General features: G+C 45.3%; 49 protein-coding genes, 11 tRNA genes and 1 riboswitch (2 of these 61 running past the window's edge). Of the genes, 30 read left to right on the top strand and 30 right to left on the bottom strand.

Going from position 1 to position 57,671, the window contains the following annotated elements; all coding sequences use genetic code 11:
* The 9 genes in view from cobM to EKG39_RS08100 are tightly spaced (each overlapping or abutting the next) and all read right to left on the bottom strand, a layout consistent with a single transcriptional unit that may run on beyond the window.
* Positions 1-281, bottom strand: partial view of a precorrin-4 C(11)-methyltransferase gene (gene cobM / locus EKG39_RS08060; RefSeq protein WP_126505203.1) — the start only. It extends 490 nt beyond the left edge of the window; only the first 281 of its 771 coding nucleotides appear in the window; the start codon lies at positions 279-281; its stop codon lies beyond the left edge, outside the window.
* Positions 278-1,123: a precorrin-3B C(17)-methyltransferase gene (gene cobJ, locus EKG39_RS08065; protein ID WP_246028445.1), complete on the bottom strand. Its 846-nt coding sequence runs from the start codon at positions 1,121-1,123 to the stop codon at positions 278-280. The genes cobM and cobJ overlap by 4 nt, the downstream gene beginning before the upstream one ends.
* A complete protein-coding gene (locus EKG39_RS08070; RefSeq protein WP_126505204.1) occupies positions 1,120-1,935 on the bottom strand; it encodes a sirohydrochlorin cobaltochelatase in 816 nt (271 codons plus the stop codon). Before EKG39_RS08070 ends, cobJ begins: the two co-directional genes overlap by 4 nt.
* Positions 1,913-2,410 (bottom strand): NAD(P)-dependent oxidoreductase, encoded by a 498-nt coding sequence (locus EKG39_RS08075; RefSeq protein WP_126505205.1) that lies wholly within the window; start codon positions 2,408-2,410, stop codon positions 1,913-1,915. The genes EKG39_RS08070 and EKG39_RS08075 overlap by 23 nt, the downstream gene beginning before the upstream one ends.
* Positions 2,407-3,933 (bottom strand): cobalamin biosynthesis protein, encoded by a 1,527-nt coding sequence (locus EKG39_RS08080; protein WP_126505206.1) that lies wholly within the window; start codon positions 3,931-3,933, stop codon positions 2,407-2,409. The genes EKG39_RS08075 and EKG39_RS08080 overlap by 4 nt, the downstream gene beginning before the upstream one ends.
* Entirely contained in the window at positions 3,933-4,691 is a 759-nt protein-coding gene (gene cobI, locus EKG39_RS08085; RefSeq protein WP_126505207.1) for a precorrin-2 C(20)-methyltransferase, read from the bottom strand. The genes EKG39_RS08080 and cobI overlap by 1 nt, the downstream gene beginning before the upstream one ends.
* Positions 4,688-5,944: a precorrin-6y C5,15-methyltransferase (decarboxylating) subunit CbiE gene (cbiE, locus tag EKG39_RS08090; protein ID WP_126505208.1), complete on the bottom strand. Its 1,257-nt coding sequence runs from the start codon at positions 5,942-5,944 to the stop codon at positions 4,688-4,690. Before cbiE ends, cobI begins: the two co-directional genes overlap by 4 nt.
* On the bottom strand, positions 5,941-6,597 hold the full coding sequence (locus EKG39_RS08095; RefSeq protein ID WP_126505209.1) for a precorrin-8X methylmutase: 657 nt from the start codon (positions 6,595-6,597) through the stop codon (positions 5,941-5,943). Before EKG39_RS08095 ends, cbiE begins: the two co-directional genes overlap by 4 nt.
* A complete protein-coding gene (locus EKG39_RS08100) occupies positions 6,597-7,712 on the bottom strand; it encodes a cobalt-precorrin-5B (C(1))-methyltransferase (RefSeq protein WP_126505210.1) in 1,116 nt (371 codons plus the stop codon). Before EKG39_RS08100 ends, EKG39_RS08095 begins: the two co-directional genes overlap by 1 nt.
* A gap of 161 nt (positions 7,713-7,873) precedes the next feature.
* A riboswitch (cobalamin riboswitch) is annotated at positions 7,874-8,047 on the bottom strand.
* Positions 8,048-8,311: 264 nt separating this feature from the next.
* Between EKG39_RS08100 and yegS the strand changes: the two genes are divergently transcribed.
* On the top strand, positions 8,312-9,250 hold the full coding sequence (gene yegS, locus EKG39_RS08105) for a lipid kinase YegS (protein WP_126505211.1): 939 nt from the start codon (positions 8,312-8,314) through the stop codon (positions 9,248-9,250).
* 455 nt (positions 9,251-9,705) lie between these two features.
* Positions 9,706-12,396 (top strand): bifunctional acetate--CoA ligase family protein/GNAT family N-acetyltransferase, encoded by a 2,691-nt coding sequence (locus tag EKG39_RS08110; RefSeq protein WP_126505212.1) that lies wholly within the window; start codon positions 9,706-9,708, stop codon positions 12,394-12,396.
* A 91-nt stretch (positions 12,397-12,487) separates the two neighbouring features.
* Here the strand turns inward: EKG39_RS08110 and EKG39_RS08115 are convergent, their stop codons facing one another.
* The 3 genes from EKG39_RS08115 to dmeF form a co-directional block, all read right to left on the bottom strand.
* Positions 12,488-13,519, bottom strand: coding sequence for a GGDEF domain-containing protein (locus EKG39_RS08115; RefSeq protein WP_126505213.1), 1,032 nt, complete (start codon positions 13,517-13,519; stop codon positions 12,488-12,490).
* A gap of 608 nt (positions 13,520-14,127) precedes the next feature.
* Positions 14,128-14,547 carry a MarR family winged helix-turn-helix transcriptional regulator gene (locus EKG39_RS08120; RefSeq protein ID WP_126505214.1) on the bottom strand — a complete coding sequence of 140 codons (420 nt, stop codon included), beginning with the start codon at positions 14,545-14,547 and terminating at the stop codon, positions 14,128-14,130.
* A gap of 30 nt (positions 14,548-14,577) precedes the next feature.
* Positions 14,578-15,618, bottom strand: a complete 1,041-nt coding sequence (gene dmeF, locus EKG39_RS08125; protein ID WP_126505215.1) for a CDF family Co(II)/Ni(II) efflux transporter DmeF — start codon at positions 15,616-15,618, stop codon at positions 14,578-14,580.
* A 483-nt stretch (positions 15,619-16,101) separates the two neighbouring features.
* On the opposite strand from dmeF, the gene eco reads away from it, so the two are divergent.
* Positions 16,102-16,680 carry a serine protease inhibitor ecotin gene (gene eco, locus EKG39_RS08130; protein WP_126505216.1) on the top strand — a complete coding sequence of 193 codons (579 nt, stop codon included), beginning with the start codon at positions 16,102-16,104 and terminating at the stop codon, positions 16,678-16,680.
* Between the two features lie 106 nt (positions 16,681-16,786).
* Here the strand turns inward: eco and EKG39_RS08135 are convergent, their stop codons facing one another.
* The 4 genes from EKG39_RS08135 to zwf are packed head-to-tail and all read right to left on the bottom strand — an operon-like array spanning position 16,787 to position 21,465.
* Positions 16,787-17,428 (bottom strand): bifunctional 4-hydroxy-2-oxoglutarate aldolase/2-dehydro-3-deoxy-phosphogluconate aldolase, encoded by a 642-nt coding sequence (locus EKG39_RS08135; protein WP_126505217.1) that lies wholly within the window; start codon positions 17,426-17,428, stop codon positions 16,787-16,789.
* 17 nt (positions 17,429-17,445) lie between these two features.
* Complete coding sequence (gene edd / locus EKG39_RS08140) at positions 17,446-19,272, bottom strand: phosphogluconate dehydratase (RefSeq protein ID WP_126505218.1); 1,827 nt, start codon at positions 19,270-19,272, stop codon at positions 17,446-17,448.
* Between the two features lie 9 nt (positions 19,273-19,281).
* Entirely contained in the window at positions 19,282-19,980 is a 699-nt protein-coding gene (gene pgl / locus EKG39_RS08145) for a 6-phosphogluconolactonase (RefSeq protein ID WP_126505219.1), read from the bottom strand.
* A gap of 12 nt (positions 19,981-19,992) precedes the next feature.
* Positions 19,993-21,465, bottom strand: coding sequence for a glucose-6-phosphate dehydrogenase (zwf, locus tag EKG39_RS08150; protein ID WP_126505220.1), 1,473 nt, complete (start codon positions 21,463-21,465; stop codon positions 19,993-19,995).
* A 308-nt stretch (positions 21,466-21,773) separates the two neighbouring features.
* Here zwf and EKG39_RS08155 point away from each other — a divergent pair, with 308 nt between their 5' ends.
* Together EKG39_RS08155 and pyk are read left to right on the top strand one after the other, a co-directional pair.
* Positions 21,774-22,628, top strand: coding sequence for a MurR/RpiR family transcriptional regulator (locus EKG39_RS08155; protein ID WP_126505221.1), 855 nt, complete (start codon positions 21,774-21,776; stop codon positions 22,626-22,628).
* A gap of 184 nt (positions 22,629-22,812) precedes the next feature.
* Complete coding sequence (pyk, locus tag EKG39_RS08160; RefSeq protein WP_126505222.1) at positions 22,813-24,252, top strand: pyruvate kinase; 1,440 nt, start codon at positions 22,813-22,815, stop codon at positions 24,250-24,252.
* Between the two features lie 646 nt (positions 24,253-24,898).
* On the opposite strand, the gene EKG39_RS08170 is transcribed toward pyk, so the two are convergent.
* Both EKG39_RS08170 and psrA read right to left on the bottom strand, forming a co-directional pair.
* The gene (locus tag EKG39_RS08170) at positions 24,899-27,175 is read right to left on the bottom strand and encodes an acyl-CoA dehydrogenase (protein WP_126505223.1); all 2,277 of its coding nucleotides are present in this window, start codon (positions 27,173-27,175) and stop codon (positions 24,899-24,901) included.
* A 23-nt stretch (positions 27,176-27,198) separates the two neighbouring features.
* The gene (psrA, locus tag EKG39_RS08175) at positions 27,199-27,834 is read right to left on the bottom strand and encodes a TetR family transcriptional repressor PsrA (RefSeq protein WP_126505224.1); all 636 of its coding nucleotides are present in this window, start codon (positions 27,832-27,834) and stop codon (positions 27,199-27,201) included.
* Between the two features lie 491 nt (positions 27,835-28,325).
* Between psrA and EKG39_RS08180 the strand changes: the two genes are divergently transcribed.
* Positions 28,326-29,696, top strand: coding sequence for an SLC13 family permease (locus tag EKG39_RS08180; protein WP_126505225.1), 1,371 nt, complete (start codon positions 28,326-28,328; stop codon positions 29,694-29,696).
* A 112-nt stretch (positions 29,697-29,808) separates the two neighbouring features.
* Here the strand turns inward: EKG39_RS08180 and EKG39_RS08185 are convergent, their stop codons facing one another.
* From EKG39_RS08185 to EKG39_RS08205, 6 genes are all read right to left on the bottom strand, one after another.
* Complete coding sequence (locus EKG39_RS08185; RefSeq protein WP_126505226.1) at positions 29,809-30,630, bottom strand: alpha/beta hydrolase; 822 nt, start codon at positions 30,628-30,630, stop codon at positions 29,809-29,811.
* Positions 30,631-30,659: 29 nt separating this feature from the next.
* Positions 30,660-31,127: an OsmC family protein gene (locus EKG39_RS08190; RefSeq protein ID WP_126505227.1), complete on the bottom strand. Its 468-nt coding sequence runs from the start codon at positions 31,125-31,127 to the stop codon at positions 30,660-30,662.
* 86 nt (positions 31,128-31,213) lie between these two features.
* Entirely contained in the window at positions 31,214-31,438 is a 225-nt protein-coding gene (locus EKG39_RS08195) for a hypothetical protein (protein ID WP_126505228.1), read from the bottom strand.
* Positions 31,439-31,693: 255 nt separating this feature from the next.
* Positions 31,694-31,933: a hypothetical protein gene (locus tag EKG39_RS08200; protein ID WP_126505229.1), complete on the bottom strand. Its 240-nt coding sequence runs from the start codon at positions 31,931-31,933 to the stop codon at positions 31,694-31,696.
* 18 nt (positions 31,934-31,951) lie between these two features.
* The gene (locus EKG39_RS23365; protein WP_185817554.1) at positions 31,952-32,122 is read right to left on the bottom strand and encodes a hypothetical protein; all 171 of its coding nucleotides are present in this window, start codon (positions 32,120-32,122) and stop codon (positions 31,952-31,954) included.
* A 164-nt stretch (positions 32,123-32,286) separates the two neighbouring features.
* Entirely contained in the window at positions 32,287-32,886 is a 600-nt protein-coding gene (locus tag EKG39_RS08205; RefSeq protein ID WP_126505230.1) for a protein-disulfide isomerase, read from the bottom strand.
* 286 nt (positions 32,887-33,172) lie between these two features.
* On the opposite strand from EKG39_RS08205, the gene EKG39_RS08210 reads away from it, so the two are divergent.
* The 3 genes from EKG39_RS08210 to EKG39_RS08220 all read left to right on the top strand — a co-directional run bounded on the left by EKG39_RS08210 (position 33,173) and on the right by EKG39_RS08220 (position 38,010).
* Positions 33,173-34,702, top strand: coding sequence for a phytoene desaturase family protein (locus EKG39_RS08210; protein WP_126505231.1), 1,530 nt, complete (start codon positions 33,173-33,175; stop codon positions 34,700-34,702).
* A 41-nt stretch (positions 34,703-34,743) separates the two neighbouring features.
* Positions 34,744-35,973: an FAD-dependent oxidoreductase gene (locus EKG39_RS08215; RefSeq protein ID WP_126505232.1), complete on the top strand. Its 1,230-nt coding sequence runs from the start codon at positions 34,744-34,746 to the stop codon at positions 35,971-35,973.
* Positions 35,974-36,174: 201 nt separating this feature from the next.
* Complete coding sequence (locus tag EKG39_RS08220; protein WP_126505233.1) at positions 36,175-38,010, top strand: M2 family metallopeptidase; 1,836 nt, start codon at positions 36,175-36,177, stop codon at positions 38,008-38,010.
* A gap of 95 nt (positions 38,011-38,105) precedes the next feature.
* Here the strand turns inward: EKG39_RS08220 and smrA are convergent, their stop codons facing one another.
* Entirely contained in the window at positions 38,106-38,693 is a 588-nt protein-coding gene (gene smrA / locus EKG39_RS08225; RefSeq protein WP_126505234.1) for a DNA endonuclease SmrA, read from the bottom strand.
* A 103-nt stretch (positions 38,694-38,796) separates the two neighbouring features.
* Between smrA and EKG39_RS08230 the strand changes: the two genes are divergently transcribed.
* On the top strand, positions 38,797-39,366 hold the full coding sequence (locus EKG39_RS08230; protein ID WP_126505235.1) for a YybH family protein: 570 nt from the start codon (positions 38,797-38,799) through the stop codon (positions 39,364-39,366).
* Positions 39,356-39,841: a YchJ family protein gene (locus EKG39_RS08235; RefSeq protein ID WP_126505236.1), complete on the top strand. Its 486-nt coding sequence runs from the start codon at positions 39,356-39,358 to the stop codon at positions 39,839-39,841. Before EKG39_RS08230 ends, EKG39_RS08235 begins: the two co-directional genes overlap by 11 nt.
* A gap of 50 nt (positions 39,842-39,891) precedes the next feature.
* On the opposite strand, the gene EKG39_RS08240 is transcribed toward EKG39_RS08235, so the two are convergent.
* From EKG39_RS08240 to EKG39_RS08250, 3 genes are all read right to left on the bottom strand, one after another.
* On the bottom strand, positions 39,892-42,060 hold the full coding sequence (locus EKG39_RS08240) for a sensor domain-containing phosphodiesterase (protein ID WP_126505237.1): 2,169 nt from the start codon (positions 42,058-42,060) through the stop codon (positions 39,892-39,894).
* Between the two features lie 162 nt (positions 42,061-42,222).
* Complete coding sequence (locus tag EKG39_RS08245) at positions 42,223-42,510, bottom strand: DUF406 family protein (RefSeq protein WP_126505238.1); 288 nt, start codon at positions 42,508-42,510, stop codon at positions 42,223-42,225.
* Between the two features lie 140 nt (positions 42,511-42,650).
* Positions 42,651-43,142, bottom strand: coding sequence for a VC2046/SO_2500 family protein (locus EKG39_RS08250; RefSeq protein ID WP_126505239.1), 492 nt, complete (start codon positions 43,140-43,142; stop codon positions 42,651-42,653).
* Between the two features lie 124 nt (positions 43,143-43,266).
* Between EKG39_RS08250 and EKG39_RS08255 the strand changes: the two genes are divergently transcribed.
* From EKG39_RS08255 to EKG39_RS08275, 5 genes are all read left to right on the top strand, one after another.
* Positions 43,267-43,351, top strand: a tRNA-Tyr gene (locus tag EKG39_RS08255).
* A gap of 61 nt (positions 43,352-43,412) precedes the next feature.
* A tRNA-Tyr gene (locus EKG39_RS08260) sits at positions 43,413-43,497 on the top strand.
* Between the two features lie 79 nt (positions 43,498-43,576).
* Positions 43,577-43,661, top strand: a tRNA-Tyr gene (locus EKG39_RS08265).
* A gap of 80 nt (positions 43,662-43,741) precedes the next feature.
* Positions 43,742-43,826 (top strand) — tRNA-Tyr (locus EKG39_RS08270).
* Between the two features lie 340 nt (positions 43,827-44,166).
* On the top strand, positions 44,167-45,228 hold the full coding sequence (locus EKG39_RS08275) for a PLP-dependent cysteine synthase family protein (protein WP_126505240.1): 1,062 nt from the start codon (positions 44,167-44,169) through the stop codon (positions 45,226-45,228).
* On the opposite strand, the gene queE is transcribed toward EKG39_RS08275, so the two are convergent.
* Positions 45,225-45,893, bottom strand: coding sequence for a 7-carboxy-7-deazaguanine synthase QueE (gene queE / locus EKG39_RS08280; protein WP_126505241.1), 669 nt, complete (start codon positions 45,891-45,893; stop codon positions 45,225-45,227). The genes EKG39_RS08275 and queE overlap by 4 nt on opposite strands.
* A gap of 187 nt (positions 45,894-46,080) precedes the next feature.
* Between queE and queC the strand changes: the two genes are divergently transcribed.
* Complete coding sequence (gene queC, locus EKG39_RS08285) at positions 46,081-46,779, top strand: 7-cyano-7-deazaguanine synthase QueC (protein WP_126505242.1); 699 nt, start codon at positions 46,081-46,083, stop codon at positions 46,777-46,779.
* 15 nt (positions 46,780-46,794) lie between these two features.
* The gene (rrtA, locus tag EKG39_RS08290) at positions 46,795-47,391 is read left to right on the top strand and encodes a rhombosortase (RefSeq protein ID WP_425470145.1); all 597 of its coding nucleotides are present in this window, start codon (positions 46,795-46,797) and stop codon (positions 47,389-47,391) included.
* Between the two features lie 38 nt (positions 47,392-47,429).
* Here rrtA and uvrB read toward each other — a convergent pair whose 3' ends face one another.
* Positions 47,430-49,442, bottom strand: coding sequence for an excinuclease ABC subunit UvrB (gene uvrB / locus EKG39_RS08295; RefSeq protein WP_126505243.1), 2,013 nt, complete (start codon positions 49,440-49,442; stop codon positions 47,430-47,432).
* Between the two features lie 1,529 nt (positions 49,443-50,971).
* On the opposite strand from uvrB, the gene EKG39_RS08300 reads away from it, so the two are divergent.
* The 12 genes from EKG39_RS08300 to rsxD all read left to right on the top strand — a co-directional run.
* Positions 50,972-51,047: transfer RNA gene (locus EKG39_RS08300), tRNA-Asn, on the top strand.
* Between the two features lie 52 nt (positions 51,048-51,099).
* Positions 51,100-51,175 (top strand) — tRNA-Asn (locus EKG39_RS08305).
* A gap of 40 nt (positions 51,176-51,215) precedes the next feature.
* A tRNA-Asn gene (locus EKG39_RS08310) sits at positions 51,216-51,291 on the top strand.
* Between the two features lie 37 nt (positions 51,292-51,328).
* Positions 51,329-51,404 (top strand) — tRNA-Asn (locus tag EKG39_RS08315).
* A gap of 25 nt (positions 51,405-51,429) precedes the next feature.
* A tRNA-Asn gene (locus EKG39_RS08320) sits at positions 51,430-51,505 on the top strand.
* A gap of 36 nt (positions 51,506-51,541) precedes the next feature.
* Positions 51,542-51,617: transfer RNA gene (locus EKG39_RS08325), tRNA-Asn, on the top strand.
* A gap of 35 nt (positions 51,618-51,652) precedes the next feature.
* Positions 51,653-51,728 (top strand) — tRNA-Asn (locus EKG39_RS08330).
* Positions 51,729-51,859: 131 nt separating this feature from the next.
* Complete coding sequence (locus EKG39_RS08335) at positions 51,860-53,758, top strand: EAL domain-containing protein (RefSeq protein ID WP_126505244.1); 1,899 nt, start codon at positions 51,860-51,862, stop codon at positions 53,756-53,758.
* Positions 53,759-53,877: 119 nt separating this feature from the next.
* Positions 53,878-54,456, top strand: a complete 579-nt coding sequence (gene rsxA, locus EKG39_RS08340) for an electron transport complex subunit RsxA (protein WP_012142388.1) — start codon at positions 53,878-53,880, stop codon at positions 54,454-54,456.
* A 2-nt stretch (positions 54,457-54,458) separates the two neighbouring features.
* Entirely contained in the window at positions 54,459-55,028 is a 570-nt protein-coding gene (rsxB, locus tag EKG39_RS08345; RefSeq protein WP_126505245.1) for an electron transport complex subunit RsxB, read from the top strand.
* Positions 55,022-57,550: an electron transport complex subunit RsxC gene (gene rsxC / locus EKG39_RS08350; protein ID WP_126505246.1), complete on the top strand. Its 2,529-nt coding sequence runs from the start codon at positions 55,022-55,024 to the stop codon at positions 57,548-57,550. Before rsxB ends, rsxC begins: the two co-directional genes overlap by 7 nt.
* A 3-nt stretch (positions 57,551-57,553) precedes the next feature.
* Positions 57,554-57,671: the 5' portion of an electron transport complex subunit RsxD gene (rsxD, locus tag EKG39_RS08355; RefSeq protein ID WP_126505247.1), read on the top strand. It continues 935 nt past the right edge of the window; 118 of the gene's 1,053 nt are visible here — the first part of the coding sequence; the start codon lies at positions 57,554-57,556; its stop codon lies beyond the right edge, outside the window.

Genomic DNA, 57,671 nt, shown 5'->3' on the forward strand with positions numbered 1-57,671 from the left:
GTCGTTTCGGCAAGCGAACTATAGATAGAGAGATCGCCTGTTTGCACTCGTGCTACGTCCTGATTGTTATCATATGCCTGCTTACAAACCGAGACTATCTCATCGAGATCCATGGCTTCGGAGCTTAAAACCAAAGCCTCGTCGTTGGCACGGGCCACCACCTCGGCCGGAACCAAAGATCCTGTATAGAGTACAACCGGACAGCGCTCGACTAACTTGGCCCCTTTAACTGTGATCAGATCCGGATCGCCAGGGCCTGCACCAATAAAGTATACGGTCATGCTAATTCTCCTACTTCTGTATTAAGGCTTCTGCCACGTTTCTGGCCGGGTTTGACGGCTCCGTTTTCAAAATCATATTTTCGGTTGTAACCACGAGGGGTAATGATCTTGTCACCGAAGCGATAACTCTGACTGTTACCTATAATCACGGCGGCTGTCATACCAAATTCGCACTCCACAAACTCGCCGAGGGTCGATAATGTGATCTCCTGTTCCTCTCGATAGGCATCTTTCACAATCGCCACGGGCGTCGCAGCATCACGGCGTCTAAGTAAGATATCCCTGGCGATGCGGATATGGTCCTGACGGCGACGTGAGCGGGGGTTATAGAAAGTAATGGCAAAATCGGCTTCGGCCGCCGCAGCGACCCTACGTTCGATGAGTTCCCAGGGGGTGAGTAGATCGGACAAAGAGATAGTACAGCTATCGTGACCCAAGGGGGTACCAACCAAAGAGGCACAAGAGGTGGCAGCTGTGACACCGGGGATCATATCGACCTTAAGAGCATCACCTTCCCGCCAACCGTTGTGCTCCAACAACTCATAAACCAATGACCCCATGGCATAGATACCGGCATCACCGGATGACACCACGGCGACCTTACGACCCGTTAATGCCTGCTCCACGGCAACTCTGGCCCGTGCCACCTCACTGGTCATGCCATTAGCGGTAATATCCTGATCTGTGATGACAAAATGCAGAGAGTCAATATAGGGCTTATAACCCACGACAGAGTCCGCGGCCTCGATGGCTTCACGCGCCATAGGGGTCAGTAACTTTTCACTGCCCGGACCGATACCCACGATACTCAATGTGCCGTTCATTTTTGGCTTTTCGCTCATTCTCGAGAGGCTCCTAATTTAAGTAGACATTCAGAGGTTTGTTCAATGAGGCCCTCTTTAACTTCCGTAAGATCTAACAAACAAAACCTGTCTCCGCTTATAGGCCGAGCCGTTTCAACTTGCGTACATTGGCGTAGATCATCGGCGATATTCTTAACATCATTCTCAAAGTGATTGCCCGAAACCAAGAGTAATGGAATGAGCCGGACTCTAGCGGCACCGGTAAATTTAGCCTTGAGAGGATCGGCGATCAGCGGGTAGGAATTGGCTCCTTCCAGAGAACAGGTTAAGTTGCGTTCAGACAAGTTCCCCAGCAAAGACTCGCTATACCAGATACTGCTATAGCCCGGTGAGTCCAAGTTGGGCGCGCCATGATAAATAAATAGATTGTATTCATCTTCGCTGGTGGGAAACCGGCTATTCAGCGCTGCCAGTATACGGTTAGCATGTTTTACCTGATGTAATATCGCCGGTGTGTGTTCAATTTTTGACAGGCTGAAAGCCCTGAAGCCTTCGATGGTTTTAACCACCTGTTGGTGCTCTTCTGTTGGAAACAGGTAACAGGACACCACGCAGATCCTTTGGTATCCGGCTCGGTCGAGCGCGGCGAGTTGCTCAGGGAGCGTCTTAAGTTCAGGATCTGCAAGTTTGTTCAGCACACTGCGTGAACTCAACGCCATAAACATATCGGTATCGAGAAATTGAGCCGTATAGAGCTTACGCAGTGCCTGGTACTTTGCCTGCTGGTTAACAGAGCCAAAGCAACACAAGACTATGGCCGTGCCCTTCTTATAATGTCGCAATCTTTTCATTTATCACTTTATCCTTAAGCATTAACGCAAAGTGTTGCGCTAATTGTTCGGTAAGACCTTTGGTGTTTTTGGGGCGCATATCGGCGCCGGATAATGTCAGTGTGTGATCACCTACCCGTCGACTACAGGGATTGACCACATTTCCCAGAGTCGGCCGACAAGATATACAAAGCAGCTTCTTCCGCGCTTTCAGCTCATCAGCCCAGGAACTTATGAAGGCTTGTTTGTGCAGGCATTGGGGCCAAGGGATCGCCAGATAGATCAGATCCCAACCCGACATGTCGTCGGCGGTCATTTCATAAAAGTCGGCCGGGATCTGATGGCAGGCTTCAGCCTGGATCTCCGCAGAAAAGTCGGTAGAGATGACTGTGATATCTTGCTGGTAACGCAGCGCGCTCCGCACCTTAATCAGACCCGCCCTGCCCGCGCCGATCACCAGCACCCGAAGAGGCGTTGTTAAAATAAGCGGCATCATGCTGCCACCTCTTGCTCACTCAGGTATTGGTTCGACAAAATTGCTTGTAGAGGCATGTTTGTGACTAATGCCAGAAACACCTCTTTCCACTGTTCATCCGAAAGCTTGTCGACTTTTTGTAGCCATAAGGCATGATTTACACTCGGCTCTGCCTGACTCTTGCCTTGATAAATCACCATAGGCACCAACTTGCGACAACAGCCTAAACAGTGACTACGACTAACCTTTATGCGTTCAGGCCCCCTCGCGAATCCAAACTGCTTTAATAAGGTGCGAAGATGATGGGCTAAGCCCGGATGGCCAGGTAGATCACAGCGCCCTCCTTCACACACAATCAGATGATACAGATAGTGCTTTATGGGCCTGTTGGGACACGCCTTCATGGGTTTATGGCTGCGGGTGATCTTTTCGCCGTTATGCTTGTCTGGCTCAGGGAAATCACGACGACAGGCGGCTAAGGTCATGTTGAAGCCATCGCACTTAAACTTGCTCTTAGGGATCAAGAGTTCTCTTCGTCCGGACGCATGCAGGCACGCCGCCTCGGCAACGGAAGATACACCGATGCAACGTTTAACCGTTTCCGAGGGATTTTCAATCCCCTCGACGTTTTCAAGTATCTGTGGTGAGAAGGTATTAAAGGGGCGGTTAAGTTGGCTCGCCGCGGCAATAATCCCGGTTTCATCTGCTTTGAGATCGATAGAGACCAGCTCTGCAATAGAATCAATCGCAAGGGAGTTATCTGCCATAAATTTAGCCATGCCCCGTTCAATCACACTTTGCGGGGTGTTGCGATCACAACCAATACCGATAAACAGCGACCTGGGACGCCATACCACCAATGCAAGATCTGGATTAACGGCTAGTTTCGCCGCCAGATCCGTCCTGTCACTGATAAGAATTCCAGCCTTCACATCCTCTTGTTGCAGTCGCGCGGGATCGACCGTCAGTTCCAGGTTCTCAGGTAATGGAGTCGATTGCCTCCACCAGCTGCGTTCACCGCTGAGCTGACAGATAACAACTGGTTTAGCATTGACGATGGCTGCACTGACTCCGAGGATAGACTTTTCATAATTCGGATCCAGGGTCCACCCAAGATGGGCGCCCATCATGTCTGCCGATAGTGTCTTGCCGCAATCTGATGCCGTAGTGACGACCGGCTCACCGCCTAACAGATATGCCACCCGCTGGCTTAACTCGTTAGCTCCGCCGCGATGGCCACCACAAAATGCAACCGCATGATGTCCCTGCTCATCGACGCAGACAACGGCCGGATCCAAGCGCTTGTCGATCAGACGCGGCGCAATGACTCTGGCGGCGATACCGACACTAAACAGGCAAATATGATGGCTATATCGATGAAACTTCCGATCAAAGTGAGATGACAGCGGCAGGCTAAATCCGGTCTCAGAACCCTGTATCGAAAATTGTTCGCCGATAAAGAGCTCCACTTCCGGCATAAGCTTAGCCAACCGACGGGCAAGGGCTACGCCATTTTTCGTGATGGCATGTACCGCAACAGACATTAAGCCTGCCCACCGTGGCGTAACACCCCTTTACGTCCCCGCACAGAAAGTTGCACAGTGGCGAAATAGCAAAACTCTTCGGGCACCTCTCTCAAGTCGGTGAAGACACGTTGGCGTGGATCGGTCGCATAGGAGACATAGGTTGCATTCTCCAGCAGTCCCAATGGTTCCAATACCTTGATAAGCTCAGGTACCATGCGGCCACACTTAAGTAATAAGATGGTATCGAACTCTTTAATGAGCTCAGACAGAATGCTGACTCCGTAGGTGGCCGGTACAACACAGAAACGCTCTTCACCGTCACATAACGGGATCTGAGTCGCCGCCGGTACCGCAGTTAATGAGGTGACACCCGGAACAATTTCAACCACGAGTGCTTCGAAATGCTCACTTAACTCCTCCTGCAGATAGGCCCAGGTACTGAAGACTGATGGATCTCCCTCGGTAATAAAGGCGACATCTTTACCGGCCTTCAGGTGTTCGGCAATGGTTGCAGCGCCCTCTCGCCATGCCGGCACTGTGATGGTGTGATCTTTGCTCATAGGGAACCATAGATAGCTGCGCTGGCCCAGCATCTGCTCTTCATCGACTGCACCGCGGACGATTGACCAGGCAAATGAATCCTTCTGCCCCCGGTTTTTTTCCGGAATGGCGATAACATCAATGGTTTTCAATAACTCTACCGATTTAAGTGTCATCAAGGAGCTGTCACCAGGCCCAACACCTATTGCATAAAGTTTTCCGATTTTCTGAGTCATGTGTTATTGCCTTCTTTAGTGATCACAAACAGGTGAATAGGATTTTCAGCCTGATAACGCTGGTAATGCGCCATAGGCTTGGAAACTGAGCTTTGCAACATCACCACCTCGTAGTGATATTGGCTGGATTTGCAGAGGTCGAAGAATTCGCTGACACTGTCGAGCGTCACGGCAGAGAGGATTAATGTTCCGCCAACGCTTAATCGACTGAACACCTGCCGGACTATGGCGTCAATCTGCCCGCGACTGCCGCCAACGAACACGGCATCGGGTGCGGGCAATTCATCTAAGCCTAAAGGCGCCTTATTCTTAATGAGTGTTAGGTTGTCGACTCTGTGACGTTTCCGGTTCTGCTCAATCACATCGAAACATTCCGGATTACATTCGAGGGCATAGACATGACCATTACAGGCCTGCTTTGCCGCCTCAATAGCGATGGAACCTGACCCTGCGCCTATGTCCCAGACAACACTCTTGCTGGTTAGCCCTAAGCGTGCAACGGCTACCGCACGAATGTTTGCCTTGGTTATCAAGCCATTTAATGGGGTAAGCACCCGATACTCACTGTCCGGGCAGTGCATTGCCAGACCGCCCCAATGCGCTTGCCCTTGACGCTGCAGAAGTAATACGTTGAGAGGCTCGATATCATCAAATGATGTCGCAGCCAACTCCCGGACAGTGAACTCCCTGATTCGTTCTTTACTGCCGCCCAGATGTTCACACAGCACCAGTCGCCAGAGGGTTTCATCATAGCTAAGCAAGTGCCTGGCAATAACCACGGGGTTATGGTCATTATCGGTAAGCAGCGCAAAATTATCGCCAGACTGAAGACGCGTAACTAAGCCCGTCATAGGACGGCCATGGAGCGATATCACCTTGATATCGTCGGAGGGGACCAAGGCTTTGGCGCAGGCTAATTGCACACTACTTGGGGAGGTGATCACCTCAACGTCAATCTGTGAGTCCGCTTCGCCAACCAGTTTGAGCAGTCTTTTACCTATCCCAAAAAAGAGCGGATCGCCTGACGCTAACACGCAGATGTCTTTATCTTTTGCTGCCTCTACGACCTGAGCCAGGTAGCCATTGAGACCACTGACGAACGTCAACCTTTCACCTATGTACTGAGGAAAGAAATCCAGGTGGCGCGTAGCTCCGGCCAATAGTTCAGTTTGAGCAACCGCATTAATGGCGCGACTCGTTAAACTGATACAGCCGTCATCACCGATACCGACTAGAGTAATACTTCCCGTCATCTTGCCGCCTCAACCATGAGGGCATGCAGGCTCGATACGATTAACGGGCTGCCTCCCTTACGTCCGACAGATGCAATGAAAGGTACCTTGTCTTGCCTAACCAGTGCCTCTTTAGACTCGATGGCTTTAACGAATCCAACCGGAATACCGATAATCAATGCAGGGTTTGCTTCACCTGCATCAACCATTCTGAGCACTTCAAATAGCGCGGTAGGCGCATTACCTACGCCTACAATCCCACCATCGAGTAGTCCCATATCCCGCGCCCTGCGCATCGCCTCGACGGCTCGGGTACCACCGGATGTTATCGCGCGGCTAACCACATCCTCATCACTGATAAAACAATGGGCCCGGTTACCAAATTGCTCCATTCTTCGCTGACTAAGCCCGGAAGTTATCATGGAGACATCGGCCACGATGGCACACCCGCTCCTTATCGCCTGCAATGCTGAATCGATGGCGTCATCGCTGAAATGAAACAGTTTAGCGAACTCGAAATCCCCACTGGTATGGATGGCGCGTCGCACCACAGACCATTGAGCAGATGTAAATTCATGACCGCCGTAGTTGTCGGCGATCTCGGCATCGATGATCGAGAATGAACTCGCTTCGATATCTCTGCCCTTAGTGGTTATTTGCTTCATAGGGTCCATCAGTAGTCTCCGTGCGTAGCTTGACCTAATGTCGTGCCGTCAAAATCGATAAGACGAACAGATATGGCTATTTTTTCATGGGCATAATTAAAGCTGTGAATTGCGGCTTGCTGACAAATATCGGATAAGAAGGCTTGCTTGAACTCTTGATGCTCGACGATAGACAAAAGCTGGCGCCCTGTTCGCGCCTGCGCTATCGACTCAGTTAGTGACGGGTCATCACATTGAGAATTCAACAAGATCGCTAACCTTTCAAAATCTACCTGCCGACCCGTGACGTGGGTCATCATGGTTCCGCAGGCTAACTTGCAAAGCTTGCCTATCATTACCACCAACTCAACATGAGTCATGGCGTATTTAGCACTGGCGCGCAGCCCCACACCAATAAAATCACCTGCCTGGATAAATGATGTTTGCGGCAGTCCACAATGAATAATCATCGCCTGTTTCTCGGTGCGACTCCCTGTCGTTAACACCATATGTCTCAGGTTTTGTTTGGCTGCAACTTGCACTCCCTGACGCACAGAGGCAGCATAAGCAGAGGTCGAATAGGGATGAACCGTTCCACGGGTACCCAAAATCGAGATCCCACCTTGCAAGCCAAGCCTCTCACCTATGGTCTGTTTCGCCAGCACTTCACCACCGGGGACACTGATGGTGACATCTGCACCACTAAAGCCATGATGGCTAAGTAAGGGAACAAGATGAGATTTGATCATCTGTCGTGGAACCGGGTTAATCGCAGGTTCGCCAACATCGAGTTCAAGACCCGGGAGTGTAATGGTGGCTACCCCGAAACCTGCAAAGAAACGAATACCAGGGCTATGGCTGACACGGACTTTGGCTATAATTTCCGCGCCATGGGTACAATCGGGATCATCACCGGCGTCTTTTATCACCCCGGCAATGGCGAAGTCTTTCCCGGCCTGGTGATGTAATAAGCTGAATGTCGGCCGCTCACCGATAGGTAACAAGATAGAGATCTCGGCAGCTGAAGCGGGTTCGAATATCCGCGTTAATGCTCCAAGCGCCGCGGCGGTGGCGCAAGCGCCGGTGGTATAGCCCTTACGGAGCTCCCGGCCATGCTGACTTTGGCGAATTTTAGTTACCGTCACCCCATGACTCCATCAATGGGATTGGCAACAATGTTAAATTTTGATGTATTGAGGTTTGAAATGTTCCACATCTTAATTTGTCCCAAAGGAGAAAAGATGCTGAAAACCAGGTAGGTAAAAACACGAATGAATTCACAAAACCGAGAGCGCCCGCCCAGTTTTACAGCTGCAATATCGAGGCGGGTATCCTGACTTCTGGATCTATGCTTGCTGCGCCTTCCCGACTTCCGTCAGTGGCTTTGCAGCTCGCTCCTCAGTTACAGTTGCGGGTACAGTCCGGAATTTAAATCCGGTTCCCCTTTAAGCCGAGTGGCTCCCTGATAATGTTAAAATTTTATAATGAAATGGATCTCAGCTTCACTGTGACTTTTCACAGTAAAATTTGCGGAGAGTACAAAGTGAGATCTTAGTCTTATAAATTGCGGCATCAGTGATTAGATTGTTAAATCAGAACACTTAACAGGTGAAACGTAAACGCTGATAAAACAGTACCTTAAAGCACAATGAAACTTTTATCACAGGTGAAGTGGTTAGCGGCTGAAATATTCCCAGGCTTGTAGTAGGCTTTAAGTATTCCTATTCAACGTGATGAAACCGCTATGAAAATGTTGATCCTGAATGGTAAGAAAGCAGGCCTGGCTGAGATCCGGCAGTCTGTATATCGGTTACGTTCAAAGGGGCACGATCTCTTAGTTCGCTGTACATGGGAAAATGGTGATATCGCCAGGTTCGTCGATGAAGCGATTAAGCTTAATGTGACTCGTATCATCGCCGGGGGCGGTGACGGTACGGTTAATGAATTAGCCGATACACTAGCGAAGCTTCCTCAAGAGTTCGACAACTCCGACTCAAGCTGCAACACACTTCCAGAGATGGCGATACTGCCTCTGGGTACCGCCAATGATTTTGCCACCGCTTGCGGGATCCCGACTCAAATTGATGCTACGCTGGAGTTGGCAGTTCAAGGCATGGCGCAGAGTATCGATCTGGCTATGGCCAACGACAGGTACTTTATCAATGTCGCTTCGGCAGGCTTCGGAGCACAGGTCACGGTTGATACACCTGTCGAGTTAAAGAACTTATTAGGCGGGCAGGCCTATTTCATCTCGGGATTACTTCAGGCAATGAAGTTCACCCCCTACGAGGGAAAGGTCACCGCCAAAGGAGCCGATGGAAACCGACTCTCTTTGCATGGAGCAGGTTTGATGGGCGCCATTTGTAACGGCCGTATGGCTGGCGGCGGACAGCAGCTGGCACCGAATGCCTATCTCAATGATGGTCTGCTGGATGTATTACTACTTGAGCACTTCCCGCCAACAGCGCTGAAACAGGTGGTCGATGAGTTATTGGATCCGGCCATGGATGGTGATTATGTACAACGTTTTCAGGCAACGGAAGTGGAGATACAATCTAAGCAACCCCTTCCAGTCAATCTGGACGGAGAGCCCACAAGTGATGTAAAACACAAATTTTCTATTCTGCCGGCGAGGATAAAGCTTGTGTTACCAAACGACACTCCAATCTTGATGTCAGTGTAAAGTAATCCAATGCCATTAAACTCATACTTGAGTTGCGTTCTTAGAAAGAATACTTAGAACAAATAGTCGATGTTAAACAGTCCGATGCCTGTCTTTGATAATGATTATTTCGATAGCGATTCTTATCTGTTGGGCGAAGCATGAAAGTACTGACACTAGAGAGCAATCAAATTATTTCATAAGTAAATGACATACATCACGCCCCCCCATGCAATACAATTTCAAGCGCCTGTTTTACCAAGCCTTACCAATCACCTGCGACCATCAATAAAATTCATCAGAGCTCTTAATCGTATTTCTACAATCTCAGATTAACAGCTAAATACCTGCCTTAAAAAGGACGGCGCTTAACAGGGTTCATAAAGGGAAACGGGCTAATTATCCTACTAAATTTAAGGAGATTTATTCTACATATCAGGTACACTCATAACTATGCCTATCGATGGGGAAAGTGAATGAGTCAACGTACACTGCATACTTTGTTTAAACCGAAATCTGTCGCCATTATCGGAGCCTCCAATACTGAAAAACGTGCAGGTAATGTGGTGATGAAAAACTTGCTTGCCGGTGGCTTTTCTGGCCCCATCATGCCGGTAACACCTAAGTATGAAGCGGTTCTAGGCGTTCTCGCCTACCCCAATATCGAAGCTCTCCCCCTAAAACCCGACCTGGCCATCATCTGTACTGCAGCCTTTCGCGTACCTGGGGTTGTAGAAACCTTGGCTCAGTTTGGCTGTAAAGTGGCTATCATCATGGCCTCTGGCATGGCCAGCCACTTCAACGATGATGGGATGAGTTTCCTGGAGGAAACTCAGCTCAATGCAAAACGATATGGTATGCGTATCCTGGGCCCTAACAGCCTGGGAATGATGCTGCCAAACCTTGGCTTAAACGCCAGCCTGGCCCATGCCAGTGCCTTGCCCGGCAAAATCGCATTTGTATCTCAATCGGCCGCGATCTGCACAACGGTGCTCGACTGGGCCAATAATAAGGGGATCGGCTTCTCTTCGTTTATCTCATTAGGCGATGCAACCGATATCGATTTCGACGAACTGCTGGACTATCTGGGTCGGGACTCGAGAACCAATGCAATCATGCTATATGTCGATTCCATTAATGAAAAACGTCACTTCCTGTCTGCGGCTCGGGCCGCCTCCCGCAATAAGCCCATCTTGGTGATCAAATCGGGTCGGAGTTTAGAGGGCACAACTGCAGCTAAACTTCACACCGGTGGGGTAACCGGTAACGATGCCGTTTATGAAGCGGCTTTCAGACGTGCAGGTATGCTCAGAGTCAACGACCTTATCGAACTATTTGCGGCGGTTGAAACCTTAGCCCACTCCTCTCCTCTACTCGGTGAGCGACTCGCTATCGTCACCAATGGTGGCGGCCCCGCCGTACTCGCCCTGGATCAACTCATGCTTGGCGGTGGAAAATCGGCATTGCTGGACAGCAATACTCTGAATTTACTCGATGAGTTACTGCCCTCAACCTGGTCCGGTCAAAACCCTATAGATATTGGCGGAGATGCCGATGCTAAGCGATACACTAAAGCCGTTGAGATTATGATGGACAGCGATGCGGCCGATGCGATCCTGGTGCTACACTCCCCTTCGGCACTTGGTGACAGTGTCGAAATTGCGAATACACTTGCTGAAATGGTCGCCAAGCATCCAAAGAGAAACAAGGTCAACGTACTTACCAACTGGAGTGGCGAAGATTCAGCCTATCCAGCCAGAAAACGATTTAACCGCGCCGGGATCCCTACTTACAGAACCCCAGAAGGGGCTGTAGGTGCATTTATGCATATGGTCGAGTACCGCAGAAACCAGAAGTTACTGCAAGAGGTTCCCCAATCTATACCGGATAATATTCCTACCAATGCTGAGCAGGCCAGAGATCGACTCGCCAAAGCCCTCACACAAGGCAAGCGAATTCTTGAAACTCATGAGTCTCAGGAGATCCTCAGTGCCTATGGACTCAATACTATCGATACCTATGTTGCCAACACCCCCGAAGATGCGGTAATGGTGGCGAATAAGATTGGTTATCCGGTGGCAGTTAAGGTTCAATCACCTGATATACACCATAAATCAGATGTCCATGGCGTAATGCTCAATCTGACTTGCGAAGATGAAGTGATCCAGGCCGCGACGGCCATTAAATCCCGGGTACTTTCAACCAATCCCGATGCCAAGCTTGAGGCGCTGATAGTACAAAAGATGGCATTAACAGCGGGAGCACAGGAGATCCGGGTTGCTGTCATTAGCGATCCTGTCTTTGGGCCGGCCATATTACTGGGTGAAGGCGGCTCTGAATGGGAACCGACTAAAGATGCGGTGGTGGCACTTCCTCCATTGAATATGACGCTTGCCCGGTACATGGTGATCCAGGCGCTGAAAACGCAAAAGTTACGAGACAGACATCTTCCTTTAGGCTTAAACATGCATGCCCTGTGTGTCATGTTAACTCAGATCTCTCATCTGATAATTGACTGCCCCGAAATTGCAAGTCTCGACCTTAACCCTGTGCTGTGCGCAGGTGAAAATGTCACACTTCTCGATGTCAATATTCAGCTCCACGGCACTCCGGTGGATAATGCATCCAGACTGGCGATATCACCCTACCCCAAAGAGCTGGAGCAAGCAGCCACTCTGAAGAATGGCCGGGATGTTATGCTCAGACCCATATTGCCTGAGGATGAACCTAAGCACCTGGCTTTTGATAACTCCCTGTCCGATGAAGATAGATACAAACGTTACTTTGGTGTTCGTTCAAAGATGACCCATGAGGAGATGGCGGTACTGACACAGATTGACTATGCACGCGAGATGGCCTTTATCGCTACCGCAAAAGGTGATGACGGCGAAGAGATCACACTGGGGGCGATCAGAGCCTCTATCGATCCCGATAACACCGAGGCCGAGTTTGCCATGGCAGTCAGAAGCGACCATCAAGGGCAAGGGTTGGGCAAGTTATTGCTGGAGAAACTCATAAGCTACTACAAAGGCAATGATACCCAAGTACTGACCGGGTTTACCATGTTCGAAAATCGCAGCATGGCTAACTTAGCCAAGCGGCTAGGTTTTACGGTTACATTCGATATGGAAGAACATCTGATCAAGATGGACATGAAATTAAAGTAACTCAATCTCTGAGAGTTTAAGTTCAGAAGGGTTAACACACATCCTATTTATAACGAAGGCTCGGATAGAGCCTTCGTCAACCACACAGACGCTATTCACTTCTTACACAGTTTCTACCGCATGACTTAGCACGGTACAAAGCTTCATCGGCTCTGACAAAGTAACTTTCTCTGTCATCACTGATATTGAGTGTCGCTGCACCTATGGAGACAGTAATCGAGCCCAGGGAGAGCTTTTTATCTTTACCTACCGTCAATTTTCGCTCACTAATTTTACCGCGCAACTGCTCGGCAACAATCAAGGCATCGGCCAATTCGGTATTGGGAAGCAGAACAACAAACTCTTCACCACCGTATCTGGCAACGAAATCACTTCCCTTAACGGCTTGCTTCAGGGCTAAGGCGATATACGTCAACACCTTATCACCAATAACATGTCCATGATTATCATTAAACTGCTTAAAGTGATCGATATCGATCACCAATAAACAGCTGGATTCCTGAGTCTTGGTTAAACGCTGCATATGTAACAGCACTTCCTCTTCGAAAGCCCGACGGTTATGTAAAGAGGTAAGTTGATCTGTCAGAGCCAGAACATTAAGATTCTCCATCTCAGATTTTAATGAGTTCACCTCACTACTCATCGCATTGAGGCTCTCTTCCATCTGTCTATTGCTGCTTATGACATTGTCCATCTCATCGACAAGGCTATCGACAAGTTTCTGCAACACATCGGCATCAGGATTCTGTTTTAGATCTTGATGAAATTCGGACAGGGTATCATTCAAGCTGACAGTACCACTGTTCATCTGACTGATTTTCGTCAATAAATTATTAATTAAGATCTGAGTTTCGATCTGAACGTTTTCAATAACCTCAGACGATTGTTCTTGAATAAAATTATGATATAAGCCTGCATTAACCTCTGCGCTAAAGGTTATGCCATTTGCAATTAATCCGTCGATCGCACGTTTCAAGTCCAGGTTAATACCGAGATAATATTCATACCATACGGCGTAATTATCGGGTGTTACGGGAATGTTGTGTTCAGACATTTTAGGAACCGCATGTCTGAGAATTTTTGCTGATACTTCAGTATCCGAGAGATGTTTAGCTAAGTTCATGCTTCACCGCCAAAGGGATGTTGTTATTATTTTAACGCTATGATAAATATACAATTTAAACTTACACCCAAAATATAGAGCTACACAATCATCATTGTTTCAATTTACCCTTCGTACAAAAATAAATCGTCCTTGTAATCTTCTCTTATAATATTCAGTTACAAAAGAGTTCACCAATTCGTAACAATATAGCACATTCTTTTGTATATCTCTGATAGTAAAGTGGTTAAAAGAGGAAAAAGTTTTTTCTTTAGCAAGAATAACGACCTATACGCAGCATGATATGCATCTGCCGGGTGTTACTAGAACTTTGCTGTATCTTTTTTGCTAATGGTGCTTCGAACTCCCCATAGGGCTAACAAATATAGCCTATCGCACTAGCAATAAAATCTGCTCTCATTCAGGTGATTTCGAAAACGGCAGGATAAATGAATCAGGGATAGGGATTAGTCACGCTTCAGTATCTGTATTGGTCTGGAATTAGTGAAGTATTGTTGCAGATGATCACGATGTTGTAAGTATGCCAAGCCTCTCGATTATTGATTCCCCAACTCACTGACAGAAATACAGGCTTTAGCCATAATGGGAAAAGCCCGCGAGTGAGAAAATTAAAACTCAGCGTTAACCCGCTGTAAAAAATTTAAAAACTGGGCACGCTCCTCATCGGAAAACTTAGCCGTCAATTCGCCGGTGAGTTGAAGGTGAAGCGCATCATGCTCCTCATACAACTCATGGCCTTGACTCGTGAGTTCAACGAGAATTGAGCGCCTGTCTGACTCGTGAGGTTTTCGGGTAACCAGTTCCAAATTAACCATCTTGTCTATCTGCACGGTTAAGGTACCGGTTGTCACACCGATCTTCTCTGCCAACTCCTTCATTCTCATCGGGCCGTGACCTCCGAGAATTTCCACAGTATGCACCAAGGGTAATGAATAGCCTTTGTCCTTAACTACCGCCTGTTCCCAAGAAGATAGTTTTTCATAAAACTCAACCATCACATGGTTCAGCTTATCTTCTGTAGACTTCATCACACTCTCTTATTTCTAATGACATACTCGTTAAGTGCATTCTGCCTGACGACAGGTATTGAGTTCAATGGTCAAATGGCTCAAGCGATCAAATTTCTTAAGTTTTGACTTAAAATAATCGGCGTCTTTAGGCTTATGAGACACTATAGATAATGCAACAGCATAGTGATCTGCACTGACTCGCCAGATATGCAGATCGGCAATCTGGTGATCCTCTTCAGATTCTATCTCTGCCACGATCTTATTTTTATACTGATCTTCGATGCTGGTATCTAACAAGATAGGTGCAGTCTGCCTTAGCAGATTCCATGCCCAGCGACTGATAATCACCGAACCTACTATGCCCATCACAGGATCCAGCCAATTCAGACCATATAACTTACCCAGCAATAGAGCGCAGATCGCTAATATCGAGGTCAAAGCATCGGCGAGTACATGAAAGTAAGCTGCACGCAGATTATGATCATGGTGCCCTTCTTTGGTTGAATCTGATTCATTATGAGAATGGTCATGATGAGAATGGTCATGATGAGAATGTTCGTGATGACTGTGAACATCTTCATGAGAATGACCATGTGAATGACCGTGGCTGTGTCCATGGTCATGACTATGGTGATCTTTTAATAAAAACACACTGATCACATTAACGGTCAAGCCTATCAGGGCAACCATTATCGCTTCATTAAAGTGGATCTGCTGGGGATTAAATATTCGCATAGCAGATTCTGCCAGCATGATTAACGCCACGAGTCCTAATGCGATAGCGCTGGTAAAGCCCCCCAAGACGCTGACCTTACCGGTACCGAAAGTAAAATTTGGGTTATTGGCGTGCTTTTTAGCATAACGATACGCAAATAGCGTGATCATAAATGCCGCCGCATGTGTCCCCATATGCCAGCCATCGGCCAGTAGAGCCATAGAACCGTAAATGGTACCAGCCGCGATCTCCGCAATCATAGTGATCAAGGTGAGATACAGGACATAACGGGTATTACGTTCACCATCATTGTTGATATTGGCAAATTGATGCTTGTGTTTCCAGGCCTGAATGGAGTGAGACTTACTGTTCATATCATCCCTATCGATCTTTTAGTTAATTAGTCATTGGTCGCCAAGCCTGAAGCTGAGCTTTTACTTGAGCTTGAACTGGCACGTAAAGCTTCGAAGTCCAAATAGTCTCAAACATATAGCTTGATCGCCAAATAGTTTGAAACCCAAACTTAACTAATCATAAGTACTTTGATGTTCAAAGTATATTGCTAAATAGAAATAATCATCATTACGTGTCTGACTTCGCAAAAACAGTTAAATAGCTTTCAAGCCGAAATGAGCACTATTGAACCTTGAGGCCTGATTACATTCTCAAAAAGACGCCAATTAGAAAATTTCACTCGATTCATACTCTATAAAAGTCTGTCTGTGATAAAAATTTTCAAAACATAACCCTTTTTTGAATCTGCGTCGTTTATAGGGTTAAATCATTTAATTTAAGCTTAAGACCCTGCTCTTAAAATCGTGTGTCTAAGCCATCTGTTTAACTCTTTCGGAGAATTTATGAAAATAGCAATAATTGAGCAAACAAAGAAATATTCAATCGCCGTGTCAGCTCTGGCTGTGTCACTCTTCTCATTCAGTGTATTAGCGACAAGTCCGGTACACCCTGATGGCCTTAATCAAAACATGATCACCTCACAAACCTATAGTACTGCCAATTATCAGGCCCATGAAGAATCTAAGATGTATCCCGCTCCCGCTGAAGGAATGGAGCAACATATTCTCACACTGCCATCACTCGATGATGAACAGAATTATATGGTAGAGATACAGATAGGCCAGACCAAAATGGTTGACTGTAATAAGCATGGATTGTCTGGAGAACTGACACAGGATTCAGTGAAAGGTTGGGGTTATCAATTCTATAAGGTCAATCAAATTACCGATGGACCCAGTACCATGATGGCATGTTTAGAACTCGCTAAAAAAGAGGCTTTCTTACAGATCCCCGGAGACCTGAAAATAAACTATGATAGTCGTTTACCAAAGGTTTTTTATCTGCCGAAGGGAAGTGAAATCAGATATCGAGTATGGCGTGTTGAGTCTGGTTTCAACACCTCTAAGCTAAACGCTCAATAATTAGCTAAAATGAATAAACAATAAAAAGGCTATCCAATTGGATAGCCTTTTCTTTTTGTACTGCACGGAAACGGAATAATTAATCCGGTGACCGATTGTACACCAGTTAAATACCGCTGATCGCTTCTTTACAAAGCTGCGTAATACGGTCCCAATCACCCTGCTCCATCGCATCCGATGGGGCTATCCAGCTACCACCGATACAATCGACATTTTTAAGTGCCAGATAATCTTTGTAACTGCTAGGGGTAATGCCCCCCGTTGGACAGAAACGAATATCAGCAAGCGGACCGGAGAATGCTTTAAGTGCATTTACACCACCCGATGCTTCGGCCGGGAAAAATTTAAAGTTGGTATAACCCAAAGACATACCTGTCATCACCTCTGAGATACTGGCAACACCTGGAATCAAAGGGATTTTGCCTGCCATCGCTGCTTTTAACAGACTCGGTGTAGCACCTGGAGTGATAACAAATTGAGCGCCGGCTTCTTCCGCCTGCTTCAACTGAGTTTCATTCAGGATAGTACCTGCACCGACTAAGGCATCGGGCACCTCTTTGGCGATCTTGGTTATCGCTTCCAAAGCGCAAGGTGTTCGCAGTGTCACCTCGAGTACGCTAATTCCACCTGCAACGAGTGCATTGGCTAATGGAACGGCATCTTCAATCTTATTGATAACCATAACAGGAACAATAGGGCTTCGATTAAAAATATCTTGTGGTTGTAACGACCAGTTATTCTCAAGCATTGCGTAATTCTTCCTTATTAATAGTTTTCATCGATAGCGCTGGTGCAGCGAGCACCAGTTTCGGGACTACTTAAGTTTGATCTTAATGCGCCAAACAACTCTCGACCCATTCCATAACTCGTGCTTCTGAGATCTACTTTCTCAGCCTCACGTGCAGCAATTTCTTCGTCGGCAACTAACAGCGTCAATTCACCGGTTAAAGCATCGACTCTGATTAAATCACCATTTTGAACCTTAGCAATTAACCCGCCGTCAAGAGCTTCCGGGGTCAAGTGAATAGCCGCAGGAACTTTACCCGATGCGCCTGACATGCGTCCGTCGGTCAATAGTGCGACCTTGAAACCCCGGTCTTGTAATGTGCCTAAGATAGGAGTCAACTTATGAAGCTCTGGCATACCAATGGCTTTAGGACCTTGCCCCTTGACCACAACCACACAGTCTTTTTCTAAATCGCCTGCTTGGAAGATAGCCTCTAGCTTATTTTGATCATCAATAACAACCGCCGGAGCTTCGACAAAACGATGAGACTCTTGGACAGCAGACACTTTAATCACTGCACGGCCTAAGTTACCTTTAAGTAGCTTAAGCCCACCGTTCGCCTGGAATGGAGTCTCAGCTTTAGTTAACACCTCAGTGTCCAGACTTTCGCCCTGACCGTCGACCCATTTGATCTCACCATCAATTAATCTTGGCTCTTGGGTATAACGTCTCAGTCCGTAGCCCGCGACAGTGTTGACATCTTCGTGTAGCAGGCCAGCATCAAGCAGTTCTTTAACCAAAAATGCCATCCCGCCTGCGGCGTGGAAATGGTTTATATCGGCATGACCATTAGGGTAAACACGAGCCAGTAATGGCACGGCATCTGACAACTCTGAGAAATCGTCCCAATTTACAATCACGCCTGCAGCGCGAGCTGCAGCGACGATATGCATAGTGAGATTTGTAGAGCCACCCGTCGCAAGCAATGCCACGATACCGTTTACAATCGACTTTTCGTTAACCACTTCACCAATAGGCGTGTATTGCGTACCCATCTCAGTTAGACGACAAACTTGTTTGGCGGCAGTTTTATTGAGCACTTCTCTCAGTGGATCATCCGGATTAACAAAAGATGAACCAGGGAGTTGCAGTCCCATCACTTCAAGCATTAACTGATTACTGTTGGCCGTGCCATAGAAAGTACACGTTCCGGCGCTATGATAAGACTGAGATTCTGCTTCAAGAAGAGCTGCGCGGTCGATCTTACCCTGCGCAAATTGCTGTCTAATCCTGGCCTTTTCCTTATTCGGGATCCCGGATTTCATCGGGCCCGCAGGAACAAATAGCATCGGCAGATGACCAAAACTTAAGGCACCAATCAAGAGCCCCGGAACGATCTTGTCACAGATCCCAAGTAACAAGGCACCATCAAACATGTTGTGCGATAAGCCCACCGCTGTGGACATGGCGATAACTTCACGACTTAACAGACTGAGTTCCATGCCCGGCTGACCTTGTGTCACACCATCACACATGGCAGGAACGCCACCGGCTACTTGTGCAACACTGCCCACTTCGGCACAGGCTTGCTTAAGTAGTGCCGGATACGCTTCATAGGGTTGATGGGCCGACAGCATGTCATTGAACGCCGTCACGATACCTATATTGGCTTTAGTCAGTGCCTTGATCGACTGTTTATCATCGGGTTGGCAGGCTGCGAAACCATGGGCCAGGTTTCCGCAACTCAGTGAACTACGATGTACACCATTAAGCTTAGCCTCATCGAGTGCTGCCAGGTATTTAGCCCGAGTTTCTTTACTGCGAGCGATAATTCTGTCGGTTACAGATTGTACTACTGCGTGCATAATATCTCCTTAAGCGCTCCAGTAAACGTCGATCGGTGTCTTGTGCTGAGCTAAGACGGCTCTGATCGGCATGCTGTTAGCATCTTCATTTTCAAGCGCTTGACGGTAAACAGAGAGTTTCTGCTCACCCACAATGTGTAAATAAATTTGGCGACTGGCTAATATCGCAGTTTTCGATAACGACAGTCGAGGGTTTGGAGCACTGACAGGATTGACCGCCACACACACATCTTGCGTATTTAAGGCTGTATCTATCTCTTCAGAACAAGGGAACCATGAACATGTGTGCCCGTCGTTGCCCATACCAAGAACCACAACGTCGAATGGACGAGGGAAATGGGCCAACTGTTCACTGGCCATCAGGCATCCCTCTTCCGGAGAGGAAAACATATTTTTTAAGCCACGAAACTTGGCGTTGGAAGCTCTGTTTTGTAACAGGTGCTCCCTGACTAATTTTTCATTTGAAGCATCTGAGTCATTATCAACCCAACGCTCATCGGCAAGGGTAATAAAGACTTCGGACCAATCGATGCTTTTCTTACTTAGTAACTGAAACAGCTTAACCGGTGTCGAACCGCCGGAGACAATCAGACTCGCCTTGCCGCGGGCATCGACGCCTTCCTGTAGTTGCTTAGCGATTCGCTCTGCAAGCTGAGCTTCCAGTGAAGATTTATCATCAAAAGATTTGAACACACTTTCTTTAATCATAGTCATGTTCCTCTACTCGTCCCACGAACGGCCATCTTTGGCTATCAAGGCAACTGATGCAACAGGCCCCCAACTTCCGGCAGGATAAGACTTTGGCTTCTCGTTACTGTCTTCCCAAGCTTCAATAATACCGTCAACCCAGCTCCATGAATGTTCAACTTCATCACGACGAACAAACAGGGCTTGATTTCCTAACATGGCTTCGAGTAACAGACGCTCATAGGCATCGGCAATACGTTCGTTCTTGAAGGTATCTGAGAAACTTAAATCGAGTTTAGTTGTTTGCAGACGTTGCTTCTGCTCCAGACCCGGCACCTTGTTCATCATCTGAATTTCAACACCTTCATGTGGCTGAAGACGAATGGTGAGTTTATTTGGTGGCAAGTTGCGATAGTTAGAACGGTAAAGGTTATGAGGTGGGTTTTTGAAGTAAACCACAATCTCAGAACTCTTGGTCGGCATGCGTTTACCACTTCGAAGGTAAAAAGGAACACCGGACCAACGCCAGTTGTCAATGTCTACACGCAAGGCGACAAATGTTTCCGCATTGGATTGGGTATTAGCCCCCTCTTCTTCAAGGTAACCAGGAACCGGAGAACCCTGTAGGAAACCTGAAGAGTACTGACCTCTAACGGTATTTTCGTAAATATTATCTGAATTGATTGGACGAAGTGATTTAAGCACTTTCACTTTCTCGTCACGAATACTGTCCGCATCCAGATTAACCGGAGGATCCATTGCGACCAAAGTTAACACTTGTAGAAGATGGTTTTGGATCATGTCACGCATTTGACCGGCTTTATCGAAGTAGCCCCAACGGCCCTCGATACCCACTTCTTCGGCCACAGTGATCTGCACATGGTCGATAGTACGATTATCCCACTTGGAAGCAAACAGTGAATTGGCAAAACGAAGGGCGATAAGGTTCTGTACGGTCTCTTTACCCAGATAATGATCGATACGGTAAACCTGACTCTCTTTATAATAGGCTGAGACTTGGTCGTTAATCACTTTAGAGGATTCGAGATCGGAGCCGATTGGCTTTTCGAGAACGACACGTGAGTCAGGATAGATAAGATTTTGTTCGTGGAGACAGCGACAAATATCACCGAAGATGGCTGGCGGAGTGGCAAAATAACTCACCATGACGCGTTTAGAGGGCTCTAAGATGTCATGAAAAGACTTATAACCTTCAGACTCAGTAAAATTAGTACCAATATAATGACAACGTGTTAAGAATCGTTCGAGTGTCTGTTCACACAACTCCTCTTTCACAAACCCCCGCAAAGCTTTAACGACTAACTCTTGATACTCTTCTTGGGTGAATGCATCTTTTGCAACGCCGAGCACTTTAGTCTCTTCGTTTAAAAGGCCAGCTTTGTCGAGTTGATATAATGAGGGAAGTAACTTACGGCGAGCCAAGTCCCCTTTAGTACCAAACAATACAAAATCACAAGCTTTGGCTTCTGGTGTTGTTATGCCCATAGCTCCTAAATCTCCTTTGTCACAGTGCCACATCGATTCGATGAATATTTCACATGTTTGTTGTAATATAACAACAGAAATTGTTAATTGCATCTAAATTTTGCAAAAAAGCGGGACTTAGTGCCCTAGGCATTCACACACAAAATCTGATATGCTTTTCGTGATTAAATTACTATATATAGTAGAAAGTTTTACCAGTGCCTGAATTATAATTCTCCATTAAGGTCGGGTTTCTCATTTTTAGATACTTTCTAAAATGACGGAAAAGAATAAATATAATTACATTACTTTCGAGTGGACGTACGCATATGAATACCCTTGAAAAGGTTCAAAAAAGCCTTACACATTTTAGTAAATCAGAGCGCAAAGTTGCTGAGGTTATTTTAGCCTCCCCCCAAACGGCGATCCACTCTAGTATCGCTACTCTGGCTAAGATGGCAGATGTCAGCGAACCTACGGTCAACCGCTTCTGCCGACGGTTAGATACTAAAGGTTTTCCTGACTTTAAACTTCACCTTGCTCAAAGCTTAGCTAATGGCACGCCTTATGTCAGCCGACATGTGGAAGAAGATGACAGTCCAGATTCTTACACGACAAAAATCTTCGAATCTTCAATGGCTTCGCTCGATACGGCTCGTCAGAGCATGGATACCGCCGCGATAAATAAAGCCGTTGATATATTGACTCAAGCTAAGAAAATCTCATTTTTCGGCCTGGGAGCCTCAGCTTCTGTAGCCCATGATGCGCAAAATAAATTTTTCCGCTTCAATGTACCCGTTATCTGCTTCGATGACGTTTTGATGCAGCGCATGAGCTGTATCAATAGTGGTGAGGGAGACGTAATTGTTCTTATCTCCCATACGGGCCGTACTAAGTCTATGATTGATATCGCCCGTCTTGCTCGTGAGAACGGCGCTGCTGTCATAGGTATCACGGCGAGACACTCACCTTTATCAAGCGAATGTACTCTGCCCGTCACCATGGAAGTGCCTGAAGATACCGACATGTACCTCCCTATGGCGTCCCGTCTGGCGCAACTAGTGGTTATCGATGTGTTGGCTACCGGATTCACCTTACGACGTGGTCCACGCTTTAGAGAGAGCCTGAAGCGCGTTAAAGAGGTATTAAAAGAATCAAGGATTGATAAAGATCCCATACTGTAACTGACTTTCTGCTCCATTCTGGCAGTACAACATTCACCGTACTGCCAAATTTAGACTAATATTTAGTGGCACTTCACAAAAATTATAACTTGCGCTAGATCATTTTGTTTGTAATTTTCCTACAAAAGTAGGTATTGTCTGTTAATATAGTGTCAGAATTTTTTTAAACTTAACGGAGTATCTCATGTTCCGCAGAACCAAAATTGTAACTACTTTGGGTCCAGCTACCGATCGCGATGACAACTTACGCCGCATAATCAAGGCAGGCGCTAACGTTGTTCGTCTAAACTTCTCACACGGTTCTCCTGAAGACCACCTTAAGCGTGCTACCGATACACGCAACTTAGCAAAAGAACTTGGCGTTCATGTTGCTATCTTAGGTGACCTACAGGGTCCTAAAATTCGTGTTTCTACCTTCAAAGACAACAAAAAAGTTCAGCTAGACCTAGGTCGCAGCTTTATCTTAGATGCTGATCTTGAAAAAGGTGAAGGCGATGAGAACCAGGTTGGTATTGACTATAAAGAGTTACCGAATGATGTAAGCATCGGTGATATCCTTATGCTTGATGATGGTCGCGTACAGCTAAGAGTTGAAAGTGTTGACGGTAATAAAGTCCACACTACTGTTACTGTTGCCGGACCTCTGTCTAACAACAAGGGCATCAACAAGCAAGGCGGCGGCTTATCTGCTGCTGCACTTACTGAAAAAGATAAGCGTGACATCGTCACAGCTGCTCAAATTCAGGTTGATTACCTAGCCGTATCTTTCCCTCGCAGCGGTGCAGACCTTAACTATGCTCGTGAGCTTGCTCAAGCAGCAGGAAGCAATGCACTCATCGTTGCTAAAGTAGAAAGAGCTGAAGCCGTCGCGACTGATGAAGCAATGGATGATGTTATTCGTGCTTCTGATGTGGTTATGGTTGCCCGTGGTGACTTAGGTGTTGAAATCGGCGATCCAGCGTTAGTTGCGGTTCAGAAGAAACTGATCAGTCGCTCACGTCAACTCAACAAGAGTGTCATCACTGCAACGCAGATGATGGAGTCGATGATCACTAGCCCAATGCCAACTCGTGCAGAAGTAATGGACGTTGCAAACGCGGTACTCGATGGTACTGACGCTGTAATGCTTTCTGCCGAAACTGCTGCCGGTGACTTCCCAGAAGAAACTGTACAAGCCATGTCTGGTGTTTGTCTTGGTGCTGAAGAGCATCCTAGTGTACAAGTATCTAAGCACAGACTCGATGAGAGCTTCGTTACTGCTGAAGAGACTATTGCACTTTCAACTATGTATGCTGCTAACCACCTGAAAAGTGTTAAAGCGATTGTTGCCTTGACTGAATCTGGTGCTACACCTCAGTTAATGTCACGCATCAGCTCAGCACTGCCTATCTTTGCTTTGTCTCGTCATGACGTGACTCTGGCTAAAATGGCGCTTTACCGTGGTGTTCAGCCTGTACATTTTGATTCTACTAAGTTCAATGCTGAAGAGCTTGCTTCAAAAGCTTTAGAATCACTATCTCAGGCAGGTTATCTGAAGAGCGGTGATATGGTCTTGATGACTAAGGGTGACTCTATGGAAACTATCGGCGGAACAAATACTTGTAAAGTATTAATCGTCGCTTAATTTCGATATTCATTCTAAGAAAGGTACGCTGATGCGTACCTTTTTTTTTTGCTTGATTAACCCCGCTATCAATTGCGTTGATCACACGATATAGACCCATCACAGTTACCCAGTCCCTCCCCCCTTGCTCAAACTAAATTCTTACATTTCAATCACAATTAACAAACTGACATGCGAAGCCAATTTTTTGTCATGCCAATCAGTATAAAGATGTGATCGCTCAGCGAGAATTTAGCGCTTCTGAGGCAAGGTCACTAATTGCTCCTGCATAAATGACATTTGCAACATCCATGTTGCTCGCAACGAGTGAAGAGCATAGTTGTTCTACGTTCAAGCTCGTTAACACAGCATCGGATGCGCTAAAACTCGCCTGTTTGGCGTGTTTTTGGTTGCCAACTTATACGTTGAATGGCCTCACAAGGGAACAGCCATTCCATCATCCATTCGCCTTGAATTAGTTGCCAAAAAATACGCTGAGTAGATCACTTTCTTATACTGATTGGTATTAGGTGTAGATACCAACTCTTGATCTATTTCAGTCAGTTCTAGTTATACCGATTGGTATTACAGATAAAAAAAAGGTACCCGACGGGTACCTTTTTCAATCTAGTCTGTGTGCTATAACATTATTGTTTTAGCTTAAGAGTTACAGCTTTTCAAACTCATCTACATGAATCGCGGTTAAACGTAATTTATCTGCATTCACAATCGCTTCAAACTCACCTTTATTGATTATTGAAACCTCAAGCGCCATCTCAAATAGCGCCATGTTGGCCATTTTCTTAGGTAAAGTTCCCGCACGCTGAGCCTTCTTGATCTTCTTATATGTGTTGCGACATTCAAATTGAGCAAGAAATGCATCTTCAACCTCGGCAATACCACCTTTATCCCCTTCAAACTCGGGACAAAGGAAGGTGAGTCTGTCTCTGGCAGGTCCTGGTTGCAGCATTCCCTTAGCTAAAGCTGTCGTCATCTTATCGGTTGGGCCATTGAAATGATTTCCGATAGGGAAAATCAAGGCTCTCATCACCCAGGCTACGGGGCGATTCGGGAAGTTACGCAACGCACCCTCTAATGCTTTTGCCGCTTTCTGTAATCGGGTTGCCATAACAAATCGTACCGCAGGGAGATCATCTTGCTGACGGCCATTATCTTCAAACAGTTTTAAGGTCGCAGAGCCCAAGTATAACTCGCTGAGTACGTCACCCAATCTCGCAGACAACATCTCTTTACGTTTAAGGTCACCACCCATGATCAACATAGAAAGATCTGTGATAAAGGCTAAACCCGACGAAAGTCTGGTCATATCCTTATAATATTGCTGTGTTTCACCGCTAACCGGTGATTGGTTGAAGCGGCTGCCGGTTAGTGCGCAAAACAGTGAGCTAAATGCATTTCTGGCACCGTAGCCAATATGACCTAACAATAGAGAATCAAACCTTTCAAGTGCAGCACTGGAATCTTCCATGGCGGCAGTTTCCATCTCGGCAAGTACATAAGGGTGACAACGAGTCGCGCCCTGACCGAAGATCATCAAACTGCGGGTCAAAATATTTGCCCCTTCTACCGTGATGGAAATAGGGTTGCCCATATAAGGATGACCTAAATAGTTTTTCGGCCCAAGCTGTATTCCCTTACCAGACTGAATATCCATCGCATCATTGAGCACATCGCGGCTCATCTCTGTCATATGATACTTTGCGATCGCTGTGACAACCGATGGTTTCACTTTCAGATCGATCCCCGTAGTCGTTAAGCGCCTTGCTGCTTCAAGCTGATAAGTATTGGCGACGATTCTGGCCAGAGCCTCTTGAACACCTTCGAACTGACCTATGGACAAACCAAACTGATGACGCACATAGCTGTATGCGGTAGTTGTCTTAGTGGCGGTGTGGCCCGATGCCGTCGCCAACGCCGGCAATGAGATCCCTCGGCCGGCAGAGAGGCACTCAACCAACATTCTCCAACCTCTGCCCGCATATTGTGGACCACCGATGATCCAATCCAGTGGGATAAAGACATCTTCCCCGTATGTGGTGCCATTCATGAATGCCATACCCAGTGGATTGTGTCGCTGACCTACTTTCACACCCGGATGGTCCGTTGGGATCAGCGCGCATGTAATACCCAGGGCTTCTTTGCCACCTAATAGCCCATCGGGATCGCGCATTTGAAAGGCGAGACCCAAAACTGTAGCAACTGGAGCCAGTGTAATGTAACGCTTATCCCAGTTAAGTTTTAACCCTAATACCTCTTCACCTTCAAACTCCTGACGACAGACAATACCCTCATCCGGAATAGCACCCGCATCGGAGCCCGCTTCCGGTCCCGTTAACGCAAAACAAGGTACCGCTTCACCGGAAGCCAGCTTAGGTAACCAATTTTCGCGTTGCTCTTGTGTACCATAATGGGCAAGAAGTTCGGCTGGCCCTAAAGAGTTAGGCACCATGACGGTCACGGCCGCACTCACACTTCGGCTGGCTAACTTAGCAACAATGGTCGAATTGGCGTAAGCCGAAAATGCCTTACCTCCATATTGCTTAGGAATGATAAGGGCAAAAAAACCCTCTTTCTTAAAATATTCCCAAAGCTCAGGCGGTAGATCTTTGCGATTGTGAACAATATCGAAATCATCAATCATGGTCAGTGCTGTCATCACCTGATTGTCGATAAAGTCCTGCTCTTCAGAGGTCAGCGTAGGCTTGCCATAGCTATGTAATGTTTCCCAGTTAGGTTTGCCTCTGAAAAGTTCACCTTCCCACCAAACATCGCCGGCTTCCATCGCCTCTTTTTCTGTATCAGACAGAGGTGGGAGTAACTTCTTGAAAAATGAAAAAACCGGACGAGTGATAAACTGCATCCTGATGTTTTTGACACCGAAAAGCACAATGATTATGAGTAGTGCAAGTATGAGTAGAGTCATGGTATTACCTTTTGTTTTGCGCCTTAATTAACAGGAACTGACACACCGGCAGAGAGGTATGGAATCACTTTTCGAATAACCGTCTCTATATTGTTATGTTCACTAAAATCGGCAGCGGCGATCTCAATCAAAGCATCTGCCGAAGCCATGGTGAATACGACCGTACCTAAGGTAAAGTGTAAACGCCAAAACATCTCAGCGGGGGGAATATGTGGTGCGCTATCGGCAACCGCTTTCACGAACTGATCTAAGTGTTCACCATAATGAGTCGTAATAAACCAACGCAGGTGCCCCTGACTCTCGATGTAGCCACGGCCTAGAAGCTGCAGGAAAGTACTCGTACCCTCGGCTCTGACTTTATTCAGATCAAGAAGAGGTTCAACTAAGATAGAAAAGATATCATTGAGCGAGGCATTTTTATCCGATGCCTGCAATCTGACAATTTCTGCAGAAGCAACCGGCATAAAGACATCGAGATACCGGGCTAACACTGCACGTATCAACTCTTTTTTTGAACCAAAATGGTAATTAACTGAAGCCAGATTGACCTCGGCTTTACTGGTTATCAAGCGTAATGAGGTTTCAGAAAAGCCCCTTTCTGCAAATAACTTTTCTGCAGCATCCAGTATTCTTGTTTTAGTATCGGATCTATTTGCCATTCCGTGACCTTATCACTCTATTTTAAACACCCGTTTAAATTAAACATTGGTTCACTTTTTGTCAAATGAAATTAGCTAGCAATTGCGCTCTATGTGTACTATTTCAAAGAAAGTTAACCTTTAAAGTCACAATCGTTTGAAACTCTCCGAAGTTTACGCATGTACGCTCAGATAGTTCCTTTTCATATGAGGTTAGTTTTTTAAACATTGCAGAGTTACACAGTGGACTTCTACCAATCGGTATATGACTGAAAGACGGCGGAGCGTAAGCATATAAAGCAATCAACACCTACCTCTTCCCAACCTTAGTTAAATATTTATTTTAACCACCTGTTTTATGTCCATTTAATTACCAGTAAAAATGTTCAACTGTGCAATAATAATACTAGCCGAAAAATCTATACATTAAATCTATACACTATATAGAAGAACCTATGGTTCATCTTTCATAAGTCATTAGCCAAATATAGGACCTGTGCTAAGGAAAGCATATGAATAGTCTGTCTCTCGCCATAAAAGATTGGTTGTTACACCGCAAGAGTTTGATCTTTCTTGTCGATGCACTCCTGTTTTTGGTCATGTTAAATACATTGCCATTTCAAGGCGATATAGTTATAGGTCTCAGCTTGCTCACTTTTATTGCCATATTGTGGCTGACAGAGGCCATTCACGTTTCGATCACCGCCATATTCGTTCCTCTGCTTGCTGCAGGACTCGGTGTACTCGACACACCTCAGGCTCTGGGCAATTTCGCCAATCCTATCATATTTCTGTTTCTCGGTGGCTTTGCTCTTGCTGCCGCCCTGCACCGCCAACGATTAGATAAAGTCATAGCCGACAGAGTGCTGCAATTCGCAAACGGACAGATGAATGTTGCAGTCATAATGCTATTCGCAGTGACAGCCATTCTCTCTATGTGGATCAGTAACACGGCGACCACGGCAATGATGTTGCCCTTGGTACTGGGTATTTTAGCTAAAGTCGATGACAAGAGTGATCACAACACCTATGTTTTTGTACTGCTGGGTATCGCTTATTGTGCCAGTATCGGTGGAATTGCCACTATTGTTGGCAGTCCACCCAATGCAATCGCCGCTGCCGAGGTCGGACTGAGTTTCACCGAGTGGATGATGCTGGGTTTACCCATAACTTTGACCCTGCTCCCTCTCGCAGTCGGCCTGCTTTACCTGATGTTAAAGCCAAATCTTAGTTACACCTTCAACATTCCCCGTGAACGTGTTCAATGGAGCAGTGAAAAAATCAGCACTTTTATCATCTTCGGCATAACCGTAACCTTGTGGATATTCAGTAAGCCACTCAATGCTTATCTGGGTGGCTATAGTAGATTCGATAGTCTCGTCGCCCTCTTTGCTATCATCATGTTGAGCCTTGCCAGAGTCGTAAAATGGCAAGACATAGACAACACAACAGACTGGGGAGTATTACTGTTGTTTGGTGGAGGTATCTGCCTCAGTAATGTACTAAAAGAAACCGGCACAAGTGTATTTCTGGCACAAAGCTTAAGTGAATACCTGCAGCAAGCCGATCTGTTTGTGATCCTTTTGATGGTTGTGACCTTCGTCGTTTTCCTGACAGAATTTGCCAGCAACACTGCAAGTACAGCACTGTTGGTCCCGATATTTGCATCTATAGCGGAAGTGTTGGGAGTATCACCGGTTATCTTATCTGCTCTGATAGGTATCAGCGCCTCATGTGCCTTTATGCTACCGGTCGCCACGCCGCCTAACGCGATAGTATTTGGCTCAGGTCATATCAAACAGCGAGAGATGATGAGAGTGGGGGTTATTCTTAATCTTATCTGTATCGTGACCCTATCCATCTTTGTCTGGTTATTTTGGTAGTAACACTTTTATTAACTAAGGGAAAAATTAAACGTGCCTCCCTTCGGCGCTTAGTTAAACCCTGGTAGAGATCTAATCAAGTGCCGAGCCATAGCTCCATATAAGCTGTTCATTATTTGCCGTATAACCAATCCAATCCTTGAATCACTGTAGTAGGAAATGCAGTAGCATGCCTGGCACCTTCGATAACTGAAAATTTCAGGTCGAGATTTGGATACTTATAATCATTAAGCTTATCTGCCAAGGCGTTAGCCCCGGCAACCATGTCTTGGCTTTGACCGTATTCAGGCCTCTCCAGACTACCTACAGACAAATATAACCGAACCGGGCTAGCTGGCGTTTTTACTGACTCTGACAATAGGTAACTATCGTTAAACCAGAGCGAAGGGCTGCCAATAATGTAACTTGAGAACATATCAGGTTGTGTAAATAGAATATAGGTTCCAAGCAAACCACCCAGAGAGTTACCGACAAATGTCCTCTGTGTTGAGCTTGCTCTATAATGACTCTCAATGTGAGGGAAAACTGTATCTTTAAAGAAGGATATATGCCCATCGGCATTACCCGTTTCAAGTTTCCAGCTATCTGCTTTTATCGGTGTGTAATCCCGTATTCGACTCGCAGATCCCCTTGAACCTTTAGCGTATGAAATTCCGACAATAATAGCCTCTTCCATTACACCACTGTTCATCGGAAAACGTGTCGCTCCGGAAACAATTTGAAAGCTGTACCAGGCATCGGTTAAATAGATAACCGGATACTTTCGCTTAACTTCCGAATGATAGGAGCGTGGTAACTTGATAAACAGCGGATAGACTCTATCCGTCTTAGTCTCTTGTAATTCAACAACTGTACTTCTTGGGATCTCAAAGACGGTATCGGCCAATAACGGCGTACTACATAGAAAAACAAAAACAAATGTGAACAGTTTCAATGCAACTTCCTTTGGTAAATATCGGATCGTCAGACAATAATTTCAGTTAAAACCTCTGTCTTTACCGAGTTAGCTATAAAGCAATTCTCGTGTGACATGTGATGCATTTTTTCCAACTGTTCCATCGTTGGCTGGCGTTCACCCGAAAAGATGATGTGAGGCCGCAACCTGACTTTGGTAACGGATGTTTTCCCATCGGCGTCTTTTTCCATTAGACCGATGGCATTATCAACATAGCTCTCTATGATGTACTTACGCTTGGCAGCAATAGAGAGAAACACCAGCATATGACAGCTGGACAAGGCAGCGATAAACGCTTCCTCAGGATCAACGTTTGCCTCGACAGAGTAAGGAAGTGGAACAACGTGGGGAGAAGATGAAGCCGGGACTGTAACGCCGCCATCAAATTCCCATGTATGCCCTCGACTATATTGGTTATCACTGAAGATCTCATCTTCACTACGAGTCCATCGAATTACGGCAGTATATTCAGACATCCTTGCTCCTGCTCTCTATAAATAAGTATTGTTGTTGACACTATAAGGACAAGCTTTGAGGCCGTTAAACCACTCGATATCGCATCTTAAAAATTTGTACGAGCCCAATCACTCAATTCTACTGTGGGTTTAGGAAAGCCAAGCGCATAAACAAAGCGGTTTTCACTGTCTTCAAAAATGCTGGAACTGATCCCCAGTAAAACGAATCCCTCTTCTAATAATGCACATGCGTCCTGAGGGCACTCAGTTTCAACAATCTTTGTTACTTTAAGAAGGATCTCTTGAGACTTTGTAATTTCAACGTTATCCATGGTAATCCTTGTGTACCGGGTAAATGTGGATTCATAGGAGAGTTACTTCATTATTTTGAGTAACTTATCACTAGTATAATCCAGAGATCAATCTAAGGCAGGGTTAAGAGTAGTAGAAAGGCGTTTAATGAGAGTAGATATAACGCAGGGTAACAGCAAGGCTGAGCTAATGCTTATGACCGATAGCGCTATGAAAAAGCAGAAGAGTGTATCGATAAAAGCCCCGATTCAGCTTAGAACAGTAAAATAAATTGACTATAGCCCCTCTGCCGGGTCCTTGGAATGTAACAAACCATAAAGAGTAAGCAGTAGGGTCGCTATGATCGCGACACCGCATAGATGCAACAGATTGGTCACCAACAGATTATCCATGCCATAGGGTGGAGGAAACTTTTCGCTAAGCGTCGGCAGAAGTTTCGATGAAGAGCCACTGATGGCAGCGACAATTCCGGCAGTCCCATTAGCCCAAGTTCCAATCTGTAAAGCCCAAACCATACTTTTAAAAGCCTTGGTTTAAGCGAAAGCTCTTTGAGAAGGAAGGCGAATATAATCATCGCCGCGAAACCACTCCACTGCCGTAGGTGGAATTAAGCCGATAATGCAGCCAACGGTGACTTGAAAAACACCTAAGATTAGCGTCCAACGCTTAAGCTTCTCTTTCAACATTCCAGTATCACTTCTCATATCAAACCTCAGGACTCGCGAATACTGATCGACACTAATGCAGGTCTACACAAATGCTGAATCGACTTACGGCTTAAATTACTGTCCAGTAAAAAACACTATGCTAGCTGCATACGAATATGTACAGCTAGCACTCAGGAACAACAGAGGTTAGCAGCAAAAATCTAGCTTAGTTCTTGTTTTACCGCTTCAACAACGGCTTGAGGCTGGCCTAAATACAAGGAGTGATCGATGAACACGCCCTTGTCTTCAGTTGACAATAAGAGCACAGGAAATGCCGTCGTTCCGATCATCTCTTGCATTTCCCCTATATCGGCCAGAATATATTCCGCATCACTGCTTAATTCATCTCTGAAAACTTTATTCGAGGGTGACAATTTAAACTGCTCAAGAATATTAGTGAAATCATGCTTACAATCCAGTGGATTACCATCAACAAAGTGGGATTTCTGCAATGCATTCAACACGGGCAACATTTTATCAGGTTGTTTATTTTGCATCCAAGCCATTAAATTTGCAGTTTTAATGGCATTTTTTGGACTATTAACATAACGAATATGTTCTTTGCCAAACTTAACCGCACTCAGCTTTAACACTGCGTCCACCTGATCCTTACCCGCACTATCACTGCCATTAAAATGGGCGCAGTGCATCGTGTGAATATTCATTTCAGGATAAGCTTCACTGAGTGCATTCACCACAGGTGTGGCCGCGTAACTCCACGGACAATGAGAGTCGTAGATAAAATATAAGTCAGAAATCATTAGCTTGATTCTTTATCGGAAAGATATTGAAGTGATCCTAAATAGTTTACGCTCAATATACAATTATCAATTGCTTTTAAAACCATCATTTAACCTGTTTTCAGACAAGGAACCATGGATACTCGACATTTACTCTTCTTAGGAGGCGTTTCCAAATTTTCAAAGCGATTCACCTCATTTGCTGGCCATCGTGTTGGGCACTACACTCAATAATACAGGGGTTAACACTCATAAAGATCAGGAGAACAGCCTCGGATCAGCCCTCACTAGCCAGACGGAGTCGAAAATGGATGTGGACTACTTGATTGTCGGTAGTGGATTATCAGCATTAGTGTTCGGCGCGCTCAGCGCAAAAGCGGGCAGTAAAGTGATTATGCTCGAAGCACATCAATACCCCGGTGGTTTCGGCCACACCTTCCCGATGGGCAAACATTACAAATTCAATGCTCAACTTCATTATGTCTGGAATTGCGGAGAGGGTGAAACGGTTAACAAGGTTCTCAAGAAACTCGAACTCGATAAAGAGGTGACCTTCGAGTCATTCGATCCAAAAGGGTTCGATCATATGCGTATGCCCGGATACCAACTCGATATTCCCTATGACACAGATCTACTGCTCACACGTCTTTGGGCGCTGTTTCCCGATCATGTTAAACAGTGCACCGCTTTTATCGATGAAGTCAGACGTACTGCCGAGGGATTGGAGGTGCTCTCAGGCGACGAACGATACCGGAATATCTTCAAAAACTTAGGTCAAACAATCACTGCGTTTAACAACATCAGGTCTACCCTGCAGCAGGTCTTTGACAAACATCGGCTACCTCTGGAGGCGCAAACACTGCTGGCTCTGCAATGGCCGGATTTTTTACTGCCGCCGAATCAGCTTTCATTTTGTGCCTGGGTACTGCTTTTCACCGGATATCAAAGGGGCGCCTACTACCCCACACTGCATTTCGAGCATGTCATTAACTCTTTGGCCAAGACCATTGAGAATAATGGCGGACAGATTATCTACGAGACTCATGTAGACAGTTTTATCGTCGAAAACAATCGAGTTCTAGGAGTTAAAGCCAGAGATCTAAATACTCAAGAGGTCGCTCCCTATGAGGCAAAATGCACCATTTGCAATATGGACCCCAAGAAAGCCGCGCACTTAATTGGCATCGAAAAATTCTCTTTGAAGCTGCGCAGGCAACTGGACTATGCCTATTCACCCTCGAACTTTATGGCTTACTGTTCGGTTAAGGATATCAATTTACAAGACTATGGTTTTGGTAAATGGAATATCTTCCACACTTGCAATCCAGACCTTAACGCCGCCTTTGATACCATGTATAACCAGCATGATTATTCGGCCCCTAGCTTTGCCATTTCCACCCCGGGTTTTTTAGCTGATGAGCATTCAGACCGGCCTGAGGGACAGCAAATCATCGAATTTCTGACCGTCGCAGATTATCAATATTTTAAAGATTTGAAGGCTAGCGATGCCAGAGCTTACCGGAAGAGAAAGAGAGGCATATTAGATACAATAATAGATATCGTCGAAGTTAATTATATCCCGGATTTCAGGGAACATTTGGCCTATAAGAATACCGGTAGCCCGACGACAAACGAAAATTTCTGTTGGTGCCCGCAAGGTAACTCATATGGTTCGGCAATGACGCCGGCCCATTTCAATCTGTTCAGATTAAATCATAACAGCTCAATCAAGGGTCTCTATTTTTGTAATGCCTCATCCGGCTATGCAGGTTTTGCCGGTACATTTTGGACAGGGGCTAAGCTTTACCAGAACCTGACAGGAGAGCGCATTCTCTAATTTGATAGGCCTGTATAACTGATGCTATTAGGGAGGAAAACATGAGGTTTGCGATCATTGGTGGCGGCGCCAGTGGTATGGTGACCGCCTACTATCTCAGTAAGATGGGGCACTCGGTTACCGTATATGAGAAGCAGCCGTTATTGGGCGGCCATATTCGCACTGTAAATAAAAATGTCAAAATTGAAAGCATCGCTCCCGACATAGTTTTGGAAGGTGGAGTCGTCGAATTCTCTTCTAACTTTAAACACTTCCATGCACTGATGGATGAGCTTGACGTTAAACTCGAACCCTTGACCGTGGGTTCAGCCCTGCTTCGCCGTAATAAGAAGCGCTTTCTTTCACCTACGGTGATCACAGGAAATATTCGAGGGCTGAGTTTCATATTGGAGTTTATAAAGTTAGCTTTTGTTTACCTGTCAGCAAATTGGCTCCTATTACAGGTCTATTTAAAACCTTCCTCTTTGCTCAGAGATAAGCCTTTTTCTGATTACGTAAGTAAAAAACAGGTAAAAAATACCTGGCTCAAACTATTTACTATGTATTGTTTCTCGATCCCCTATAAAACCATCATGAAAATTCCGGCTGAATTGGCATTTAACATTTTCCGACGTTATTTTTGGGCCGACTGGAAAAGGATAGATGGCGGCGTCTACAGTTATATCGAGAAAATTGAGCACCAGTTAAACGGGAATGTGATCCTCAATGCGAACATAAGGGGGATCACCCGCTCAGATAAGGGGATCAATGTAAAATTCGGCGACGACACACAGGAACATTTCGATAAGTTAGTTTTAGCCGTTCCACCGGATCAGGTCCTGTCACTTTTGTCCGATCCTACAGAGCAAGAGGTACAATTCTTCACTCCATGGAAAAAGAATATTGCCACAACTGTCCTGCATATGGACCCTCTGGTTTACCAAGGTTATGGTATCGCTCATCCATCTGAGTTTGATTTTTTCCAGACCAAAGAAGGATGGGGCTACAACGCTAGTTTGAACAGGATCTGTGGCTTGTCCTCACTGCAGCACTATAGCCTTGCCTACAATATCGATAGTTTGATCGCAAAAGAAAATATCATTCAATCCTTTGAACATCACACACCTCTATATACCGTCGAAGCATTCCATTATCGTCGAAAAATTATCGACAACAATGGCGATGACCACACTTACCATGTCGGCGCGTACCTCTATGACGGCTTACAGGAAGGTGCCGTGCTCTCGGCAAAAAAAGTTGCTGAACTCGTCGATAACTTAAATCGGCGATAACCTCACTAGTAGCAAATTAATAGGTTTTCTCTGCTCACAAGTTAAGCTTATTAAGTAAGTGATCTTTTAGATAGGTGTGTTTCTAAGCGATATCATCAGCCGGTTCTAATCTCTTATTCTCGCCTTTTTCAATCTGATGCTACTAAACAGATAATTTTGGGGTAAAATACGCAACACAAAAATAACAAGGGATATGATTCGATGACACGTTTATCTCCAAAGCTTTCAAAGCTTTCACTTCTGGTCGCTCTGTCTATCGGTGCTACAGCATGTAACACCGCACAAAATTCTGATTCAGGCGCTCAATCTAAAACTGATGAAGCCAAGCAATTTATTCAGGACTCAGAGAAACAGCTTAGCGAACTCTCTATAGAGATTAACCGCGCAGAGTGGATATACAGCAACTTCATTACCGAAGATACGGCAGCCCTCTCCGCCGCTGTAGGTGAGAAACAGACTGCGACTTCTGTAAAACTGGCCACCATGGCAGCCAACTATACTCAACTTCCTCTCGATGAAGTCAGTCTGCGTAAGTTGAATATTTTACGCAGCTCTTTGGTACTTCCGGCCCCGCTGGATCCTAAGAAGAATGCTGAGCTTGCTAGCATAAGCGCCGAGTTGAACGGTCTTTACGGAAAAGGAAAGTATTGCTTCGATGACGGACGTTGTTTAACACAACCTGAACTGTCGGCCATCATGGCTGAATCACAAAACCCGGCTGAGCTGCTTGAAGTCTGGAAAGGATGGCGAGAAATTGCTAAACCTATGCGCCCTCTGTTTAAACGTGAAGTTGAGCTGGCAAATGAAGGGGCAAAAGATCTTGGATACGCCAACCTATCGGAGCTATGGCGTAGTCAGTACGACATGAAGCCCGACGAGTTTTCTAACGAGCTCGACCGCCTATGGGGACAAGTTAAGCCCCTATATGACTCGCTCCATTGTTATGTTCGCGGCGAGTTAAATGATGAGTACGGCGATGAGGTTGTATCCAAAGATGGGCCGATACCAGCACACCTTTTAGGTAATATGTGGGCACAGAGTTGGGGCAACATTTACGATAAAGTAGCGCCGCAGGACGCCGATCCCGGCTATGATGTTACCGAGCTTCTTGCTCAGCATGACTATGATGAAATAAAGATGGTAAAACAAGCTGAAAGCTTCTTTAGCTCATTGGGTTTTGCTGAGTTACCCGACACATTCTGGGAACGTTCTCTATTTGTTCAACCTAAAGACAGGGATGTAGTCTGTCATGCATCTGCATGGGATCTCAACGATTTAGACGATATCCGCATCAAGATGTGCATTCAGAAAACGGCCGAAGACTTTACCGTCATCCATCATGAGCTGGGACACAATTACTACCAGCGCGCATATAAAGAGCAGCCGTTTATCTTTAAAAATAGTGCCAACGATGGCTTCCATGAAGCGATTGGTGACACAGTAGCGCTATCGATTACCCCAAGCTACCTTAAACAGATAGGTTTACTGGACGAGGTGCCAGACGCATCGAAAGATATCGGCCTGCTACTTAAACAGGCATTAGATAAAGTCGCCTTTATGCCGTTTGGCTTGATGATCGACCAATGGCGCTGGAAGGTTTTCAGTGGTGAGATCACGCCGCAGCAATATAACCAGGCCTGGTGGGATCTGAGGGAAAAATATCAAGGTGTGAAAGCACCAATTGCACGTGGTGAAGATAACTTTGATCCAGGGGCTAAGTATCATGTCCCGGGTAACGTTCCCTACACTCGTTATTTCTTAGCCCATATCCTGCAGTTTCAGTTCCACAAGGCATTGTGTGACGTTGCCGGTGATAAGGGTCCGGTTCATCGTTGTAGCATCTACGGTAATAAAGAGGCTGGCGCTAAGCTCAACACTATGCTGGAGATGGGACAGAGTCGACCTTGGCCTGAAGCACTCGAAGTGGTCACAGGAACTCAAGAGATGGACGCAAACGCCGTTCTCGATTACTTCGCGCCATTACAGGTCTGGTTAGATAAACAAAACGGTGAAGCTAATCGCCAATGTGGTTGGTAGCCTGAAACCGTCAAAATTATAATGCAAAACGCTCAACAATTATGTTGAGCGTTTTTTTAAAGCTATTCAAATACAGTTAATGCAAGCTATATAACCTACCTGAACCCGCTACCCTTATGATTTTGTTCTTTAGCCTCAATGCGTTTATTTTCAGACTTACTCAACATCACATATAACGCCCCCGTTCCCCCGTGCTCTCTTTTGGCGCTGTGAAAAGCTAACACTTTATCTAAGTTCGACAGCCAATTGACCACACAAGACTTAATCAGGGCATTTATCGGCTTACTCTTAAAACCTTTGCCGTGAATAACCAGAACGCACCGCTCACCTTTATCGTATCTGTCTTCGATATAGTGATATAACGCCTCCCTTGCTTGGCGCATGTTTAAAGCATGAAGATCCAACTCCGAGACAAATTTGTATTTACCAGCACTCAACTGCTTAAAAACAGGCGCTTGAACACCGTCCCGACAGACACTTATCACCTCTTCGGGCTCTACAGCATCGATAAGGTTAATATCTGTAGGTAACAGCAATAACGCTTCTGATAATTGCGCCGCTTGTTTTCGGGCTAATTGGGATGCCGAGATATCACAGTTACGGATCGGTCTGACTTGGTCACTTCCACTAAGAGGCTTAACCCCCGCCATCTCGTCCAGAAAGGATGAAACATCATCATTCACTACTGAATTCTCCTCTTAGACACACTTTGTTAAGAACTAAAACTTTAGATCGGTTACACCTTCTATTATAGTGACATCAGTATTAGTAGAATTGAAATCATTAATGACACTTTTTAAATTTATCGCTGCAGGACTCCTCTCTCTGGTCTGTGTTTTACAGCCTGCTGTAGCTATGCCTGAAGATAACGTGGCGCTCAATCAATTTTATACTCAATTTTCTCAAGCTTTTGAGCATCTCGATGCCGACCTGGTAGAAAGTATTTACGCCGAAGACGCTTGCTACATACCCGAGAATCAGAGCAAAGAGATAACTATGGGGCGAAAAAATATTATCGCGCTATACAAAAAGTTTTTCGGCAAAATCAAACACAAAGAGGCACGCATTGAGGTAGATTTCAGGGTCGTTGAACGTCAGATGGAAACGACTAATGCAACCGATATTGGCTACTATTTAATTCGTTTTTACCCCCCTGTCGATGCGGAAGAACCTGTCAGCGAGTTTGCCGGAAAATTTGTAACCGTCTCTAAAAAAGATGAAGACGGAAAGTGGTATTGGACCGTCGATACCAATAATCGCTCCGAACCTCCTTTTTACTACAATGCAAAACCTTCCCCAAATCTGTATTATGGCCGTCAATTCACGCCGCTAGCTACAGAGAACGATGACAACTAACCCCGACACTATCTGCCCATGTGGTAACACTAAAGATGATATAGCGCTTTCCTACACATATTGCTGTAAGCCATTTCATAAAGGTTTAGCCCTCCCTTCGACACCCGAAATATTGATGAGAAGTCGTTATAGCGCATTTGTCCTCAAAGAGTATGAATACCTGATAGCGACTCACCACTGTGACTATTTAAATGGTCTTACTGCACAGGCATTGGCTCAAAGTGAAGAGCCAAACTGGCTGTCTCTCGACATTTTATCAACATGGAGTCGTGGGCAGTCCGGTGAGGTCTGCTTTCAGGCTTGGTATCAAGATGGGGGGGAACTCGATGCTATCCATGAGTGCTCTGCATTTGAATTTGTCGATGGGCGTTGGTTTTATACTCAGGGCGAGCAAAAGGCGGCAATTCTTCCAAAGAGAAATGAGCCTTGCGTATGCAATAGCGGTAAAAAGTTTAAACAGTGTTGTATGAGATAACCCATGCCAACCAGCCATCCACCGCGAAAGCCTGTTAGACGGGGCCGTATCTAGTGGATGGACTCGGGTTTGGTTTGAAACAGAAACTGGCTGAACTCCGACTCTCTTAATGCAGGACTATAGAGGAACCCTTGGGCCTGATGGCATTTATGATCGGACAAGAAACTCTCCTGCTCTTGAGTTTCCACGCCTTCCGCCGTCAAAGAGATATTCAGCGCCGATGCCATTGCAATAATCGCACTCACTATCTCCCTACTCTCACGGCTTATCGTTAAGTCAGATATGAAAGAGCGGTCAATCTTCAGCTTACTGATGGGAAATTGTTTCAGATATCGCATTGAGCTATAACCGGTGCCAAAGTCATCGATCGCAAGACCCACACCTAACTCAGAAAGTTCCTGACACAATTTCGTGGCATTCTTGATATCTTCCATCAGCTCAGTTTCAGTGATCTCCAAAATCAAGGTACCCGGCTTCAATCTATAGCGGGTCACTAACTGCCATACCTGTTCGTACAAATTGCCGCTAAAGAACTGCCTTGCGGACACGTTGACGTGCATTGAAATGTCAATTTTATGGTGTTGCCATAGGTTAAGTTGTCTGCAGGCAGCCTCGAGCACCCAGGAACCGATGGCATTGATCATGCCTGTCTGTTCCGCTATATCGATAAACGCACCTGGATACAACACCCCTTTCTTGGGATGATGCCAACGAATGAGAGCCTCGGCACCGATATAAGCCTTCTTATTCAGATCTTTAAGAGGCTGATAATAGAGTTCAAACTCCCTGCCCCGCAACGCCGTTTGCAGATCCCGTTCAATTTGAGAGTTATCTTTAAAGGCATTGAGTAATGCATTATTGAAGATCTGAATCGTATCACCCTGTTTCTTCTTCGCATATTGTAATGCGATATCAGCACATGCCAGAGGTAAAAACAGCTCTTCAACTGAGTGAATATCGACGATGGCCAGAGCGGGTTTAGGCTCTATCTGCTCTCTTCCAATGGTCACGGGCATGGTCAGCTGGCGATATAACCTGGTGGTAATATATTCCATATCGACCTGGCTTTGCTCAGGCAAAATAATGGCAAATTCATCACTGCCTACACGTGCAATTTGTTCTGTACGATTTATATTGGCAAAATGTTTCAACCTTCTGGCGATTTCGATAAGCAGAATATCACCGTTCTCGTGTCCATAGGTATCATTGAACCGCTTAAAACCACAAAGGTCGATCAAAATAAGCTGACCCTTCGCCGTTTTTTCAAGTTCACGGTTGAAATAGGTACGATTGTATAAGCCGGTTAACCCACAATGCCACGCCAAACGTTCTAACTCAGACTGGTACCTGATCTCTTCGGAGCAATCTTCTGCATTGACAAGCGCAAAATGGTTGCCTCTTTCGGTAATAAATTGCTTTACCGAATATCTTAACCAGTATGTAGAACCGTCTTTTCGGGTAATTTCACAGTCACCTTTAGCAAACTTACCTTCTCGCACTGTAGCCAATGTCGCCATGGCTTGTTCCGGGTGTTGCTTAACAAAATCAAGATTCTTGAACGAGCGGCCAATGACCTGACTTTTAGAAGCTCCCGATATCTCTTCATGAGCTTGATTTACATATTCAATGTTATCTGTATGAAGGTTCACTAACATACTGATATGCTCCGATTGCTCGGCAGCACTTAAGAATAGTGTAAGCTTTTCATCGTTCTCATAGGCATTACGCGTCGCTAGCGTTAAGGCCAACTGATCGGCAACTTGAGAAGCAATATGAATTTCCGAATCAGACCAGTGAAAGTGGTCTTTTCTCTCCAGAAATAACACGCCCTCAAGGTGGCCGTTAATTCTGATTGCGATATCTAAAGTGGACTTGATCCCCTTCGGCGCGAAGTAGATCGAGGCGAGTTCTTCGAGTCTAACATCGGTGTCAATATCGGTCGCATCGATGAGACGCTGATTTTTAAGCTCACTGATATAGTGAGGACAATTGAGAGGGGAAGGACGTAAAAAAGTATCTGACAGCAGAGAGCCGTAATTAGCGATATTACTAATTTCGTTGTTATCACAAGAGAGGATACATACACCGACGTGCGTGACATGAAGCTGCTGACATAGAAGCTCTGTGGCCAGTTCAGCAGTCTTTTGAAAATCACCTTCTTGTTTGGCTTTGGAATTAACGATCAATTCCAATAAGTGTTGATACTTACGTTTCTTCACTAAAAGTCCTTGAAGCAGCAAGCCAAATGGCTTGCTGGTTGTCTCAAATTAACTTTGGTTTGCGAGCCAGAGATAATGAAACCAATATGTATACAATTTATTAATTTTTTTCTTTACGCAGACTACACGAGAAACTGACGAGTCGGCAACACACTGGTTAAATTAAATACCGTTTTCGAGCTGAAAAATCATTTTTTCTGCACTAAATGCGAAGTGGAGCAATAAAGTGACCTCTGAATTTTCAGATTTAATCTCGGTTTTTATCTCCTCGAATCGTTTCTTTGCTTTGGCTGACATCGCTTCTGCTTCAGCCTGAGCTGCATCTCCGGTAAAACTGATAGCCAGTTGGGTATCATGTTCATCAATCACAGCCCCAATATCTGCATAGCTACCACAGTCGCTGCATGTGTCGTTGACTAGATCTGATTGGGCACTCTTAATATTTTTCATGTTTTATAGACTCTAAAATAAACTATGTAACTTATTATACGTCAACTTCATAAATCCTACGCCACATAGCTCTGGGTTAGATCACAAAACCTTATATTTTCCTATATTAAGCCATAGTTTTATTTATTGTATGACTTCACTCAGGCTAATACTTCACTCATCTGACGTTGCTGAGAAAGCTGATCGACAAAATGCATCACTTCCGGTCGATACGTATTGCCTTGAGTCTTTGAGCGATATTTTTGTCTGACATTTAAATCACAGTTGGCCAAAACTTCCTGCATATCTAGTGGTTCATCACCTCTGGTAACGATAGCTTCCGGTTTTAAGGCCTGCATAAGTTGAAAAGCTCTGGCTCCCCCCAGGTGAAACTGCTCACTGTTATCTACCGGAGATGGTTCGAGTGTTAAGTCATTAATTAATTTCTCTTCAGCCGGAAGATCGAACTTAGCTCTGAGTTCAGCTTCCAGAGTTAAGTCACTATCTTTAATGTTAAACTGAGCCATATCTCTCGCGTCTGTCGACAATAACGCAAGCAAAAGTGCAAACTCCCCCCTCCGATCGCTATCTACTGCGCGATTGAGGCGAGAGCCTAATTGTGTCTCATTAACTAACACTTGACCTGGCTGCATAAAAAAACATCAATAAATCAACTCGTTGATAATTAATCGACCGCTTGAGCAAGAACTTTAGAATTAATTTCAATATTGGCTTTACTCCGCAAACGATTGTGACTATTATTGCCGCCGCAAGTGAGGAGGGGTTCCCGAGTGGCCAAAGGGATCAGATTGTAAATCTGACGGCTCAGCCTTCGAAGGTTCGAATCCTTCTCCCTCCACCATTTGTGTTTTCTTCTTTATTGAAGAGAGAGAAAGTGTAGAAAGTAAGATAAAGATATATGTGGAGGGGTTCCCGAGTGGCCAAAGGGATCAGATTGTAAATCTGACGGCTCAGCCTTCGAAGGTTCGAATCCTTCTCCCTCCACCATCTTTAATTTATCGAAGACATAAGTAACTCGATTCAAAAGAAGTAAGAAGTAAGAAGTAAGAAGTAAGTTGAAAAATGTGGAGGGGTTCCCGAGTGGCCAAAGGGATCAGATTGTAAATCTGACGGCTCAGCCTTCGAAGGTTCGAATCCTTCTCCCTCCACCATCTTCAATTTATTGGTTAACAAGTTTTATCTGTAGTAATAAGTTCGAAAGTAAAAAGTAAAAAGTAAAAGTAGAAAATGTGGAGGGGTTCCCGAGTGGCCAAAGGGATCAGATTGTAAATCTGACGGCTCAGCCTTCGAAGGTTCGAATCCTTCTCCCTCCACCACTTCTATCTGTCTTAATAAACTCCCCCTAGATTTTACCAGATACTTGCTTATTGAAACTCATCCGAGTCGTTCTATCTATTTGCCATCCTGCGTTCCAATATCCTGATAATCCGTTAGCTAACAAACAATCGCACAAGCCAATACGAGTTGTTAAAAAAATCTATACACAGATTCAGATACTCCAGCTACTCCAGCTACTCCAGCTACTCCAGCTACTCCAGCTACTCCAGCTACTCCAGCTACTCCAGCTACTCCAGATATAATCTTCAGCTTTCTCTGTCATCACTAATGCTTTTTAGCTATTATTTAGAACATTAAGTAATAACAATAAGAGACAGCATGTCAAATTCATGGATTAATCAGGCTATCGCCACCATTGAGGCCGATTACCAACGTAGTGCAGACACCCATTTAATCAAGCTCGATATACCGGCACTTGAAGGTATAGACATCTACCTCAAAGACGAGAGTACCCACCCAACTGGAAGCCTGAAACACCGATTGGCTCGCTCTCTGTTTCTTTATGCACTCTGCAATGGCTGGATTAAGGATGGCACGACCATAATTGAGTCATCATCGGGAAGTACTGCTGTGTCAGAGGCCTATTTTGCACGACTATTAGGCTTACCCTTTATCGCAGTCATGCCACGTTCGACGGCAAAGAAGAAGGTCCAGCAGATTGAATTTTATGGTGGAACTTGTCACTTCGTCGAACATTCCAGTGAGATCTATGCAGAATCAGAGCGATTAGCCAAGAACTTGAACGGTCACTATATGGATCAGTTCACCTACGCTGAGCGGGCAACAGATTGGCGTGGTAATAATAATATTGCCAATTCCATTTTTGATCAGATGAGTCGTGAGCCCCACCCTATCCCGGACTGGATTGTGATGAGCCCGGGTACAGGCGGAACATCAGCCACTATAGGTAGGTATATACGCTATCAACAGCTCGAAACAAAACTCTGTGTGGTTGATCCAGAAAACTCCGTTTTCTTCGACTATTATCAGACCGGAGATAAAAGTGTTACCTGCTCAAAAGGTAGCAAGATTGAGGGTATAGGCCGTCCCCGAGCCGAACCCTCATTTATCCCCGGCGTTGTTGATGATATGGTAAAAATCCCTGATGCGGCCTCTATCGCGACCATATTTTGGTTAGAAAAGATGATTGGCCGAAAGGTGGGACCTTCGACGGGAACTAACCTTTACGGTATTTTACAGATTGCGACAAAGATGATTGCAGAGGGGAAAAAAGGATCCTTGGTCACCCTGTTATGTGACTCTGGAGAACGCTATCTTGACACCTATTACGACCCACAATGGGTGGAGGCTAACATAGGCGATCTTTCTCAATATGAGGCTAAGCTGGAACAGGTTAGCCTCACAGGAAAGCTTAATTAGTCTATCTCTAAATATTTATGTGTCTGTATTGAAAGGCGCCAGTTACGTTCAATACAGACGCGCATTGCCAGCTCTGTTGCTCTACTCTTCTGACTGATAGGCTGTAGACAGATAATCTTCTCATCGAGGGTGATCCCCTTAAGCAAACAATCGAGATCATCGATATGCGCTTGGGTCGCAACCGGGTGCTTGATCTCATTTGCTCTGATTAAGGCCTGCTTTAAAATGGGAAGACCCGCCTTCATATTAATTTTAGGCGAAACCGTCACCCAGGTTTCATCTGAGCATATAACCTCAAAAGTGCCACTAGTCTCAATTTGAGTCGCGTAACCCGCTCGGTTCAGTGATTCGGTCAATGGGATAAGATCATGTAAGCAGGGCTCTCCCCCCGTGATAACCACATGTTTCGCAGTAAAGCCTTTTGCTTTGAAGTTGCTGATCAGCTCTTCAGCCGTAAGTTCAGCCCAGCGTCCAATAGTACCATCGACTTGAATCACCAATTCAGGCGCGACTCTATTTTCTTCAATCACATCCCATGTGTGTTTAGTGTCACACCAAGAGCACCCAACCGGACACCCCTGAAGTCGAACAAAGAGAGCTGGGACACCGGTAAAAAAACCTTCTCCCTGAATCGTCTCGAACACTTCATTTACAGGATATTTCATGATAAACCTCAAAAAGAATGGGCGGCATTTATAGTGTATTTTTGGCCTGCAGGCAAGTATAGATTAGCCTTTCGTGTGTTACCCGGACTTAATCCACAATGATTCCCCCTTTATTCCTCCAGGAAGAGTTGCAAGCTAACCCTTGTCAGTTAAAATAGTCACAGTTTAATTCAGTAAGAAATCATTTATGTCAAAAGTGTCAAAAGCGGTAGTTGTATTTAGTGGCGGACAAGATTCGACCACCTGTCTGATCCAAGCACTCAACCAATATGATGAAGTGCATGGTATTACCTTCGACTATGGTCAGCGCCATAGTCAGGAGATTGAGGTTGCCAGAACTCTGGGTAAACGTCTCGGACTGGTCAGTCATAAGGTGTTGGATGTCTCTATGCTCAATGAGTTGGCCATATCCGCGCTAACTCGAGATTCTATTGAGGTCTCTAATGAGCTTATGGAAAATGGATTACCCAATACTTTTGTACCGGGCAGAAACATTCTGTTTCTTACTTTGGCAGGGATCTATGCGTACCAATTAGGCGCCAACTCTGTCATTACCGGCGTCTGTGAAACTGATTTTTCGGGCTACCCCGATTGTAGAAATGACTTCATTAAAGCGATGGAGTCGGCATTGAATCAAGGTATGGACCGTCAATGTAAAATCGTCACACCTTTAATGTGGTTAAATAAAGCCGAGACCTGGGCTTTAGCCGACCAATATAAGAGCCTGGAGTTAGTCAGAGATGAGACATTAACCTGTTATAACGGCATCATTGGCAATGGGTGCGGGACTTGCCCTGCCTGTCTTCTCAGGCAGAAAGGGTTAGAGGACTATTGTAATAACAAGGAGCTGGTTCAATCGGACTTAGCTGCTAAATGTCTAAAATAAAGCGTAATAAATAAAGTGTCAAAAACAGTACCGTTTATACGCAGTAGTTATGTCATTGCAGCACTTATCACAGCGTGCTGCACTCTCCTCTATTTTATGGAAACTGATTCATTACTGGCATTTCGCCGTAGTGCTATCACTAACGGTGAATATTGGCGACTCTTCACCGGCAACTTACTGCATACTAATCAATGGCATCTGCTGATGAATCTGGCTGGCCTTTGGGTGCTCTTATTACTCTTTAAACCTCATTTTAAAGTGCTTAGTTTCACTTTTATTTTTTCAGCTTTGTGTTTACTTCAAGGCCTTGGGTTGTATCTTTTCTATCCAGGCCTGCTGGGCTATGTAGGTTTAAGTGGTATGTTACATGGCCTGTTTACTTACGGCGCCATCAGAGATATTTCAACAGGGTTAAAATCGGGCTACCTGCTACTCTTAGGTGTCATTATTAAGGTCGGATATGAGCAAATATTTGGTGCGAGCGTTCAGGTAACAGAGATGATTGGTGCCAGAGTCGCCACCGAAGCCCACTTAGTCGGCGTCATCACAGGCATTTTGTCCGTGGGTTTGTTCAGTTTATTCGCCAATCTGTATCCAAAAGCTAATAACTGAAAATGCGGGGCACTAGCTAGCCCCGCAACCTGAATCAATTATGCTTTAATCAGTGCCTCTCGCAATTTCGCGACCTGATCACGTAGTGCTGCGGCCTGTTCAAACTCAAGATTCTTAGCATGCTCATGCATCTGTTTCTCCAATGAGTCCATCTGATGACTTAGCGACGCAATATCGGGGCCGCCGTAAGGAGCCCTCGACTCAGCAACCTTGTTATTGTCAATCTCCAGTCCTTCGGTACTCTTATCTCCCACATCCATAACATCGGTGATCTTCTTCGACACCCCTTTAGGGGTGATGCCATTATCGAGATTAAATTGATGCTGTAACTTGCGACGCCGTTCGGTCTCCCCCATAGCACGCGACATCGAATCTGTTATCTTATCGGCATAGAGGATCACCTTGCCGTTAATATTTCGTGCGGCGCGGCCAATTGTTTGAATAAGTGAACGTTCTGATCGTAAGAAGCCCTCTTTATCTGCATCGAGTATGCACACCAGAGAAACCTCCGGAAGATCCAGCCCCTCTCTCAACAGGTTAATACCAACCAGCACATCGAACACGCCTAAACGTAGATCTCTGATGATCTCTACCCGTTCAACCGTATCGATATCAGAATGCAGATATCTGACCTTTATCCCGTGCTCATCGAGGTATTCAGTAAGATCTTCAGACATACGTTTGGTCAACGTTGTGACCAAAACTCTCTCTTTTAGCTTTACACGCTGAGCGACCTCTGAAAGTAGGTCATCAACCTGAATAGCAATAGGGCGAACCTCGAGTACAGGATCCAATAGTCCCGTAGGTCTGATAACCTGCTGAGCTACCTCACCATCACTCTTATCTACCTCATATTTACCAGGCGTGGCCGACACATAGATAGTTTGTGGCATCAGACTTTCAAACTCTTCAAACTTCAGCGGCCTGTTATCCAATGCCGAGGGTAACCGAAATCCATACTCGACCAGATTAGATTTTCTGGATCTATCACCCTTATACATAGCACCAATTTGTGGCACGGTTACATGTGACTCATCGATGATCAACAGTCCGTCATCTGGCAAATAATCAAGCAAAGTCGGCGGACCGTCACCCTCAGCTCTGCCGGAAAGATATCTGGAATAGTTCTCGATACCGGAACAATAACCCAGTTCGGTCATCATCTCGACATCATACTGTACGCGTTCATTAATTCTTTGCGCTTCTATCAGTTTATTATTATCTAATAGTTGCTTCTTGCGTATTCTTAGCTCTTCTTTGATATCTTCGGTCGCAGCAAGAATTTTCTCACGTGGTGTAACGTAATGGCTTTTAGGATAAACGGTTGTTCTGGCAATACGCTTCACGATATGACCCGTTAGTGGATCGAATAGGCTTAAACGTTCAATCTCTACATCAAACAGTTCGACCCGAATAGCCTCTTTATCCGAATCGGCCGGAAAAATATCGATGACCTCTCCTCTGACCCTGTAGGTTCCCCGCTTCAATTCGATATCATTACGGGTATATTGCAACTCACTCAGTCGCTTTAAGATATCCCTCTGATCCATGAAATCACCTTGTCTTAGGTGTAATAGCATCTTCAGATAAGAATCTGGGTCGCCCAGACCGTAAATGGCAGAAACCGACGCAATGAGAACCACATCTTTGCGTTCCAGCAGGGCTTTTGTTGCAGAGAGCCGCATCTGTTCGATATGGGCATTAACCGAAGCATCTTTTTCTATAAAGGTATTCGTCGACGGTACATAGGCTTCAGGTTGATAGTAATCGTAATAGGAGACAAAATACTCAACCGCATTGTGTGGAAAAAACTCCTTCATTTCACCATACAATTGAGCGGCCAAGGTTTTATTAGGCGCCATTATGATGGTGGGCCTGGCTAGTTGCTTAATCACATTAGCAATAGTGAACGTTTTACCAGAGCCTGTTACACCGAGTAAAGTTTGGCACGCAACTCCGGACTCAATACCATCAACCAGCTTTTCAATCGCTTTAGGTTGATCCCCTGCCGGACTGTATTGAGATTCGAGTTGAAACGTAGATTCTGTCACAGAGTTCTTCCCCATATAATTAGCCCTCCATTTTATACTAATCCTGATGAATATGTGATCATTGTTCGTAAATGAAACGCCTCTAAGGTGATCAGCTTTATCAGACACTCATTACCTAAGTTAAGAGCACGAGTTCAGAGCAGCAATTCAGGTCAGTTAGTAGAAGACTGGATATAGCATTGCGATATAGACGTCCCAGGCATAGGTTACCTTCTATGGATTTGTTAAACTTTATCGATAGACTCCGATTCCATTAATACTCGCGCTTCACTCCCGGCGACGTCGACTTACCACTCAGTATCGGCATTATTTAACTCTTTATTTATCACTCGATGATGAAAACCAAGAGTAATTGTGCCAGCAAGGTCATTTTTAATGATTTGTTTTTTTATTCATTAGACTCATGACTGGAAACGAAAATATCGTTCGGATCACCTTGATTGTTCGGCTAATAACATAACCAGGTAACATTTTATTGTTTTATTCATGAAATTTTAGAACATACCAAATCAATGGCAACAATGGTCATTATATCGCCGCAAGCCCAATGAAAATGCCAAACTAATACACAAGATAGAGCATTCATTCAGTTACATTTAAGCAACAGGCCAATATAAGAATCAAAGAAGTTCTTGATTTTCGTATTGCATTGTAAATAAAGGGTTTTATTTACCTACAAAAATGATGCGCATTTTAAGCTCAAGCCCCTATTTATGAGGCTTTGAAACACATTTTTAAGCTTAACTCACAGGTTTATCCACAGATTTAGTGGATAAGTCAATCTAACCCTGATTACACGTGGCTTTAGGAGGGGTTTGGTTAATGAGGCATGTCATAAGAAATGTATGTAATTTTGCTACATTTGAAACTGAATTAACCTTTCATCGATTCTATCTCGTATATTTTCGATGCAAAAACATATCACCTTGTATAGAAGATCTGGATTGATTCTAACTAACACAAGACTCACTCACTAATACTAATTGACCATTAACCAGCGACGTTCGGACACCATCTATCACAACCCGTTCCCGGCTCGCATCGGTAAAACCGAGATAACAGCAATGGATAAAGATCAGCTCAATAAGCCTGAGCAGCCAAAAAACGCTTACTTTAAGGAAACAGTTTACATCTCACGGTTCAAACATCCCCCTCTACACGTAGACACTTATCATATTCTCAGTATCGACTTCTCCGTATAGCCATGTTCCTTCTGCCTCCTTAGTATAGATTGCTACCCTACTCCCTGAATATGACGCCCCTCTTATTAGCAAGCAATATCCTGGAGCCGTAAAGAAGGTTTAAAAATCACATTTCTATCAGCATTTTATTGATACGCTTGCGCCTGAATAATATTTGTCCCCATAAAAATGGCCAGACAAGCATCAAAATGATGGAATCTACATCATGATGGACGTTAGATGAGCACTTAACAGCTTAATTACACTTTTTTTTGTTACTCGAGTTGACTCATCATGAAGAGCGATTTAATATGCGCTCCGTCTTCAACGACGAATAGCTTAAACGTTTCCCCTGTAGTTCAGTTGGTAGAACGGCGGACTGTTAATCCGTATGTCACTGGTTCGAGTCCAGTCTGGGGAGCCAAAGTTATTTTAAAATGAAGCACAACAGGTGTTTACCTGTTTAATAATGATGTTCCCCTGTAGTTCAGTTGGTAGAACGGCGGACTGTTAATCCGTATGTCACTGGTTCGAGTCCAGTCTGGGGAGCCAAATTATTAAACGCACTTGTTAATGATAAATTAAAATCGATTCCCCTGTAGTTCAGTTGGTAGAACGGCGGACTGTTAATCCGTATGTCACTGGTTCGAGTCCAGTCTGGGGAGCCACTTTATTATTAATAATAAACATCTTTGAAAAATCGATTCCCCTGTAGTTCAGTTGGTAGAACGGCGGACTGTTAATCCGTATGTCACTGGTTCGAGTCCAGTCTGGGGAGCCACTTTTTCAAAAAATAAACTAGCAATTCCCCTGTAGTTCAGTTGGTAGAACGGCGGACTGTTAATCCGTATGTCACTGGTTCGAGTCCAGTCTGGGGAGCCATTAGTTTATGAAAAAACTGTAAAACTTTAATTCGATTCCCCTGTAGTTCAGTTGGTAGAACGGCGGACTGTTAATCCGTATGTCACTGGTTCGAGTCCAGTCTGGGGAGCCAAATTAGAAAAACTTGTTTGATAGATATAAATCGATTCCCCTGTAGTTCAGTTGGTAGAACGGCGGACTGTTAATCCGTATGTCACTGGTTCGAGTCCAGTCTGGGGAGCCACTTATACCATTCCTATGCCCACATCTCTCTAATATCAGCATTAAATTTTCGCTCTGCCTAGTTTTCAGATAGAATAACCTCCAGAATTTACTAAAATTAATATAATTTTCATTTCTGCGTATGGATTCTTTATGAGCTTAACAAAAATATTCCAAAGCTTTTTATTTGTCCTCTTCGTCGGTATCTGTTTCCTCGTATACGTAGACCAAACCAATCTACTCTCAGAAAAAGTCCATTCCAGACTCGCGCATTATCAAAACAGCTTTAATACCGATCGAGCCTTACCCTCCAGTGGCAATGAACTCTTGGCCGAATTGGAAAAAAATGACAAGTTTCAATTCTTTCAATATATACACAGTACAGATAGCAGCTATAACCTTACTCAAGGCGAGTTGATTTCTGGTTCTAATCACCCTTTGGCATCCCTGTTTCCAATAGAGATGTCTGATACCCGCACTTTCACAGAGGGGCGACTACAGATAAAGCTATTCAAAGAAGATATTCTCGATGCCACAATATCTTCTTTTCAAAATGCGATAATCGTCTTGGGAGCAGCCTATCTGCTTGTGGCCATCACTTTTTACCTCTTGATGTTAAGGCTTAAGCGGGCGATCAGATACTCAGCTACCTATATTTCAGGTCTTTCAAATCACTCATTTGATGCTTTCGAAGCCTCTAAACTCGGCTCAGAGTTAAAACCTATCGGAGTGGCGCTTGAAAAGTTAAAAGTAAAACTCAAAACAAACATAGATCGAGCCGCCGATGAGAATGAAAAGCTGGCTAAGGTCGCTTATCAAGACCCTGTAACAGGCTTAGCCACACGTACCGTATTTACACAAAAATTAGAATCTTTCTCTGAACTGAGTAAAGATCACATTGGCCTGATGGCGATTGTTAAAGCTTCTGAATTGGCACAAATAAATAATAACTTTGGTCGTACAGCCGGTGACGACTACCTATCAGAGGTAGCCAACTGTATTCGTAAATCTCTGAGTGAACTCCCGAACTCTGAATGCTTCAGAATTTCGACAGCCGATTTTGCGGTTTTCATTCCAGATCTGATCCTCAAAGATGGCATACCATTTCTGGAATCGTTAAAAACGCTATTTGACGAGTATCAACAAACTCTGAACACCGAATCAATCGCTCATGTTGGCCTTGTGCCTTATCAACACGATAGTGATACGGTCAAATTACTCACGCTAGCGGATACGGCGGTAAGCATTGCCCAGACATTGGGGCCAAACTGTTTCTATATGCAGGATAAGTTTAATGGTGACGAGGTATATGGAGACACGCGCTGGAAAGAAGCCATTGATGACCTGATTCACAGGCAAGCCCTTAAATTTTACCAGCAACCAATCCACCCCTGTAGAACCGAGGTCTTAGTTTATAAAGAGCTGTTGACCCGTTTCTATAATAGTGAAGGAAAGTTTTTACCTACCACAACGGTAATCGCAATGGCCGAGCGACACGGCATGATATTAGATCTCGATAAACTCATCATAATAAATACTATTAAGATGCTGATTAATACCCCTGCCATGTCAGGAGCCTACGGCATAAATATTAGTTCCTCTTCAATTATGCAGGATAGTTTTGTGGCCTGGATTAAAGATCTGCTTGCAAAGCAACGTCATATCGCAGCCAGATTGGTATTTGAAGTCAATGAGTCAGGCATGCAAACCAATTTATCTGCCAGCCATAAATTTGTTAGAACTATGCATAGTGTTGGTGCCAGAGTTTCTGTCGAACATTTTGGCATGGGATTTACCTCCTTTAAATTCTTTAAAGAGGTAAGGCCCGACTATATCAAACTCGACGGTAGCTACACCGATGGGATTGTTCAGGACACTAACAATAAGTTTTTCATTAAGATGATCGTAGACATAGCCAGAAGACTCGGGATCAGGGTGATTGCTACCAGTGTTGAGCGTCAAGAAGAGAAGCTGGTACTGGAGAGAATGCACGTCGATGGTTTACAAGGTTACTATATTTCACAACCCCAAGCCGCACAGACGATTGAGTAAGTCTCATTGATAGCATAAGAAAAGAGCAGTTTCAGTAAAACCTTGTATTCTATGTGTTGTTTATAGACACGGAAAAGTCGATAATAGAGGGAATAATTGCCTTCGAAAATGAATAAGAGATGAGTGAATATCTCCTGCTTTTGATCAGCACTGTGTTGGTCAACAACTTTGTATTAGTTAAATTTCTTGGTTTATGCCCTTTCATGGGAGTTTCCAGCAAACTCGAATCAGCCATTGGCATGTCGATGGCGACAACGTTTGTCCTGACTCTCGCGTCCGTATTAAGCTACTTAGTTAATCAGTATCTGTTATTACCTTTTGAGCTTGGCTACCTGAGGACGATGAGCTTTATTTTAGTCATTGCCGTTGTGGTTCAATTTACCGAAATGCTTGTTCAAAAAACCAGTGCCTCTCTCTACAGGGCCCTGGGAATATACCTTCCTCTTATCACCACAAACTGTGCAGTGCTCGGTGTCGCCTTGCTGAATATCAGTGAGAAACACAACTTCATCGAGTCAGCGATTTATGGTTTTGGTGCAGCTGTCGGTTTTTCTCTGGTGCTGATCCTATTTTCAGCAATGCGTGAGCGGCTTGCCGCAGCCGACGTCCCTCTTCCGTTCAGAGGCGGGGCCATTGCCATGATCACAGCGGGCCTTATGTCTCTTGCATTTATGGGTTTTACAGGATTGGTTAAATAAGTATGTCCGGAATTTTTATCGCAATAATTTTACTAACAATCCTGGCACTCTTGTTTGGTATCTTACTCGGTTTTGCCGCAGAGAAATTTAAAGTAGAGGGTGATCCACTTGTCGACCAATTAGAAGCGCTTTTGCCTCAGACACAATGTGGTCAATGCGGATACCCTGGTTGCCGTCCTTATGCAGAGGCTATTGCCCACGGCGAAAAGATCAACAAATGCCCTCCCGGTGGCAGTGCCACCATGGAAAAGTTAGCTGAGATGGCTGGCGTTGAACCAGAGCCCCTTTCGGCCACCGAAGAGGTGCAAGTCAAGAAAGTCGCTTATATCCGTGAAGATGAATGCATAGGATGCACTAAGTGTATACAAGCCTGTCCCGTCGACGCCATCTTAGGTACCGGTAAGTTAATGCACACAGTTATCACCGACTACTGCACGGGCTGCGACCTTTGCGTAGCCCCCTGCCCGGTTGATTGCATAGATATGTTACCCGTAGAGCAAACCGTTAAAAATTGGGATTGGAAGCTTAATGCTATTCCCGTAAAAACCTTGGATGAGGATTGCCAGTGCTAACTTTATTTGAACAGATTGATAAAGGGACACTGTGGCGTTCAATTGGCGGTATCCATCCTCCGGAGAGTAAAACCCTCTCAAATAGAACTTGTATTGCATCATTGGCCTTGGCCGATGAATATGTGGTTCCGCTGAATCAAGTCGGTGAATCGTCAGTTCTCGCAGTCTCTGAAGGCGATTACGTCACCAAGGGTATGCCCTTAACTCGCGGTACCCATTTTGGTCACCTATCCGTACATGCACCGACATCGGGTCATGTAACTAAAATCGAGCAGCGCCCAAGCAATCATGCATCCGGGCTGCCGGTGTTAAGCTGTGTCATATCTCCGGATGGGCTTGATACACTGGATCCAAATATACATGCCCCACTTTCCTGGAGTGACATTGCCTCTTGGTCAAACGAAGAGATATTAAAGAAAATACAAGATGCTGGTATTGCAGGCTTGGGCGGCGCAGCATTTCCTACCCATATCAAGCTTAACCCAGCCAGTGATATTGAACTGCTGATCATCAACGCCATTGAATGTGAGCCATACATCACAGCCGATGATGTGATCATGCGGGAGCATAGTGATGCGATATGCTTAGGGATCGCCATCATCCACCGTCTGCTTCAACCTAAACGACTGATTATCGCAATCGAAGATAACAAACCTGAAGCTATCGAAGAGATGCATCACGCATTGAACCGCAGTCAACTCCCCAAAGAGGGCGTCAGGATAACCAGTGTCCCTACTCTCTATCCTTCAGGAGGGGAAAAACAGTTAATACAGATATTAACTGGACAAGAGGTGCCCTCTGGGTCGATTCCGGCGCATCTCGGAATAGTCGTTCAAAACGTAGCAACCAGCTACGCGATTAAAGATGCAGTCTTAAGAAATTACCCGCTCATTGAACGTGTTGTCACTGTCACAGGCAATAACACATCCAACCCCGGTAATTATTGGGTCCCCATTGGCACACCAATATCTCATCTGTTAACTCAGACAGGGTTCAGAGGCAATGAAACCGATAAGGTGATTATCGGTGGTCCCATGATGGGTTACGCCCTATACAATGACAGTGCTCCCATCATAAAAGGTAGTAACTGCCTGCTCTTGCCCGATAACAAAGAGCTGGCTCCGGAGCAAAAAGAGCTACCCTGTGTGCGCTGTGGTGAATGTGCTCAAGTGTGTCCGGCTCTACTTTTACCACAACAACTGTTTTGGCATGCTAAAGCTAAAGAATACGATAAAGCCGCTAACTTCAATCTTGCCGATTGCATAGAGTGTGGATGTTGTACTTATGTCTGCCCAAGTAATATCCCATTGGTAGAGTATTACAGAATAGCCAAATCGGCAGTTAAAACGGAAGCTGAAGAGAAGAAACAGGCCGAACTTGCGAAGCAAAGGTTTGAATTGAGAACTCAGCGGTTAGAAGATGAGAGACTAGCCCGAGAAGCTAAGCAAAAAGAAGCTGCCGAACGACGTAAGGCCAATATGTCAGGTAGTGATAAAGATGCCGTGGCTGAGGCCATGGCCAGAATTAAGGCTAAAAAGGCTGCCTCAGGCTCTCAGGAGGTCACTAATACAGCAAAGACCTCCGATAGCAAGCGTAAGGATGTCTCCGCAGCAATCGCTCGTGCTAAAGCTAAGAAAGCCGCTCAGAGCGCACCTGATGCTACAGAAAATTCAACGTCTTCTGCGGCCAACCCAGCGGCCGATGATAGGAAGGCACAAATTGCGGCTGCAGTTGCCAGGGCAAAAGCAAAAAAATCGGCACCGCAAGCCTCTGAAACAGATAGCAGCGATGAGCCGGCAACTCCTGCTGACGCAATTGATATACCACCAAATGTGGTAGCCCCCGTCGATGATAGGAAAGCTAAGATTGCAACAGCCGTGGCCAGAGCCAAGGCTAAGAAGGCGGCACAGCTAGCCCCTGAAACCGACAGCATCGATAGCACTGCACCTTCGGTTGAGGTCAGCGACGAGCCGCAAGAGGCACCAGCCCCCGCCGACGATAGGAAAGCTAAGATTGCAGCAGCCGTGGCCAGAGCCAAGGCTAAGAAGGCGGCACAGCTAGCCCCTGAAACCGACAGCATCGATAGCACTGCACCTTCGGTTGAGGTCAGCAACGAGCCGCAAGAGGCACTAGTCCCCGCCGACGATAGGAAAGCTAAGATTGCAGCAGCCGTGGCGAAAGCCAAGGCTAAGAAGACGGCACAGCAAGCCCCTGAAACTGATAGCACTGATAGCACTGCACCTTCGGTTGAGGTCAGCAACGAGCCGCAAGAGGCACCACCCCCTGTCGATGATAAGAAAGCACGGGTAGCGGCAGCCGTGGCCAGAGCAAAGGCTAAAAAAGCGGCGCAACATGTGTCCCAAGCCGATAGCGGAGTTGAGCCGGCAGCGCTCGTTGACGCAAACGACGCATCACAAGAGGCTCCTGCCCTCGTCGATGATAAGAAAGCAAGGATAGCCGCAGCAGTCGCCAAGGCAAAGGCTAAAAAAGCAATGTTAAAAACAGAAAGTGAAAAGGAATAACTGATGGCGTTTAAGATAGCCTCATCGCCTCATTTGAGTCGTAGTTTTCAAACCAGCTCTTTAATGCAGCGGGTCATGTTATGTGCCCTACCCGGCGTTGCAGTGCAGTGTTACTTCTTCG

It is taken from the genome of Shewanella atlantica, assembly GCF_003966265.1.
GTDB classification, from domain to species: Bacteria; Pseudomonadota; Gammaproteobacteria; order Enterobacterales; family Shewanellaceae; genus Shewanella; species Shewanella atlantica.

What these genes read in the sequence shown, in the direction of transcription:
- cobJ (WP_246028445.1), bottom strand. Translation starts at nt 1,123, where the DNA reads ATGAGCGAAAAGCCAAAAATGAACGGCACATTGAGTATCGTGGGTATC.
- EKG39_RS08070 (WP_126505204.1), bottom strand. Translation starts at nt 1,935, where the DNA reads ATGAAAAGATTGCGACATTATAAGAAGGGCACGGCCATAGTCTTGTGT.
- EKG39_RS08075 (WP_126505205.1), bottom strand. Translation starts at nt 2,410, where the DNA reads ATGATGCCGCTTATTTTAACAACGCCTCTTCGGGTGCTGGTGATCGGC.
- EKG39_RS08080 (WP_126505206.1), bottom strand. Translation starts at nt 3,933, where the DNA reads ATGTCTGTTGCGGTACATGCCATCACGAAAAATGGCGTAGCCCTTGCC.
- cobI (WP_126505207.1), bottom strand. Translation starts at nt 4,691, where the DNA reads ATGACTCAGAAAATCGGAAAACTTTATGCAATAGGTGTTGGGCCTGGT.
- cbiE (WP_126505208.1), bottom strand. Translation starts at nt 5,944, where the DNA reads ATGACGGGAAGTATTACTCTAGTCGGTATCGGTGATGACGGCTGTATC.
- EKG39_RS08095 (WP_126505209.1), bottom strand. Translation starts at nt 6,597, where the DNA reads ATGGACCCTATGAAGCAAATAACCACTAAGGGCAGAGATATCGAAGCG.
- yegS (WP_126505211.1), top strand. Translation starts at nt 8,312, where the DNA reads ATGAAAATGTTGATCCTGAATGGTAAGAAAGCAGGCCTGGCTGAGATC.
- EKG39_RS08110 (WP_126505212.1), top strand. Translation starts at nt 9,706, where the DNA reads ATGAGTCAACGTACACTGCATACTTTGTTTAAACCGAAATCTGTCGCC.
- EKG39_RS08115 (WP_126505213.1), bottom strand. Translation starts at nt 13,519, where the DNA reads ATGAACTTAGCTAAACATCTCTCGGATACTGAAGTATCAGCAAAAATT.
- EKG39_RS08120 (WP_126505214.1), bottom strand. Translation starts at nt 14,547, where the DNA reads ATGAAGTCTACAGAAGATAAGCTGAACCATGTGATGGTTGAGTTTTAT.
- dmeF (WP_126505215.1), bottom strand. Translation starts at nt 15,618, where the DNA reads ATGAACAGTAAGTCTCACTCCATTCAGGCCTGGAAACACAAGCATCAA.
- eco (WP_126505216.1), top strand. Translation starts at nt 16,102, where the DNA reads ATGAAAATAGCAATAATTGAGCAAACAAAGAAATATTCAATCGCCGTG.
- EKG39_RS08135 (WP_126505217.1), bottom strand. Translation starts at nt 17,428, where the DNA reads ATGCTTGAGAATAACTGGTCGTTACAACCACAAGATATTTTTAATCGA.
- edd (WP_126505218.1), bottom strand. Translation starts at nt 19,272, where the DNA reads ATGCACGCAGTAGTACAATCTGTAACCGACAGAATTATCGCTCGCAGT.
- pgl (WP_126505219.1), bottom strand. Translation starts at nt 19,980, where the DNA reads ATGATTAAAGAAAGTGTGTTCAAATCTTTTGATGATAAATCTTCACTG.
- zwf (WP_126505220.1), bottom strand. Translation starts at nt 21,465, where the DNA reads ATGGGCATAACAACACCAGAAGCCAAAGCTTGTGATTTTGTATTGTTT.
- EKG39_RS08155 (WP_126505221.1), top strand. Translation starts at nt 21,774, where the DNA reads ATGAATACCCTTGAAAAGGTTCAAAAAAGCCTTACACATTTTAGTAAA.
- pyk (WP_126505222.1), top strand. Translation starts at nt 22,813, where the DNA reads ATGTTCCGCAGAACCAAAATTGTAACTACTTTGGGTCCAGCTACCGAT.
- EKG39_RS08170 (WP_126505223.1), bottom strand. Translation starts at nt 27,175, where the DNA reads ATGACTCTACTCATACTTGCACTACTCATAATCATTGTGCTTTTCGGT.
- psrA (WP_126505224.1), bottom strand. Translation starts at nt 27,834, where the DNA reads ATGGCAAATAGATCCGATACTAAAACAAGAATACTGGATGCTGCAGAA.
- EKG39_RS08180 (WP_126505225.1), top strand. Translation starts at nt 28,326, where the DNA reads ATGAATAGTCTGTCTCTCGCCATAAAAGATTGGTTGTTACACCGCAAG.
- EKG39_RS08190 (WP_126505227.1), bottom strand. Translation starts at nt 31,127, where the DNA reads ATGTCTGAATATACTGCCGTAATTCGATGGACTCGTAGTGAAGATGAG.
- EKG39_RS08195 (WP_126505228.1), bottom strand. Translation starts at nt 31,438, where the DNA reads ATGGATAACGTTGAAATTACAAAGTCTCAAGAGATCCTTCTTAAAGTA.
- EKG39_RS08200 (WP_126505229.1), bottom strand. Translation starts at nt 31,933, where the DNA reads ATGGTTTGGGCTTTACAGATTGGAACTTGGGCTAATGGGACTGCCGGA.
- EKG39_RS23365 (WP_185817554.1), bottom strand. Translation starts at nt 32,122, where the DNA reads ATGAGAAGTGATACTGGAATGTTGAAAGAGAAGCTTAAGCGTTGGACG.
- EKG39_RS08205 (WP_126505230.1), bottom strand. Translation starts at nt 32,886, where the DNA reads ATGATTTCTGACTTATATTTTATCTACGACTCTCATTGTCCGTGGAGT.
- EKG39_RS08210 (WP_126505231.1), top strand. Translation starts at nt 33,173, where the DNA reads ATGGATGTGGACTACTTGATTGTCGGTAGTGGATTATCAGCATTAGTG.
- EKG39_RS08215 (WP_126505232.1), top strand. Translation starts at nt 34,744, where the DNA reads ATGAGGTTTGCGATCATTGGTGGCGGCGCCAGTGGTATGGTGACCGCC.
- EKG39_RS08220 (WP_126505233.1), top strand. Translation starts at nt 36,175, where the DNA reads ATGACACGTTTATCTCCAAAGCTTTCAAAGCTTTCACTTCTGGTCGCT.
- EKG39_RS08230 (WP_126505235.1), top strand. Translation starts at nt 38,797, where the DNA reads ATGACACTTTTTAAATTTATCGCTGCAGGACTCCTCTCTCTGGTCTGT.
- EKG39_RS08235 (WP_126505236.1), top strand. Translation starts at nt 39,356, where the DNA reads ATGACAACTAACCCCGACACTATCTGCCCATGTGGTAACACTAAAGAT.
- EKG39_RS08245 (WP_126505238.1), bottom strand. Translation starts at nt 42,510, where the DNA reads ATGAAAAATATTAAGAGTGCCCAATCAGATCTAGTCAACGACACATGC.
- EKG39_RS08250 (WP_126505239.1), bottom strand. Translation starts at nt 43,142, where the DNA reads ATGCAGCCAGGTCAAGTGTTAGTTAATGAGACACAATTAGGCTCTCGC.
- EKG39_RS08275 (WP_126505240.1), top strand. Translation starts at nt 44,167, where the DNA reads ATGTCAAATTCATGGATTAATCAGGCTATCGCCACCATTGAGGCCGAT.
- queE (WP_126505241.1), bottom strand. Translation starts at nt 45,893, where the DNA reads ATGAAATATCCTGTAAATGAAGTGTTCGAGACGATTCAGGGAGAAGGT.
- queC (WP_126505242.1), top strand. Translation starts at nt 46,081, where the DNA reads ATGTCAAAAGTGTCAAAAGCGGTAGTTGTATTTAGTGGCGGACAAGAT.
- EKG39_RS08335 (WP_126505244.1), top strand. Translation starts at nt 51,860, where the DNA reads ATGAGCTTAACAAAAATATTCCAAAGCTTTTTATTTGTCCTCTTCGTC.
- rsxA (WP_012142388.1), top strand. Translation starts at nt 53,878, where the DNA reads ATGAGTGAATATCTCCTGCTTTTGATCAGCACTGTGTTGGTCAACAAC.
- rsxB (WP_126505245.1), top strand. Translation starts at nt 54,459, where the DNA reads ATGTCCGGAATTTTTATCGCAATAATTTTACTAACAATCCTGGCACTC.